General features: G+C 63.8%; 52 protein-coding genes (1 of these 52 running past the window's edge). 31 read left to right on the top strand and 21 right to left on the bottom strand.

What is annotated here, in order from left to right; translation table 11 throughout:
- Both BXE_RS32150 and BXE_RS32145 read left to right on the top strand, forming a co-directional pair.
- Window positions 1-255 carry the end of an enoyl-CoA hydratase/isomerase family protein gene (locus BXE_RS32150; protein WP_011492297.1) on the top strand. The gene continues 531 nt to the left of window position 1, outside the view, so 255 of the gene's 786 nt are visible here — the last part of the coding sequence; its start codon lies beyond the left edge, outside the window; it ends in the stop codon at window positions 253-255.
- Between the two features lie 81 nt (window positions 256-336).
- The gene (locus tag BXE_RS32145; RefSeq protein ID WP_011492296.1) at window positions 337-2,376 is read left to right on the top strand and encodes an acetyl/propionyl/methylcrotonyl-CoA carboxylase subunit alpha; all 2,040 of its coding nucleotides are present in this window, start codon (window positions 337-339) and stop codon (window positions 2,374-2,376) included.
- 15 nt (window positions 2,377-2,391) lie between these two features.
- On the opposite strand, the gene BXE_RS32140 is transcribed toward BXE_RS32145, so the two are convergent.
- From BXE_RS32140 to BXE_RS32125, 4 genes are all read right to left on the bottom strand, one after another.
- A complete protein-coding gene (locus BXE_RS32140) occupies window positions 2,392-3,183 on the bottom strand; it encodes a phosphate/phosphite/phosphonate ABC transporter substrate-binding protein (protein ID WP_011492295.1) in 792 nt (263 codons plus the stop codon).
- Window positions 3,184-3,208: 25 nt separating this feature from the next.
- A complete protein-coding gene (locus BXE_RS32135) occupies window positions 3,209-3,487 on the bottom strand; it encodes a DUF1488 family protein (RefSeq protein ID WP_011492294.1) in 279 nt (92 codons plus the stop codon).
- 210 nt (window positions 3,488-3,697) lie between these two features.
- Window positions 3,698-6,877, bottom strand: a complete 3,180-nt coding sequence (locus tag BXE_RS32130; protein WP_011492293.1) for a bifunctional diguanylate cyclase/phosphodiesterase — start codon at window positions 6,875-6,877, stop codon at window positions 3,698-3,700.
- Between the two features lie 227 nt (window positions 6,878-7,104).
- Window positions 7,105-7,905 (bottom strand): N-acyl homoserine lactonase family protein, encoded by an 801-nt coding sequence (locus tag BXE_RS32125; RefSeq protein WP_011492292.1) that lies wholly within the window; start codon window positions 7,903-7,905, stop codon window positions 7,105-7,107.
- Between the two features lie 183 nt (window positions 7,906-8,088).
- Between BXE_RS32125 and BXE_RS32120 the strand changes: the two genes are divergently transcribed.
- The 16 genes from BXE_RS32120 (at window position 8,089) to BXE_RS32045 (ending at window position 23,194) form a co-directional block, all read left to right on the top strand.
- A complete protein-coding gene (locus BXE_RS32120; protein WP_063719347.1) occupies window positions 8,089-9,228 on the top strand; it encodes a LacI family DNA-binding transcriptional regulator in 1,140 nt (379 codons plus the stop codon).
- A 278-nt stretch (window positions 9,229-9,506) separates the two neighbouring features.
- Window positions 9,507-10,286, top strand: coding sequence for a 3-hydroxybutyrate dehydrogenase (locus BXE_RS32115; RefSeq protein ID WP_011492290.1), 780 nt, complete (start codon window positions 9,507-9,509; stop codon window positions 10,284-10,286).
- A gap of 352 nt (window positions 10,287-10,638) precedes the next feature.
- The gene (locus BXE_RS32110; protein ID WP_011492289.1) at window positions 10,639-12,051 is read left to right on the top strand and encodes an MFS transporter; all 1,413 of its coding nucleotides are present in this window, start codon (window positions 10,639-10,641) and stop codon (window positions 12,049-12,051) included.
- 81 nt (window positions 12,052-12,132) lie between these two features.
- Complete coding sequence (locus tag BXE_RS32105) at window positions 12,133-13,548, top strand: MmgE/PrpD family protein (protein ID WP_011492288.1); 1,416 nt, start codon at window positions 12,133-12,135, stop codon at window positions 13,546-13,548.
- Window positions 13,545-14,501: an NAD(P)-dependent oxidoreductase gene (locus BXE_RS32100; protein WP_272942399.1), complete on the top strand. Its 957-nt coding sequence runs from the start codon at window positions 13,545-13,547 to the stop codon at window positions 14,499-14,501. The genes BXE_RS32105 and BXE_RS32100 overlap by 4 nt, the downstream gene beginning before the upstream one ends.
- 72 nt (window positions 14,502-14,573) lie before the next feature.
- Window positions 14,574-14,900, top strand: coding sequence for an NIPSNAP family protein (locus BXE_RS32095; protein ID WP_007177746.1), 327 nt, complete (start codon window positions 14,574-14,576; stop codon window positions 14,898-14,900).
- Between the two features lie 12 nt (window positions 14,901-14,912).
- Complete coding sequence (locus BXE_RS32090; RefSeq protein ID WP_011492286.1) at window positions 14,913-15,803, top strand: NAD(P)-dependent oxidoreductase; 891 nt, start codon at window positions 14,913-14,915, stop codon at window positions 15,801-15,803.
- A 35-nt stretch (window positions 15,804-15,838) separates the two neighbouring features.
- The gene (locus BXE_RS32085; protein WP_011492285.1) at window positions 15,839-17,269 is read left to right on the top strand and encodes an aldehyde dehydrogenase family protein; all 1,431 of its coding nucleotides are present in this window, start codon (window positions 15,839-15,841) and stop codon (window positions 17,267-17,269) included.
- 119 nt (window positions 17,270-17,388) lie between these two features.
- Window positions 17,389-17,784: a carboxymuconolactone decarboxylase family protein gene (locus tag BXE_RS32080; protein WP_011492284.1), complete on the top strand. Its 396-nt coding sequence runs from the start codon at window positions 17,389-17,391 to the stop codon at window positions 17,782-17,784.
- A 97-nt stretch (window positions 17,785-17,881) separates the two neighbouring features.
- Window positions 17,882-19,231 carry an MFS transporter gene (locus tag BXE_RS32075; RefSeq protein ID WP_011492283.1) on the top strand — a complete coding sequence of 450 codons (1,350 nt, stop codon included), beginning with the start codon at window positions 17,882-17,884 and terminating at the stop codon, window positions 19,229-19,231.
- A 22-nt stretch (window positions 19,232-19,253) separates the two neighbouring features.
- Window positions 19,254-20,168, top strand: coding sequence for an NAD(P)-dependent oxidoreductase (locus BXE_RS32070; RefSeq protein WP_007177741.1), 915 nt, complete (start codon window positions 19,254-19,256; stop codon window positions 20,166-20,168).
- Window positions 20,165-20,563: a cupin domain-containing protein gene (locus BXE_RS32065; RefSeq protein ID WP_011492282.1), complete on the top strand. Its 399-nt coding sequence runs from the start codon at window positions 20,165-20,167 to the stop codon at window positions 20,561-20,563. Before BXE_RS32070 ends, BXE_RS32065 begins: the two co-directional genes overlap by 4 nt.
- A gap of 102 nt (window positions 20,564-20,665) precedes the next feature.
- Complete coding sequence (locus BXE_RS32060) at window positions 20,666-21,454, top strand: carboxymuconolactone decarboxylase family protein (protein WP_011492281.1); 789 nt, start codon at window positions 20,666-20,668, stop codon at window positions 21,452-21,454.
- Complete coding sequence (locus tag BXE_RS32055; RefSeq protein ID WP_040124566.1) at window positions 21,447-21,680, top strand: hypothetical protein; 234 nt, start codon at window positions 21,447-21,449, stop codon at window positions 21,678-21,680. The genes BXE_RS32060 and BXE_RS32055 overlap by 8 nt, the downstream gene beginning before the upstream one ends.
- Before the next feature lie 14 nt (window positions 21,681-21,694).
- On the top strand, window positions 21,695-22,417 hold the full coding sequence (locus BXE_RS32050) for a 2,3-bisphosphoglycerate-dependent phosphoglycerate mutase (RefSeq protein WP_011492280.1): 723 nt from the start codon (window positions 21,695-21,697) through the stop codon (window positions 22,415-22,417).
- Window positions 22,418-22,525: 108 nt separating this feature from the next.
- Window positions 22,526-23,194 (top strand): GntR family transcriptional regulator, encoded by a 669-nt coding sequence (locus BXE_RS32045; RefSeq protein ID WP_011492279.1) that lies wholly within the window; start codon window positions 22,526-22,528, stop codon window positions 23,192-23,194.
- 24 nt (window positions 23,195-23,218) lie between these two features.
- Here the strand turns inward: BXE_RS32045 and BXE_RS32040 are convergent, their stop codons facing one another.
- The 8 genes from BXE_RS32040 to BXE_RS32005 all read right to left on the bottom strand — a co-directional run bounded on the left by BXE_RS32040 (window position 23,219) and on the right by BXE_RS32005 (window position 31,319).
- Window positions 23,219-24,190 carry a D-2-hydroxyacid dehydrogenase gene (locus BXE_RS32040; protein ID WP_011492278.1) on the bottom strand — a complete coding sequence of 324 codons (972 nt, stop codon included), beginning with the start codon at window positions 24,188-24,190 and terminating at the stop codon, window positions 23,219-23,221.
- Window positions 24,191-24,221: 31 nt separating this feature from the next.
- Entirely contained in the window at window positions 24,222-24,584 is a 363-nt protein-coding gene (locus tag BXE_RS32035; protein ID WP_007177734.1) for a DUF4387 domain-containing protein, read from the bottom strand.
- A 4-nt stretch (window positions 24,585-24,588) separates the two neighbouring features.
- Window positions 24,589-25,947 (bottom strand): acyclic terpene utilization AtuA family protein, encoded by a 1,359-nt coding sequence (locus tag BXE_RS32030; RefSeq protein WP_011492277.1) that lies wholly within the window; start codon window positions 25,945-25,947, stop codon window positions 24,589-24,591.
- Window positions 25,948-25,991: 44 nt separating this feature from the next.
- A complete protein-coding gene (locus BXE_RS32025; protein WP_011492276.1) occupies window positions 25,992-26,807 on the bottom strand; it encodes an N-acyl homoserine lactonase family protein in 816 nt (271 codons plus the stop codon).
- Window positions 26,808-28,193, bottom strand: a complete 1,386-nt coding sequence (locus tag BXE_RS32020; protein ID WP_011492275.1) for an MFS transporter — start codon at window positions 28,191-28,193, stop codon at window positions 26,808-26,810. It abuts the gene before it with no gap.
- A gap of 79 nt (window positions 28,194-28,272) precedes the next feature.
- Complete coding sequence (locus BXE_RS32015; RefSeq protein WP_148223031.1) at window positions 28,273-29,274, bottom strand: LysR family transcriptional regulator; 1,002 nt, start codon at window positions 29,272-29,274, stop codon at window positions 28,273-28,275.
- Window positions 29,267-30,091 carry an HpcH/HpaI aldolase/citrate lyase family protein gene (locus BXE_RS32010; protein WP_011492273.1) on the bottom strand — a complete coding sequence of 275 codons (825 nt, stop codon included), beginning with the start codon at window positions 30,089-30,091 and terminating at the stop codon, window positions 29,267-29,269. Before BXE_RS32010 ends, BXE_RS32015 begins: the two co-directional genes overlap by 8 nt.
- A 37-nt stretch (window positions 30,092-30,128) precedes the next feature.
- Window positions 30,129-31,319: a CaiB/BaiF CoA transferase family protein gene (locus BXE_RS32005; RefSeq protein WP_011492272.1), complete on the bottom strand. Its 1,191-nt coding sequence runs from the start codon at window positions 31,317-31,319 to the stop codon at window positions 30,129-30,131.
- Window positions 31,320-31,655: 336 nt separating this feature from the next.
- On the opposite strand from BXE_RS32005, the gene BXE_RS32000 reads away from it, so the two are divergent.
- Both BXE_RS32000 and BXE_RS31995 read left to right on the top strand, forming a co-directional pair.
- A complete protein-coding gene (locus tag BXE_RS32000; RefSeq protein ID WP_040124569.1) occupies window positions 31,656-32,432 on the top strand; it encodes a carboxymuconolactone decarboxylase family protein in 777 nt (258 codons plus the stop codon).
- Window positions 32,433-32,482: 50 nt separating this feature from the next.
- On the top strand, window positions 32,483-33,772 hold the full coding sequence (locus tag BXE_RS31995) for an MFS transporter (RefSeq protein WP_011492270.1): 1,290 nt from the start codon (window positions 32,483-32,485) through the stop codon (window positions 33,770-33,772).
- 80 nt (window positions 33,773-33,852) lie between these two features.
- Here BXE_RS31995 and BXE_RS31990 read toward each other — a convergent pair whose 3' ends face one another.
- The gene (locus BXE_RS31990) at window positions 33,853-35,175 is read right to left on the bottom strand and encodes an MFS transporter (RefSeq protein ID WP_011492269.1); all 1,323 of its coding nucleotides are present in this window, start codon (window positions 35,173-35,175) and stop codon (window positions 33,853-33,855) included.
- A gap of 94 nt (window positions 35,176-35,269) precedes the next feature.
- On the bottom strand, window positions 35,270-36,448 hold the full coding sequence (locus BXE_RS31985) for a mandelate racemase/muconate lactonizing enzyme family protein (protein WP_011492268.1): 1,179 nt from the start codon (window positions 36,446-36,448) through the stop codon (window positions 35,270-35,272).
- A 209-nt stretch (window positions 36,449-36,657) separates the two neighbouring features.
- Here BXE_RS31985 and BXE_RS31980 point away from each other — a divergent pair, with 209 nt between their 5' ends.
- From BXE_RS31980 to BXE_RS31955, 6 genes are all read left to right on the top strand, one after another.
- The gene (locus BXE_RS31980) at window positions 36,658-37,407 is read left to right on the top strand and encodes a GntR family transcriptional regulator (RefSeq protein WP_011492267.1); all 750 of its coding nucleotides are present in this window, start codon (window positions 36,658-36,660) and stop codon (window positions 37,405-37,407) included.
- Between the two features lie 589 nt (window positions 37,408-37,996).
- Window positions 37,997-39,178: an ABC transporter substrate-binding protein gene (locus BXE_RS31975; RefSeq protein WP_081435595.1), complete on the top strand. Its 1,182-nt coding sequence runs from the start codon at window positions 37,997-37,999 to the stop codon at window positions 39,176-39,178.
- A 31-nt stretch (window positions 39,179-39,209) separates the two neighbouring features.
- Window positions 39,210-40,079, top strand: coding sequence for a branched-chain amino acid ABC transporter permease (locus BXE_RS31970; protein WP_011492264.1), 870 nt, complete (start codon window positions 39,210-39,212; stop codon window positions 40,077-40,079).
- A complete protein-coding gene (locus BXE_RS31965; RefSeq protein WP_011492263.1) occupies window positions 40,072-41,058 on the top strand; it encodes a branched-chain amino acid ABC transporter permease in 987 nt (328 codons plus the stop codon). The genes BXE_RS31970 and BXE_RS31965 overlap by 8 nt, the downstream gene beginning before the upstream one ends.
- On the top strand, window positions 41,051-41,803 hold the full coding sequence (locus BXE_RS31960; protein WP_011492262.1) for an ABC transporter ATP-binding protein: 753 nt from the start codon (window positions 41,051-41,053) through the stop codon (window positions 41,801-41,803). Before BXE_RS31965 ends, BXE_RS31960 begins: the two co-directional genes overlap by 8 nt.
- On the top strand, window positions 41,796-42,512 hold the full coding sequence (locus tag BXE_RS31955) for an ABC transporter ATP-binding protein (RefSeq protein ID WP_011492261.1): 717 nt from the start codon (window positions 41,796-41,798) through the stop codon (window positions 42,510-42,512). Before BXE_RS31960 ends, BXE_RS31955 begins: the two co-directional genes overlap by 8 nt.
- Before the next feature lie 69 nt (window positions 42,513-42,581).
- Here the strand turns inward: BXE_RS31955 and BXE_RS31950 are convergent, their stop codons facing one another.
- Complete coding sequence (locus BXE_RS31950) at window positions 42,582-43,925, bottom strand: MmgE/PrpD family protein (RefSeq protein ID WP_011492260.1); 1,344 nt, start codon at window positions 43,923-43,925, stop codon at window positions 42,582-42,584.
- Between the two features lie 270 nt (window positions 43,926-44,195).
- Between BXE_RS31950 and BXE_RS31945 the strand changes: the two genes are divergently transcribed.
- Both BXE_RS31945 and BXE_RS31940 read left to right on the top strand, forming a co-directional pair.
- Window positions 44,196-45,653, top strand: a complete 1,458-nt coding sequence (locus BXE_RS31945) for an FAD-dependent oxidoreductase (protein WP_011492259.1) — start codon at window positions 44,196-44,198, stop codon at window positions 45,651-45,653.
- 68 nt (window positions 45,654-45,721) lie between these two features.
- Window positions 45,722-47,098: an MmgE/PrpD family protein gene (locus tag BXE_RS31940; RefSeq protein ID WP_011492258.1), complete on the top strand. Its 1,377-nt coding sequence runs from the start codon at window positions 45,722-45,724 to the stop codon at window positions 47,096-47,098.
- Between the two features lie 14 nt (window positions 47,099-47,112).
- Here BXE_RS31940 and gcvA read toward each other — a convergent pair whose 3' ends face one another.
- Window positions 47,113-48,036 carry a transcriptional regulator GcvA gene (gcvA, locus tag BXE_RS31935; RefSeq protein ID WP_011492257.1) on the bottom strand — a complete coding sequence of 308 codons (924 nt, stop codon included), beginning with the start codon at window positions 48,034-48,036 and terminating at the stop codon, window positions 47,113-47,115.
- Between the two features lie 216 nt (window positions 48,037-48,252).
- Between gcvA and BXE_RS31930 the strand changes: the two genes are divergently transcribed.
- Genes BXE_RS31930 through BXE_RS31920 form a run of 3 tightly spaced genes read left to right on the top strand, consistent with a single transcriptional unit; the run spans window position 48,253 to window position 52,698 of the window.
- On the top strand, window positions 48,253-49,728 hold the full coding sequence (locus tag BXE_RS31930; protein ID WP_011492256.1) for an aldehyde dehydrogenase: 1,476 nt from the start codon (window positions 48,253-48,255) through the stop codon (window positions 49,726-49,728).
- A gap of 55 nt (window positions 49,729-49,783) precedes the next feature.
- On the top strand, window positions 49,784-50,590 hold the full coding sequence (locus BXE_RS31925; protein WP_011492255.1) for an enoyl-CoA hydratase/isomerase family protein: 807 nt from the start codon (window positions 49,784-49,786) through the stop codon (window positions 50,588-50,590).
- Window positions 50,587-52,698 carry an acetate--CoA ligase family protein gene (locus BXE_RS31920; RefSeq protein ID WP_011492254.1) on the top strand — a complete coding sequence of 704 codons (2,112 nt, stop codon included), beginning with the start codon at window positions 50,587-50,589 and terminating at the stop codon, window positions 52,696-52,698. Before BXE_RS31925 ends, BXE_RS31920 begins: the two co-directional genes overlap by 4 nt.
- Here BXE_RS31920 and BXE_RS31915 read toward each other — a convergent pair.
- The 5 genes from BXE_RS31915 to BXE_RS31895 form a co-directional block, all read right to left on the bottom strand.
- Window positions 52,635-53,738: a fatty acid desaturase gene (locus BXE_RS31915; RefSeq protein ID WP_011492253.1), complete on the bottom strand. Its 1,104-nt coding sequence runs from the start codon at window positions 53,736-53,738 to the stop codon at window positions 52,635-52,637. The two genes, BXE_RS31920 and BXE_RS31915, sit on opposite strands and share 64 nt — an antisense overlap.
- Before the next feature lie 173 nt (window positions 53,739-53,911).
- Window positions 53,912-54,688, bottom strand: coding sequence for a CDP-diacylglycerol diphosphatase (locus BXE_RS31910; protein WP_049782295.1), 777 nt, complete (start codon window positions 54,686-54,688; stop codon window positions 53,912-53,914).
- A gap of 60 nt (window positions 54,689-54,748) precedes the next feature.
- On the bottom strand, window positions 54,749-56,203 hold the full coding sequence (gene iaaH, locus BXE_RS31905) for an indoleacetamide hydrolase (protein WP_011492251.1): 1,455 nt from the start codon (window positions 56,201-56,203) through the stop codon (window positions 54,749-54,751).
- Complete coding sequence (locus tag BXE_RS31900; protein WP_011492250.1) at window positions 56,184-57,137, bottom strand: hypothetical protein; 954 nt, start codon at window positions 57,135-57,137, stop codon at window positions 56,184-56,186. Before BXE_RS31900 ends, iaaH begins: the two co-directional genes overlap by 20 nt.
- Before the next feature lie 160 nt (window positions 57,138-57,297).
- Window positions 57,298-57,513: a hypothetical protein gene (locus BXE_RS31895; RefSeq protein ID WP_011492249.1), complete on the bottom strand. Its 216-nt coding sequence runs from the start codon at window positions 57,511-57,513 to the stop codon at window positions 57,298-57,300.
- Window positions 57,514-57,521 lie beyond the last annotated feature (8 nt).

Below are 57,521 nucleotides of genomic sequence, written 5' to 3'. Positions count from 1 at the left end.
GGGCTCGTCAGCGAAGCGGTAAGCATGGAGCAACTCGACGCCACCGTGCGGCAGATTGCGGAGACGCTCTGCGCAAACGGTCCGCAAGCCGTGCGCGCGTGCAAACAACTCGTGCAGGATATCGCGGGCCACGAGTTGAACGAGGCCCTGATCGCGGACACGGCGGCGCGCATCGCGCGCACGCGTGCCGGCGTGGAAGGCCGCGAAGGCGTCGCGTCGTTCCTCGAAAAACGCGCGCCCGCCTGGCGCGACTGAAGCAACACATTCCGGGGCGCTTGCCGCGTCCTGACCAGAACAACAGCCCCGATAAAACGGCACACTTCATCGAGACACTTCATGTTCAACAAGATCCTGATTGCCAACCGGGGCGAGATTGCGTGCCGCGTCGCCGCGACCTGCAAGCGGCTCGGCATCGCGAGCGTGGCCGTCTATTCCGATGCGGACGCCAACGCGAAACACGTGGCCGCCTGTGACGAGGCGGTGCATATCGGCGGTTCGAGCGCGGCGGAAAGTTATCTGCGCGTCGAGCGCATCATCGAGGCCGCACGCGCCACCGGCGCGCAGGCGGTGCATCCGGGCTATGGCTTTCTGTCGGAGAATGAAGATTTCGCGCAAGCGTGCGAGGCGGCCGGCATCGTCTTTATCGGACCGCCGGTCGAAGCCATTGCCGCAATGGGATCGAAGGCCGCCGCAAAGGCGCTGATGCATGCGGCCGCCGTGCCGCTCGTGCCGGGTTATCACGGCGACGATCAGGACGCGCAACTGCTGCACCGCGAGGCGAATGCGATCGGTTATCCGGTGCTGCTCAAAGCCAGCGCCGGCGGTGGCGGCAAGGGCATGCGGGTGGTGGAGCGCAGTGAGGATTTCGCGGCGGCGCTCGCGTCGTGCAAGCGCGAAGCCGCGAGCAGCTTCGGCAATGATCGCGTGCTGATCGAAAAGTACCTGACGCGGCCGCGTCACGTGGAAGTGCAGGTGTTCGCGGATCGCCACGGCGGCGCGGTCTATCTGTTCGATCGCGATTGTTCGGTGCAGCGGCGTCACCAGAAAGTGCTGGAGGAAGCGCCGGCGCCCGGCTTGTCCGCTGAAATCAAGCGCGAAATGGGCGAGGCCGCGGTGGCCGCCGCGCGCGCGGTGAATTACGTCGGTGCGGGCACGGTCGAGTTCATCATGACCAGCACGGGCGAGTTCTACTTCATGGAAATGAACACGCGCCTGCAGGTCGAGCATCCGGTCACGGAAATGGTGACCGGCCAGGACCTGGTGGAATGGCAACTGCGTGTGGCCGCTGATCAACCGCTGCCGCTCACGCAGGAACAGTTGAAGATCGACGGGCACGCGATCGAAGCGCGTATCTACGCCGAGCATCCGGCGCGCGGCTTTCTGCCGTCGACGGGCACGCTCAAACATCTGCGCATGCCGGAAGGCGTGGAATTCGCAATCGATGCGTCGGGCCTCGGCGAGCCGGGACGCAAGGCGCCGGTGCGTATCGACAGCGGCGTGCGTGAAGGCGACACCATCACGCCGTTTTACGATCCGATGATCGCCAAGCTGATCGTGCACGGCGCCACGCGCGAAGAGGCGCTCGCGCGCCTGAGCCGCGCGCTGCATGCGTGCGAGGTGGTCGGCCCGCATACCAACGTCGAGTTTCTGCAGAGCATTGTTGCGAGCGAGCCGTTTGCAACGGGCGATCTCGACACGGGCCTGATCGAGCGCCATCACGACGCCCTGTTCGCGCCGCGCAAGAAGCCGTACAAGGAAGCGCTGGCGCTCGCCTGCGCGGCGCTGCTCACGCGCGAGGGCGGCACGGCGCACGGCGCGTCGCCGTGGGATGCGTTGTCGCACTGGCGTCTGAATGGCGGCTATACGCAGACGCTCGGCTGGCGCGACATAGACAGCGGCGGCGAGAGCGCGGGCCTGTTCACGGTCACGTTCGCGCGCGACGGCGGCACGCAAACGCTCGAACACGACGGCGTGCGTGAGGACTTCAAATGGTCGGACGGCAGCGGCCCGCATGAATTCCGCGCAACGATCGTCGACGCGCGCGCAACGGGCCGCGTGTTCGTCGACGGCGATACGTTCCATGTGTTCTGCCTCGGCGAAGCGCTGGCGTTCGAATGGCAAAACCTGCTCGCCCACGCCGCGGACGCCGAAGGCGGCGAAGGCCGTTTGACCGCGCCGATGCCGGGCAAGGTGATCGCGGTGCTGGTGGAGCCGGGTACCGTGGTGGAGAAGGGCACGCCGCTCATCGTGATGGAAGCGATGAAGATGGAGCACACCATTGGTGCGCCGGCTGCGGGTACGGTCTCGGAGGTACTGTATGCGGTTGGCGATCAGGTGGCCGATGGCGCGCAGCTTCTGGTGCTGGACGTGCAGTAGCCGCCAGGCCGCAGTTCAGGCGAGGCGCGTATAGCCGACGGCGCGCGCTTCGTTTTCGAGTTGCTCGATGCGTTCGTAGTCCGAGCGCGGCAACACGGAAAACCCCTGCAAACGCAGGCGTTTCGCACGCTCGGGCTGGGCGGCGAGCACTTCGTTCAACGCTTCGCGCAAGGCTTCGACCGTTGCCGTGGGCACCGTGCCGGAGGCGATCAGCGGCAGCCCCGGCGAGGGCGCCGTCGTGCCGATCCGGCGAACCTGACGGGCCAGTTCCGGCATTTCGTCGCACACGAAAGCGAAGGTCACGCAATCGATCGCCGCGATATCCGCGCGATTTTCCGCCACCGCGCGCAAGGAGCCGAGATGCGAGCCGGTTCGCAACGCCGCGCGGAAAAACAGGCCGGCGCGCGCGAGCGGCGCCACGGCGTGGCGAAACACGTTCATGCCGCTATTCGAATCTTCCTGGTTGTAGGCGGCACGTGCGCCGCGGCATGCCGCCAGCGTATCGAACGGTGCATCCGCGCGCGTGACCAGTACGCTCGAATAATGGGCGCCCTCGCAGCCGGGCGCGTCGAAGCGCGGCGTGGCGATCAGTTGCACCTGTTCGTGCAGGCCGTGCATGAACGGGTAGCCGCAGGTCTGCGAGATCAGCAGATTGGGGCGCCGCCAGAAGCCATGCAATTCCTCGTCCGGTTCGACGATGCGGCACGCGGGCTTGACCCGGCGCAGCACGTCGGCGAGCCACTCGCGCCACTCCAGGTCGAGCGCGGGCGTGACGTTATACATGGGCAGGGCGGCGATCCAGGTCATGGCGCTATTCTGGCATGCCCGCCGTCTAATGTCTGACCATTCGGAATTCGTCGAGGCCGAGACGCACCGGCTCCGTCGGTCTGAATGTCCATTTCTGCGCCGCTACCGAGAGGATTTCCAGCTGCGCGTCTTCGAATGCGACGAGCAGGTCCTGCTTTCGCTTGCTCGCCGCACCGCAATACGTCACGAGTGCTTCGGCGCTGACCTCGAAGATCTGCGCCCGATCGTCACAGCACACCCGGAACGCGACCGTCGCGCATTCCGTCACACAGGGCCTGAACCCTTCATCCACATAGACTGACATGGCCATCTCCCGCCGCACGTCCGAGTCATCAGGATGACAAGTCGTAAGCTGGCGGTATGTGGGAAAACCGGCATTGGCAGCGAAATGGGCGAGACTTTATCCGGTCTCGTGAGCGCGAGCGGTTCCCGCCGCCGTCATGCGTCCGCGCCGGCGGGAACCGCGCACGACCGCGCACGACCGTGCACGACCGTGAGAAAGACACCGTGCCGCTCAGGCCACCTTGCGCGCGTTCGTCCACGACCATAAATCGGCCGGCGACAACGCTTTGGAGAACAGAAAGCCCTGCAGTTCGTCGCAACCGATCGTGCGCAGGATGCGCGCCTGATGCTCGCTTTCGACGCCCTCGGCGACCACCCGCAAGCCCAGCTCGTGCCCCAGTTCGATGATCGCGCGGACGATGGCGAGGTCCGCGCGGGCATCGAGCATGTCGAGCACGAACGCCCGATCGATCTTGAGCCGGTCGAGGGGAAAACGGTTCAGATAGCTGAGGCTCGAGTAGCCGATGCCGAAATCGTCGAGCGAGAGCTTGACCCCGAGCGCGCGGATCGCGTTGATCATGGTGAGATAGTTCTCCGCGTTGTCCATCAGCACGGTTTCGGTGATCTCGAGTTCGAGCCGCCACGGCGCGACGCCATGCCGCGCGAGACTGTCCGCGAGCGTGCCGATCAGGTCCGGATCGCGCAACTGGATCGCCGACAGGTTGATCGAAACACGCAGCGGCGTCAGACCTTCGGCGTCCCACGCGGCGATCTGCTGGCAGGCTTCGTTTATCACCCACGCGCCGATCGGAATGATGAGGCGCGTATCTTCCGCGACCGGAATGAACTGCGCGGGCGAGACGATGCCGATCTGCGGGCTGTTCCAGCGCAGCAAACCTTCCACGGCGACCAGTTCACCCGTATGCGCATCGACGCACGGCTGGTATTCGAGCCGGAACTCGTGCATGGCGATCGCGCTGCGCAGGCAGGCTTCGAGCGTCAGCCGGTAGCGGGTGCGCTCGGCGATGTCGGGCGCGAAGAACTTGACGAGGTTGCGCCCGGCGCCCTTCGCCTGGTACATCGCGGCGTCGGCGTTCTGCATCAGCGTCTCGATGTCCTCGCCGTCGTCGGGGAACAGCGCTACGCCCACACTGCACGACACCTGCAGCGTGACGCCGCCGACCTCATGCGGCTGGCGCACGAGCGGCAGCAAACGCTCCTCGATCGTGCGCGTGACGTCCGCCGCGTTGCTGACGCTGTTCAGGATCACCGTGAATTCGTCGCCGCCGAGCCGGCTCACCGTGTCATTGGTGCGCACGGCCTGCAACAGGCGTCGCGAGACCGAGCGCAGAAGGCTGTCGCCGATGTGATGGCCCAGCGAATCGTTGATGTTCTTGAAGCGGTCGAGGTCGATGAACAGCACCGCGACGCGCTGCCCCGTGCGGCGCGCGTTGCCGAGCACGACGCCCAGGCGCTTCACGAACAGCTCGCGGTTCGGCAGCTCCGTCAGCACGTCGTGTTCGGCGAGGAACTGGATGCGCGCCTCGCTCTTCTTGCGGTCCGTGATGTCGATCAGTGTGCAGATGTAGTGTGACAGGTTCGCGCGCCGGTCGCGCACCGCGCTCACCATCAGCCACGCCGGATAGTCGCTGCCCGCGCGCCGCCGTACGTGCGCTTCGCCGTGCCATACGCTCAGGCGGTCGACGGAATCGATCACGGCCGGAAGAATGTCGTCGTGGTCCTGCGTGCCGAACAGGAAAGCGGGTTCCTTGCCCGTCACGTTGTCGGCGCGATAGCCGGTCGCGCGATAGAACGATGCGTTTGCGGTCACGAGCCGCCGTTGCGCGTCGAGAATCAGAATGGCTTCGGATGACGCTTCGAACACCTTGCCCCACAATTCGAGGCGCTGCTCCATCAGCTTGATCTGGTTGATCGGCGTGAAGGCGGTCAGCACGGCGTCGCGCCCCTGGAAGTCGAGACGCCGCGCCGACAGCATTGCCCAGGTGGATTCTTTGGCGGCCTTCCAGTGCACCTCGAATTCGTCGACCGCCTCGCGGTCGGAGAGCTGCTGGAAGAAGCGCGCGCGCACCTCCGAGTCGAGGCCGACGGCCCACGGATCGACCGTGCAGCCATTCAGCCAGTAAAGCGCGGGCTTGTTCGCGTGCAGCACTTCATGCCCCGGGATCGCCGTGACGACCATCGGCACCGGAGTCGCCTCGACCAATGCGTACTGCGCGGCCGAGGCGCGCGCTGTCGCCGCGAGTTCCTTCTGCACGTCGCGCTCGCGATCGAGTTGCGCGAGCATGTCGTTGAAGCCTCGCACGAGCTGGCCGATCTCGTCCTGGCTATGCCATCTGGCGCGCAGCGAATGGTCGCCCGTACGCCGCACCGTGTCCATCACGCGCGCGAGCTGGCGCAGTGGCCGCGAAATCTGCTGCGCGACGAAATACACCATGCTGAGGATCGCGCACAGCAGGAACAACGCGGTGCCGAGGTGCAGCCACATCCGCTCGAAGAGCCCGCGCACGCGTTCATGCAGCAGTCTTTCGAGCTGATTGCCGGTCGCGCTCCACGCGTCGCTCACGCTCATCACCACGCCCTGCTGCGCGGCATCGAGCGCCGTGAGCGTGGCGGCATCCGAGCCGGCATCGACCGCGGCGCCGGCCACGCGGCGATACGCGTCGATCGCGGCGAGCATATGCGTGATCGGTGGACCGATGGTTCTGGTCAGCGTGGCGTTGGTGGCCGCGGCTTCCGCATAGTCGGAGCGCAGCCCCTGCAATACCGCGTCGAGCTGTCCTTCCAGCACGAGGTAGCGGGTCCGCATCTCGTCGTGGCTCATCCGTGCGGTGCGAAGACTCGCGCCGGCATCGTGCAGATGGCGGCCGATCCGGTTGACGTCGCTGAGCAGCTCCGGATAGCGCAGGATCGACAGCGACATCGAGTAGTAGCTGTCGAGGTCCGGGTCCAGAATCAGGTTCGACTGGTTGCCGACCCGCGTCACCAGTTCGCGTGTCGCTTCGAGCCCGCCGTCCACCGTCGCGGCGCTCGCATGCGGCGCCGCGCTGGCCGTGAGGGCCGCCAGCACGCGCGCGTTGATTTCCGCGCTCTGCATGTTTGCGCCATAGCGGCGCTCCGCGTCGGCGAGCCAGCTCGCCGTGCGTTGCAATTGGGCCGGCGTCTGCGGTTTTCCGGCCCCGGCGAGCGCAAAGTCGACGAGCGCGTCGTGCACGGCCGCGACGTAGGCGTTGCCGACCAGCTCCTTGTCGGAGAAGTCGATCGCAATGTATTTCTCGTGGATCAGGATGCCGCTGATATACAGCACCGCGCTCAGGTCGAGCAGATAGATCAGCAGCAGCTTGCGGCCGACGCGCAGGCGCCCGAGAAACCGGAAGAACAGGTTGCGTTTCATGGGCGCCGCTCGAGCGCGGAGGCTTCACCGCGGGCGCCATAAGCCAGACGTTTCACTGCGTTTCTCCATGCGGGGAACGCCGGACCTGGGTCAGGTCCGGAAGCGGGAAAAACCCCTAATCATGGTATCGACCGGTTGGCGAACTTCTTTAGCCTTCGCTTAAAACTCACCAGGACGGTGCGGGAAACGCTGCATGACGGTGCGGATATCGGCCCGGCTGCACCCTCTCAACGCGGCGCCGCGTCGAGCCGCACGATCCAGCCTTCCGTTTCCCTGCTCTCGGCCGGGTAGCGCGTCAGCACGGCCGGGTCATGGCCGGGCACGACGTGTTGCGCGGAGTCCGCCAGTTCGTGCGCGCGACGATAGCCTTCGATCATGTCGCCCACGTTGTACACGGCGGGGAACGGGCGGTTCTGCTCCATGTTCGCGTACAGGTGCGATGCATCGGAAGCGAGCACCACCCAGCCACGCTCAGTATGCACACGCACCACCTGCAGGCCGTCGGTATGGCCGCCGACGCGGTGCACACTCAGTCCCGCGGTGAGGTTCGACGCGCCGTCGTGAAACGCCACCCGGCCGTCGAAAACGCGGCCGACCATGGATTTGACGTCTTCCGGATCGAACGGGTGGTTCAGTGCGCCATGACACATGCAGCGGCCCGTGCAATACGCCATTTCGCGGTCCTGCACGTGGTAGCGCGCCTTCGGGAAGAGCGAACGGTTGCCGGCGTGGTCGTAGTGCATGTGCGTGATGATCACGTCTTCGACCGTGTCGGGGCGAATGCCGATCGCGCCGAGTCCCGCTTCGACGGAGTGCGTGATGGTGCGGCGGCGTTTCGTACCGCCTTCGACGTCGAAACCCGTGTCGACGAGGAAGGTGCGGCTCTCGCCGACCACCGCCCACACGAAATAGTCGAGCGGCATGTTCACATCGTGCGGATCGCCGCCAAGGAAGTTGTCGCGGGCGGGACGGTCGTGATGCGCATACTTGATGGCGTAAATCTTGTAGTTTTCCGGTGCGGCTGTCATGGCAGCTGTCTCCTGTTTCCCATGTATGAGAGCGCTATCATAACAAGCAGCCGGCGGCTTGTGTTGTGTCGTTGCGGGCGCGGTTCGAGCAGTGCCCGGCTTGATCAGTCGCGGCCCGCCCGCGCGGAACGGCGCCTGGCATACGCTACAATCGGCTATCAGATCAAAGAGCCGGATGGGCGAGTGAAAAAGCGTGTGACGGCCGTCGAGGACGGGAAGATCAGGTTGGCAGGCGGGCCGGGCGGGGAAGTGAAAACCGCATCGAAAGCCGCGCGAAAAACGGGCAAAAGCGCGGGCACGACCGCGGCCAGGACACGCCCGGGCGGGCAGGCGGTGCGCATGATCGACGTTGCGAAGGCGGCGAACGTGTCCCTGATGACAGTGTCGCGCGCGCTCAACGAACCTGAACGGCTCTCCAAGGAAACCCGCAAGCTGGTGCTCGATACGGTGCGCCGCATAGGCTATGTTCCGAATCACATCGCCTCGAATCTCGCGTCGGCGCGCTCGAATGTGGTCGGCCAGATTGTCCCGAGCATCCAGAATTCGCTGTACTCGCATAGCATCAAGGGTTGTGCCGACGTGTTGCGCTCCGCCGGCATGCAATTGTTGCTGGCCGACAGCGGCTACTCGCTCGAAGAAGAAGAGGCGCTGATCGACGCGTTCATCGCCCAGCGCGTGTCCGGGCTCGTGCTGCACGACACCGTGCATACGCCGCGCGCCGTCCAGTTGATCCGCGCCGCCGGCATTCCCATTGTCGAAACGGGCGACCTCGCGCGCACGCCGCTCGACATGGCCGTCAGCTACTCGAATTTCAACGCGGCCAAGGAAATGACGCTGTATCTGGCGGGGCGCGGCTACAAGTCGATCGGGTTCGTCTGCCTCACCACGAAGAACAACATGCGCGCCCGCGAGCGTCTGAAGGGCTACTACGCGGCGCTCGAGGCGCTCGGCCGCGAGCGCAACCCCGGGCTCGTGCGCGAAGTGGAGGGCGGCCTGACCTCCGGCGCACATGCGATGGTGGACATGATGCAGCGCGTGCCCGAAGTGGACGCGATCTTCTTCGCCGGCGACGTGCTCGCGGTCGGCGCGCTGTTCGAAGCGCAGCGGCGCAACTGGAAAGTGCCGGAGCGCGTCGCGATTGCCGGTTTCGACGATCTCGACATCTTGCGCCACACGGTGCCGCGCCTGACCTGTCTGAACCTGCCTCGTCTGGAGATCGGCCGGCGCAGCGCCGAAGCGCTGCTGCAAAGAATGCGCAACGAACCGGTCGTGCCGGCCAGGCTCGATCTCGGTTTCGAAATTATCCAGCGCGAAAGCACCTGAAGCGGCGGTTTCATTGCTAGTGAACCTGGGGCGCACAATGCGCCCCTTTTCTTTTTGTGCCGTTCGAAAGGCTTGCTGCGTTGCCTTGTCATGCCCGTCCGCCGCTGCCGCGCCCGGTTCCGTCGTGCTCTCTTTTATCTGCTCCCGGGCAATTCCCCAGGTTGCAGCGCTGCGCCTTTTCGGTTAAGTTAGCGCTATCATTAAGAGATGGCGAACGTTTGTGTTTCGCCTGCGGCCTGGCAACGGCCATGCTTTCGACAGACAGGGAAAATCGCGGAATGAAGGGGAGAACTGCACTCGTAACAGGCTCGTCGCATGGGCTGGGTCTGGCTATGGCCGACGCACTGGCCGGCGCCGGCTGCCGGGTCGTGCTGCACGGCGTGGAAACGCCTGAGCAGGTCGAGCCCGCGCGCGCGGCCTTCGAGCAGAAACACGGTTATCGCGCGGATTATCTGCAGGTGGACCTCGGCGATGCGCGGGCCGTCGAGCGGATGATGTTCGAGACGATCGAGCGCGTCGGCGCGATCGACGTGCTGATCAACAATGCGGTGGTGCGCCATTTCGCGCCGATCGAAGCGTTTCCGGTCGACAAATGGGAGCAGGCGCTCTCCGTGAATCTGAGCGCGGCGTTTCACACCATCCGTCTGGCGCTGCCCGGCATGCGCGAGCGCGGTTGGGGCCGCATCTTCAATATGACCTCGGTGTACGGCATGCGCGGCACGGCCAATCGTGTCGATTACGTGACCACCAAATCCGCGCTGCTCGGTCTGACGCGCGCGGTGGCCGCCGAAACAATGGGGCAGGGCATTACCTGCAACGCGGTCTGTCCGGGCGCCGTGCATACGCCGACCAGCGAGAATCGCATTCAGGCGCTAATGGAAGAAGAGAGGCTCGACCGCGAAACGGCAATCGAGCGCTTTCTGACCGGCAAACAGCCGACCGGCCATTTCGTGCAGGCGTCGCATGTCGCGGATCTGGTGGTGTTCATGTGCAGCGACGCGGCGGCGGAGATGACGGGCGCGATGCTGCCCGTAGATGGCGGCTGGCTGGCGACATAACCTGCCGGTTAATGTGTTAGCGCTATCCGGAGTTGTCCGGTCAGCGAGGATGCGCGAACTGGCCGCGCCGAAGCAAAAATAGCGTTGGCAGCCTGTACGCCGCAGCCAGGCCCGATCAAGGCCAAACCCGGCTTAGCGGTGGGAAGGCACGCCTGATCGTCATGCACTGCAACACAAAAAGAAGCTGCGGAACAGCCAATATCGCCTTGACCGATTGTATGACAGGAATATAATCCATCTTGATGTTACCGCTCACATCCGGCGATGAGAGCTACGACGAAAGCAGCGGCGCAAGGCAGGCGGTGTTGGAAGCTACGGAACCAGAACAAAGACATTCACGGAGACAGCATCCATGCAGAACGAAGCAACGATTGGATACCGGCTGGACAGCCTGCCGCTATCCGGTTATCACTGGCGGTTGCTCGGGCTGATTGCCGCGGGCATGTACTTCGACTCATTCGATATCTATATCGCCGGCACCGTGCTTGCCGCGATGATCCACAGCGGCGAATCCACGCTGAAGCTCAATGCGATGTTCGTGTCGGTCACGTTCGTCGGCATGATGTCGGGCGCCTGGCTTTCGGGCGTGCTCGGCGATCGCTTCGGCCGGCGCTTCTGCTACCAGTTCAACCTCGGCATCTACGGCTTCGCGTCGATCGCCGCGGCGCTCGCGCCTTCCATGTACTGGCTGATCTTCTTCCGCCTCGTGATGGGCATCGGCATGGGCGCGGAAATCGTGGTCGGCTACGGCACGTTGAGCGAGTTCATTCCGGCCGCGTGGCGTGGCCGCTTCGGCACGATCCTCAATCTGATCATCAACACCTCGCTGTTCCTGTCCACCTTCCTCGGCTGGCTGATCGTGCCGCATTACGGCTGGCGCTGGATGTTCGCGATCGCCGGTTGCGGTGCGCTTTTCGTGTGGTTCCTGCGCAAGTCGATGCCGGAGTCGCCGCGCTGGCTGGCTTCGCGCAACCGCACGGATGAAGCGGACCAGGTGGTGTCCACCATCGAAAAAGCCTGCGGCGTCGATTCCGCCACGGCGATCGCGGCGGCCGCCCAGCAGCCGCGTCGCGCGGCGCCGGGTAACGGGCGTCTCGGTGATCTGTTCACGCGCCGTCTGCTGACGCGCACCATTACCGGCATCACCGTGCTGGTCGCGCTCTTTATCGTCAACTACGCGTTCGTCAGCTGGATTCCGACCTTCCTCGTCAAGCAGGGCCACAGCGTGTCGAATTCGCTCGGCCTGACGAGCGTGATGTTCGCGGGCGGCCCGGTCGGCTCCCTGATCGCCTTTGTGCTCGCCGAGCGTGTCGGCCGCAAATGGGGCATCGTATTGTTTTCGCTGATCTGCGCGGCATTCGGCGCGGCCTATCCGTTCGCGCAGTCGGAAGTGATGATTACCGCGCTCGGTTTTGCGATTACCTGCTGTATTTACGTGCTGTCGTCGTTCAGCGTCGCGACCTACGTGCCGGAACTGTTCCCGACCGAACTGCGTCTGCGCGGCTCGGGCGTGTCGAATACCGCCGGGCGCGCGGTCAGCATCGCCGTGCCGTACGTTGTAGCGTGGGCTTTCACGGGCTTCGGCATTGCCGGCGTCCTGACACTGATCGTCGGCACGTTGCTCGTGCAGGCATTGATCGTGGGTGTGCTCGGCACCGAGACCAGGAAGCGTTCGCTCGAGTCGATCGCCGCCGAAGTCAGCGACACGACCGACGCGTCAGGCCAGTCGGTCAACGCCCGCGCGGCGTCGGCCACCGAACCGTAAGCGCGTCCTCGCGTGCGGTGAGTCCGCACGAGGCGTCGCAGTGAATCAAGAGAGACATCCGGTAGAGGACAACCTTTGCACATGGCAGCACAGTCAGACAGCAGTTCAGGCCAGGCCAGCACGAACAGTGACGCCGGTCACGTGACGCAGCGCGTCGCGCAGTGGGTAGCGGACACGACGTGGCATGACGTGCCGGCCGCCGTGCGCCACGAAGCCAGGCGCTCGCTCGTCAACTATCTGGCGGTTGCGCTGGCCGGCTGCTCCGACCCGACGCTCGGCAAAGCCGTGCACACCTATCGGCGCTTTAGCGCGGGCGAAGGTTCGAGTGTGATCGGGCGGCGCGAACGTTTCGACATGCTGAACGCCGCGGCGCTCAACGCCATGAGCGCGAACGTGTTCGACTTCGACGACACGCATATTCCGACCATCATCCATCCGACTGCACCTGTCGCCGCCGCGCTGTTCGCCTTCGCCGAATCGCTTGCGGACTTTGCGCCTGGCGCCCGCCCGCTGACTGGCGAAGCGCTGCTGCTCGCATTCGTCGTCGGCGTGGAAGTGGAATGCCGGATCGGCAATGCGGTTTCGCCCGAGCACTATCGGCGCGGCTGGCATATCACGTCGACTTGCGGCGTGTTCGGCGCGGCTGCGGCGATCGCCAAAGCGCAGGGCCTGAGCGCGCAACAGATCGGGTGGGCACTAGGCAATGCGTCGGCACAGGCCGGCGGCCTGGTGGAGACGCTCGGCACCATGTCGAAGAGCATCAGCGTCGGCAACGCGGCGCGTAACGGCCTGCTATCCGCGCTGCTCGCAGCCGACGATTTCTCCGGCCCCGATGCGCCGCTCGAAGGCACGCGCGGTTTCGTGCGCGTCGCCGCAACGGAGCCGGATGTCGAGGCGTTGACGCGGGAACTCGGCCACGAATGGGCGCTGCTGTCGAACACCTATAAACCGTACCCGTGCGGCGTGGTGCTGAACCCCGTGATCGAAGCGTGTCTCGATCTGCGCCGCGATGCGAGCTGGAGCGTGGACGACGTCGAGCGCGTCGAGCTGACCGGACACCCGTTGTTGCGCGAGCGCACCGATCGGCCGAACGTGCGCACCGGCCGCGAATCGCAGGTTAGCGCGCAACATGCGGTAGCGGTCGCGCTGGCCACGGGCAAAGCGGGCCTCGCCGAGTTCAGCGACAGCGCGGTCGCCAATCCGTCGCTGCGTGCGTTCGGCGCGCGTCTGCGTTTTATCGACGATGCATCGTGGCCGGTGGAGTCCGCCCAGGTGGCCGTCGTGCTGCGCTCGGGCGAAACCGTGTCGCGGCGCATTCATGCGGCGCGCGGCAGTCTCGCGGCGCCGCTCGCCGATGTCGAACTCGCGGCCAAACTGCGCGACCTGGCCGCATACGGCGGCTCGGGCGTAGCGCCGCAACCGCTGATCGATGCGCTGTGGCGTTTCGACAGCGAACCGGATGCCGCGTCGCTCATGCGGCTCGCGCGTGCGGCCTGAGCCGCGCAACGAAAACAGCTTCCCAACAGATGAGGACAGTCATGTCGAGCAGTGATCAAGGCAGCAACACGATCGGTTTTGTCGGAGTAGGCGTGATGGGGCGGCCTATGGCGCGCCGTCTCATCGAGGCGGGCCATACGCTCGTCGTGTTCGATCGCGATGAGCAGGCGGTCGCGGAATTGACGGCGATCGGCGCGCGCGCGGCGAAGTCCGTGAAGGATGTGGCCGACACCGCGCGCATCGTATTCACGAGTCTGCCCACGCCGGCCATCTTCAGGCAGGTCGCGCTCGGCGAAGGCGGACTGATCGACGGCAGCGCGGTGAAGATTCTCGTCGATCTGTCCACGGTCGGATCGCGCATGGAAAAGGAAGTGGCGGACGGCCTGCTCGTGAAGGGCATCGATACCGTCGATGCGCCGGTGAGCGGCGGCGCCGCCGGAGCGAAGAAGGGCACGCTCGCCATCATGCTGGCCGGCAAGCCGGCTGTACTCGACCAGGTGCGCGGGCTTTTCGAAGTGCTCGGCAAGGTGTTCGTGGTCGGCGACCAGCCGGGCCAGGGGCAGTTGCTCAAGCTGCTGAACAACATGCTGTCCTCCACCGCGTTTGCGATCACGTCGGAGGCGTTTGTCGCGGGCGTGCGCGGCGGCCTCGATCCGGAAGTGATGATGTCGGTGATCAATTCGGGCAGCGGCAAGAACGGCGCGACGATGGACAAGTTCCCGAAGCATGTGCTGCCGGGCAGCTTCGATTTCGGCTTTCCGGTCGGCAGTGTGTGCAAGGACATCGGCCTCGCGGTCGACGAATGCCAGGCGCTCGGCGTGCCGATGTGGGTCGGCAGCGTCGCCCGTCAGGTATGGAATTACGCGGCCATGCAGGACGGCTCGAAACGCGACATGACCGAACTGGTCAGGTACGTCGAACGCTGGTCGTCCGGCGAAGGACTGGCGGACTGAATCGGCCGCGAGCAAAACTCATTGGCTTTGGCTTTGGCTTTGGCCATCTGATCATCCTGCAAGGAGAGGTACATGATCGTTGAAATGCGTATCTACCACTGTGCGCCGACGCGCCTGCCGGCGTTGCTCGATCGCTTCACGTCGACCACGCTCGGCTTTTTCGAAAAGTACGGCATCGAACAGATCGGTTTCTGGACCACGCTGATCGGCCCGAGCAATCACGCGCTGACCTATATGCTGAAGTGGGAAAGCCTCGCGGAGCGCGAGCAGAAGTGGAACGCGTTCCAGGCCGATCCCGAGTGGATGGCCAAACGGGCGGCGACGGAAGCCGACAAGCCGATCGTCGAGCGCATCGAGAACCACTTCCTCGCGCCGACCGCGTTCTCGGCGCTGCGCTAGGAGAGCTTTCTCATGACACAAGCCAAACGGGTCGGTTTCATCGGCCTCGGCATGATGGGCGCGCCGATGGTGCAATGCCTTCGCAAGGCCGGCTTCGAACTGTTCATCGACGATGCCGACGCCGCACGCGCCGACACGCTGGCGGAACAGAGCGGCTCGCACCGCCTGAACGCGGACAACGCGGGCTCGCTCGACGCGCTGATCACCATGCTGCCCAACTCGGCGATCGTCGAGGCCGTGGTGCTCGGCGACGGGAACAACACCGGCTGGGCCGCGCGGCTCGCAAAAGGCGCCGTGGTCATCGACATGAGTTCGTCGGAACCGGAGCGTTCGCGCGCACTCGGCAAGACGCTCGAAGCGCAGCGTCTCGCGTATCTGGATGCGCCCGTGTCGGGCGGCGTCAAGCGCGCGAAGGAAGGCACGCTGGCGATTCTGGTGGGCGGCCATGCGGACGTGCTCGCGCGCTGCAAGCCGCTGCTCGACGCGATGGGCACGAACGTGCTGCATATCGGCACGGCGGGCGCCGGGCATGCGGCGAAGGCGCTCAATAACTACGTGTCGGCGGCGAGCGTGGCGGCCACGGTCGAGGCGCTGCAGATTGCAAGCCGTTTTGGTATCGACCCGCAGGTGATGACGGACGTGCTCAATGCGTCGACGGGCCGCAGCAATACGTCGGAAAACAAGGCTAAGCAGTTCATGCTGAGTGGCACATTTGCTTCCGGCTTCGCGCTGCAACTGATGAACAAGGACCTGAAGATCGCCCGCGCGCTCGCCCAGGCGGTGGGTCATCCCATGACGTTCGGCGCCACCTGTGTCGAGGTATGGGACCAGGCGGCGCAGCGTTCCACGCCCGCCACCGATCACACCGAGCTATACCGGCTCCTGCCCGGAGCCGCATCCTGAACCTGCATTCCGATTCATTGATTCCGGAGCCTGTCATGCTGCACGCAGCCCAGTTCTATATCGACGGAGGTTGGGTCGAACCCACGTCACCCGTCTGGTTCGATATCGTCGATCCGTCGACGGAAACACCCTTTGAAAAACTCGCGTTGGGCAACGCACAAGATGTCGATCGCGCCGTCGCCGCCGCACGCCGCGCGTTTGCAAGCTGGTCGGCGACGAGCGTGGCCGACCGCGTCGCATTGCTCAAGCGCATCGTCACTATCTACGAGCGACGCTACGACGAGTTCGCCGAGTTGATGCGCCGCGAAATGGGCGCACCGATCACGTTCGCGCGCAACGGTCAGGCGGCACGCGGCCCCGCGCATCTGAATGCGCTGATCGACGTGCTCGAACGCTTCGAATTCGAGGAACAGCGCGGCAGTACGCGCATCGTGCTGGAACCGATCGGCGTGTGCGGTCTGATCACGCCGTGGAACTGGCCGGTCAACCAGATCGTCGTGAAGATCGCACCGGCACTCGCGGCGGGTTGCACGATGGTGCTCAAGCCGAGCGAGTATTCGCCGCTGAGCGCGCTGCTGTTTGCCGACGTGCTCGACGAAGCCGGCGTGCCGGCGGGCGTGTTCAATCTCGTCAACGGCGACGGGCCGGGTGTCGGTTCGGCTATCGCGAGCCATCCGGATATCGACATGGTGTCGTTCACCGGTTCGACCCGCGCCGGCGTGCTGGTCGCGCAGTCCGCAGCGGAAACGGTCAAACGCGTCGCTCAGGAACTGGGCGGCAAGTCGGCCAACATCCTGCTCGACGACGTCGATCTGGATCAGGCGGTGACGCGTGGCGTGGCCGCCTGCTTCACGAACTCGGGCCAGTCGTGCTCGATTCCGACCCGCATGCTGGTGCCGCGTCATCTGATGAACGATGCCGCGCAGATCGCAAAGCGTGCCGCGCAAGCGTATCGGCTCGGACCGACCGACGACCCGGCCACGCAACTCGGACCGCTCGTCAACGCGAACCAGTTCAAGCGCGTGCAGGCGCTGATCCAGATCGGCATCGACGAAGGCGCGCGTCTGGTCACGGGCGGCACGGGCCGGCCGGACGGTATCGACACGGGCTATTACGCACGCCCGACCGTGTTCGCCGATGTCACGCCGCAAATGACCATCGCCCGCGAAGAAATTTTCGGACCGGTGCTCTCGATGATTCCGTACGACTCGGAAGAGCAGGCGATCGACATTGCCAACGGCACCGACTACGGCCTCGCGGCCTACGTGCAATCCGCGGACCTCGCACGGGCTCGCAAGGTCGGCCGCGCGTTGCGTGCGGGCGGCGTGCATCTGAATTACCCGCCTGCCGATTTCGGCGCGCCGTTCGGCGGCTACAAGCGTTCGGGCAATGGCCGCGAATGGGGCGAAGCAGGCCTGCGCGAGTATCTGGAAACCAAGGCGCTGGCCGGCTACGGCGTGGATTGACGCACGACGTGGCGCACGGCGGTTCGCGTGCTACGTCGAAAAAAATTTGTGCGCCTGACTTGTCGGACAATCATCCGGGCAGGCAATACGAATTCGTTTGAACTACAGAGGAAAACACGATGGATACCAACGACCGCTTCAACAAGGGTTTTGAAAATCGCAAGGAAGTCCTGGGCGCCGCGCACGTCGAAAAATCGTGGGCCAATGCCGACGACTTCAACCGGCCGATGCAGAAGTTCGTCACCGAAAGTTGCTGGGGCGACATCTGGGGCGACCCGACGCTGCCGTTCAAGACGCGCAGCATGCTGAACCTCGGCATGCTCACGGCGATGAGCCAGCACCACGAGTTGTCGGTGCACGTGAAGGGCGCGCTGCGCAACGGCGTGACAAAGGAAGAAATCCGCGCGGTGCTGATGCAGGCCGCCGTGTATTGCGGCGCGCCGCTCGCGCTCGCGGCTTTCCGCGTTGCGAGCGAGGCGATCAAGGCATACGAAGCGGAAACAACATCCGCCTGACGCGGCAAAACACCCGGACAGCCAGCGGCTGACAGCACACGGGGAAGCGCAAGGAGAATCGCACCGCACACGGTGCGAATAACGATTGGAGACAGAGATGAAAGCGTTGACTGGAAATGACGTTGTAATGTCGGAGGGCGAGCAGTCGATCGAAACGAAGAGGCGCAACGCGATCAAGGGCGCGTTCTTCTCCGAGTTCATCGACATGTTCGACATCTATCTGCCGGTGGTGGTGCTCTCGCCGGTACTTGGGTATTTCCAGCCGCCGCATCTGTCTACCGGCATGGAAACGATCCTTGCTTCGCTGGTATTCATCACGACGCTGCTGGGCCGTCCGGTCGGCTCGCTGCTGTTCGGCATGATCGCGGACCGCATTGGCCGGCGCATGGCCTCGATCTGGTCGGTATCGGGCTTCGGCGTGGTGACGCTGCTGATCGCGCTGCTGCCGGGCTATGAAAGCATCGGCATCGTGTCGTACTGGCTGCTGGTGCTGCTGCGTTTCGTCGACGGGATTTTTCTCGGCGGCGGCTACACGGGTGCGATGCCGCTCGCGATCGAGTACTCGAAGAAAGAGCAGCGCGGGTTTGTCGGCGGCTTCATCATTTCCGGCTTTCCGGCCGCATACGTGACGATCAACCTGGTCGCGATGCTGATGTTCGTGCTGTTTCCGCTGAACGGCATGCATTCGCCGTATGCGCAATGGGGCTGGCGCATTCCGTTCGTGCTCGGCGCGGCGCTCGCCGGCCTGCTGACCCTGTACTACGTGCGCAAGGTCGCCGAATCGGAGATCTGGGAGAGCGAAACCGCCGACAAGGCGGCCGTCGCCGAAAAGCTGCCGCTCTCCGACCTGCTGCGCGGCAAGAGCGGGCGCAACCTGCTGCAGGTGCTGGTGATGATGACGGGCTTCTGGCTCACGCAAAACATCATCACGATCTATCTGCCGACCGGCCTGCTGGTGAAGACGCTGCATCTGAGCGGCTTCCAGATGACCGCGACGCTCATGCTCACGTACTTCGTGCTGTTTTTCAGCTACATCGGCTCGGGACTGATCGCGCAGCGCATTGGCCGGCGCCGCTTCTTCGTGATCGTCGGCCCGCTGATCGCCACGGTTGGCGCGGCGCTGCTGTACGTGCTGGCGAACGTCGACGGACTGTCGCTGCCGGCCATCATGGCGCTGGTGTGTGTGCTCGCGGTGCTCGTCACGTCGCCGTGGGGCGTGATCGTGACGTACATCAACGAGCGCTTCGTGACGGATGTGCGCGCAACCGGTTTCGGCGTTGGCTTCAGTCTGTCGGTGATTATCCCTTCGTTTTACGCGTTCTATATGAACTGGCTCGGCGCGTTCATGCCGCTGCGGCTGACCTCGGTCGTGCTGCTGTGCGTGGGCGGCCTGATCGGCATGATCGGCGCGATGATGGGCCCGGAAACGAAGGATGTCGATTTCTGATTTTGAAGGAGGAGTGGAATTCATGAACAAGGAACGGGTCGGCTTTATCGGTCTCGGCAACATGGGCGGGCGCATGACGCGGCGCCTCGTCGACGCGGGCATCGCGGTGCTCGGCTACGACACCGCGCGTGAACGTGTCGATGCGGCGGGCGCGAAGGCGGCGGGCACGGTGGGCGAAGTGCTCGCGTTCGCGGACGTCGTGATGATGTCGCTGCCGGACAGCAAGGTGGTCGAAGCGGTGGTGGAAGGCGAGGACGGCGTGCTCGCGCACTGCCGCGAAGGACAGATCGTGGTCGATCTGAGCACGGCGGCCGCGAGTTCGACGATCCGCCTCGCGAAGCGCTTCGCCGAGCGCGGCGTGCGTTATGTCGATGCGGGTATTTCGGGTGGCGCCGCAGCCGCGGAGAAGGGCTCGCTGACGCTGATGGTGGGCGGCGCCGCCGATGCGGTCGCGGCGCTGCAATGGGCGTTCGCGCCGATCAGCTCGAAAGTCGCATACATGGGGGAGAGCGGCGCCGGCCACACCACCAAGCTGCTCAACAATTTTCTGAACGCCGTGAGCCTTGCCGCCAGTGCCGAAGTGATGGTGGCGGGCAAGAAGGCGGGGCTCGACCTGCATCTGCTGCTCGACGTGCTGAACAGCAGCAGCGGCGTGAACTTCGCCACGCTCAACCGGTTTCCGAAGATCGTCGACGGCGACTATCTGGAAGGCGGCCTGACCGGCAAGCTGATGACGAAGGACGTCGTGCTGTACGTGGACCGTATTCGCGAACTCGGCGTGATCTCGCTGAATTCGGCTGGCCCGCTGGCGAGTTTCGGCCTCGGCACGGCACTGGGTTATGGCGATGTGATCAGCAACCGTGTCGTCGATGCGATCGGCGACGTGTCGGGCGGCGTGCGGCTGTTCGACGGCGCAAACAAGGAGAAAAACGCATGAAGGTCTTTCACGGCAGAGCGGCAGGCGCGGTGTCCGAGCGCCGTAGCGACACGTTTACCGGCACCGTCTGGGCCGATCCGGTAATGCCGGCTACCAACGGCGTCACCATCAACACGGTGTTCTTCGCACCGGGCGGACGCACCTACTGGCACACGCACGAGTATGGCCAGGTCTTGCAGGTTACCGCCGGTCAGGGCTGGATCTGTCTGGACGGCGAAGCGCCGCAGCCGATCCGCCAGGGCGATATCGTATTCATCGGCCCGAACGAGCGGCACTGGCATGGTGCGAGCGAAGGCAGCTACATGGTTCACATTGCGACGTCGATCGGTAAGGGCACGTGGCAGGAAGAGGTTGCGGAGCAGGATTATCCGGCAACCGCGCGCGCGAGCGCCTAGCAGCGACCGCGCGTGCGGGGCGTTCGCAGCAAACGCCCCGCACGCGCCGATGAATCACGCGCTGTATTGCCACGCTGTATTGCCAATGAGGGAATTCAGATCATGACCCAGACCACACCGCAGCCCGATCCGTCCCGTCTGCGTGACGAACTCGTCAGGCTGCACGGCAAGGCAAGTCCGGAGTGGGACAGCCTCGTGCGCCTCGATCCGCGTTTCGTCGACGCATACCTGAAATTCGCGGGCGTGCCGCAGCGCAGGAATCATCTCGACGACAAGACGCGCGCGTTCATCGCGCTCGCCGCGGATGCCTGCGCGACGCAGCTCTATGCGCCGGGTGTTGCGCGTCATATCGAACGCGCGCTGTCTTTCGGCGCGACGCGCGAAGAGCTGATCGAAGTGCTGGAGTTGGTCAGCACGATCGGTATTCACACCAGCAACGTCGGCGTGCCGGTACTGCTCGAAGTGCTGGAGGAAGAGGGCTTGCGCAAGGGCGCGCCGCCGCTCGACGAACGCAGGCAGAAGCTGAAAGCCGAGTTCGAGACGAATCGCGGCTACTGGCATCCCACGTGGGAAGGCTTGCTTGAACTCGATCCGGACCTGTTCGAAGCATATGTCGAGTTTTCGTCGGTGCCGTGGCGCACCGGCGTGCTGAGCCCGAAAATCAAGGAATTCATGTACTGCGCGTTCGACGCCTCGGCCACGCACCTCTACGTGCCGGGCCTCAAGCTGCACATCCGCAACGCGCTGCGCTACGGCGCGACCGCCGAAGAACTGATGGAGTTGCTGGAGATCGTCAGCGTGACGGGGATTCACGGAGCGGAGCTGGGCGCGCCGCTGCTGGAAGCCGCTTTGAAACGCAGCGGCGCTGCAGCGGGAGAGCCGCATGCGTAATCCGGCCATGCGTGACATGCGCGACATGCGCGAGCCCGTTTTTTCCGTCGGGCCGGCGCAGCGCGAGCAGGGCGTGCCGCGTGTGTCGTCTTTGCCGGCCAATGCGAAGTCCAGGCCGGAGTGCTCGGCATGGCGGGCAATGCAGAAGCCGCCGCTTTCGGTGCTCGCGTCGAACAGCAGCGAGCATGCGCACGTGTTGGCCGTCGCGATTCTCGGCTACAACTGAAGCCGGGCATCGAGATGACTCTTCAAACGGGCACGCTGGTCGTGCTGCGTCATGGCCAGTCGATATGGAATCGCGCCAACCGTTTTACCGGCTGGAGCGACGTCGGCCTGTCCGTGCAGGGCGTGGCCGATGCGCAGCGTGTCGGCGAACGGTTGCGCGAGGCGGGCTTTCGCTTCGACCTGGCGGTGACCTCGGCGCTGCTGCGCGCCACCGATACACTCGCGCACGTGCTGCGAACCCTTGAGCAGCCGCCGCCCAGAACCGTGCGCTCGTGGCGGCTGAATGACCGCCACTACGGCATGCTGACCGGCATGGAAAAAGACGAGGCCGCGCTCGCCTATGGCGCGGAGCGGGTGCGGCAATGGCGGCGCGGTTTCGACCTGGCGCCGCCGGCGCTCGATGCAGACCTGCACGCGGCACTCGTGCGTGCATTGCACGACGACGCGATGCCCCACGCCGACGCGCTGCCCCGCACCGAAAGCCTGCGCGACACGTTGCGGCGCGTGCTGCCGCTGTGGGACGAATGCGTGGCACCCGCGCTGACGCGTGGGCAGTCGGTGCTGATGGTGGGGCATGGCAACTCGTTGCGCGCGCTTTTCAAGCAACTCGACAACATCGGCGACGACGCGATCGCTTCGGTCGAGGTCGCGCATGCGGAACCGTTGGTCATGAAGTTCGACGCAACGCTCTCGGTGATTTCGCGCACACCGCTCGCCGCGCTGGCAGCTAGCCGCTGAAACGCACGCCGATTTGCTGTTTTTCTGGCCTTTGCGCATCAAAGGCTGCCGGTGACGAAGCCGCTCACGTATCATGGAGGCTGAATCTTGTCGGACGGAAATACAATAATGTCAACGGACATGGGCTTGGTCAGACCCGAGACGCTGCGGCATCACGTAGAGAACGTGCTGCGCCAGGCAATCGTGAGCGGACGTTTCGCGCCGGGCGCGCGGCTGATTGAACGCGAACTGTGCGAATCGCTAGGCGTGAGCCGCACATCCGTGCGCGAGGCGCTGCGCAGGCTCGAGGCGGAGAAACTGGTGCGCAGCGTGCCGCACAAGGGCCCCATCGTTGCGGTAATGTCGAAAGAGGAGGCCGTCGAGCTATACGCGCTGCGCGGGCTGCTCGAAGGTTTCGCCGCCCACGAATTCGCACGCCTTGCAGACGACTCCGCCATTGCGCGCTTCGGTGAAGTGGCGAAGGAACTGCGTGTCGAAGCCGCTGCGCAAAACCAGGCGGGCGTTCTGCGCGCGAAGACTGCGCTTTACGATCTGCTGCTGGAGAACTGCGGCAATGCGCTGGTGCGGGAAATCCTCAACAGTCTCTATTCGCGCATCAATCTGCTGCGCACCACCTCGCTGATGCATCCGGAGCGGCTGCCGGACAGCCTGCGCGAAATCGACCGGCTATACAAGGCATTGAAGGCACGCGACGGCGAGGCCGCGCAGGAGATCGCGCGGCTGCACGTCGCCAATGCCGAGAAAGCCGCGCTGCGGATGCTGGAGAGCGCGGAATAAAGGCCCGCGCGCTACGCGCTACATTCAGGCGCGGCCTGCTTGCCCCACCACATTGCGCGGCTTGCCCGCGACAAAAGCATCCACGTTATCGAGCAACTGATCGGTGAGTGCCTGGATTGCTTCGTCGCTTGCCCAGGCGACGTGCGGTGTCAGCAGGAAATTGGGCATCCGGATCAGCTTCTGCCACGGATGCGAAGCGGGCATGGGCTCTTCGGTCACCACGTCGAAGCCCGCGCCGGCAATCTGCCCGCTTTGCAATGCGGCGCCCAGCGCGCTCTCGCTGACGAGACCGCCGCGCGCGGTGTTGATCAGAAGCGGGCGCTTCGCCATCTTCGCGAACTCGGGCGTATCGATCATATTGCGCGTGGCCGGCGTCAACGGGCAGTGCAGCGTGATGACATCGCTTTCGGCGAGCATTGTGTCGAACGGCGTGTAGAGCGGTCCCATGCCGTCGACACCCTTGTAGGCCGACATCAGCACGCGCATGCCGAGCGCGGTGCCGATGCGTGCCACTTCGCGGCCGAGCACGCCGTCGCCGATCACGCCCAGTGTCGAGCCCGACAGATCGCGGATCGGATGATCGAAGAAGCAGAACTGTCCCGCTTCCTCCCAGCGTCCCGCCAGCACCGAGTCACGATACGCAACCAGCGAGCGCCGCAACGCGAAAATCAGCGCGAAGGTATGCTCGGGCACCGTATGCAGCGCGTAATGGCGGATATTCGACACGACGATGCCGCGCGCGTCGCAGGTCGCGATATCGATAACGTCGGTGCCGGTCGCGGCGACCGCGATCAGCTTCACGCGCGGCGCGCCGGCGAGTGCGGCTGCGTCGATCTTCACCTTGTTGGTGATGACGATGTCCGCGTCGGCAATGCGCGCGGCGACCTCGGCGGGCGAGGTCGAATCGAAGGTGACCAGCTCATGTTCGAACGCGAGCGAACGGAGCCGCGTGCGCGGCGAGATCGTGCCGCGGTCGAGAAAGACGATACGCTTCATGTCGTAACGGGCCCGCAAAAGGTGATGGACATCAGCGCGAACTCGCAGCCGGCGGAATGCGGATGCCGATCAGCGGTTCGTGCTGCTGCGCGCCATACACGTCGCGGTCGCCGGGTGCGCCGGACGTGGGCCCGGTGCGCGGAATCGTGATCTTGATCGCGTTGGCCGCGTCGAACGCAACGATGCTGACATCGCTCTGCTCGACATGGTACAGCGCGCTCACCAGTTCCGGGGTCAGCACGCGGCTGTCGAGTACCCGGCGGTACGCGGCGGCGTCCGGAAAGATCATGTCGAATGTCAGGTACAGCGGGCCCGCGTTCTTGCTGCGCATCACTTCGGCGAGGTCGTAGAGGGTGTCGCCGCGGGAAGGGTCGAATACGTCTGACAGGTTCATTGCATCACCCGATCTGGGTCGTGGTTACGGGAAAGAGCGCGGCTGCGTCGGGAACCTGCATCACGTGATAGATCGTGAATTCGTACACCGGCCCGCCAACCAGGTCCGACGGCGAGAACGGAAACGCCAGATTGCCGGCGGTCGCCTTGCGGCCCTTGAAATAGCCATGCAGGAACGAACTGCGCGCGAGCGAGAGCGCCATGTTCGCCAACTCCTGGGTCGGCGCGATCGCCTCGATCACCATGCCGATCTCGTGCGCGAGATGCGGCACCCGCTGATCGACGCGTACGCCGTTGCGGCCGTAGTAGATGAAATTGAGCTCGTACTCGCCGGGCTTCATGTCGTGCGCGGTCAGGCGTGCCACGTCGTCGCGCACGCGTGCTTCGACCTGATCGACCGCTGCGAGCAGACGCGGATCGGTCATGCCGGCTATCGTGATGGTCCGGTAGCCGCGCAGCTTCACGCCTTCGAGCTTGATGCTCGGCGGCATCTCCACGAGCTTGCTGCCGCTCACGCGCACGCGCCGGTCGTCGAGTTTTTCTATGTGCGTGTGTTCGAGGTCTACGAGCCCTTCGGGTTCGTAGAAGTGATGCGGATCGGGCTGCTCGTACATCATATGCGCGGCCACTGAAACCGGCGTCACGCCGCGCTCGGGGTTCATCGGCTCCAGTTCGAAATGATCGCGCCTGAGCGTGCCGAGCAGGCAGTCGTTCGCGGCGAGCGGCACCGCGCATTGCGCCCCGCATTCGAGGAGCTTCGCCATGTGGAACGCGAGTCCCATATCGAAGCCGCGCCATGCAGCGAGGCTCGCATAGATCGCGGTATCGCACGCGCGGCCCGCGATGATCACATCCGCGCCCGCTTCGAGCGCATTGACGAACGGATCGGTGCCCATCTGCGCGACGATGCGCGTTGCGTCGTCGACGTCCTGTTCGGTGAGCTCGGGCAGCACGCCCATCGACTTCACGCGGCCTTCGCGTATGGCCTGCTTGATCACGTTCCTGTCGATGTCGGCGGGGATCGTCGCGAGCTTGTAGCGCAGGCCGTCGCGGCGCGTGACTTCGTCGAGCACGTCGAGGAATTCTTCCAGATGCGGCTGGGCGCCGGCGGTGCCCGCCGTGCCGATCACGTAGGGCACGCCCGCATCGCGCGCGGCCTTCAGCGAGAGTCCCAGGTCGCGGCGCAACTGCTCGCGCTTGATCAGCGACTTGCCGCTGCCGAGGTAATACGGTCCCGGATCGGACGAGCCGTTGTCCGCGCCCACCAGATGCGGTTTGCGCGCGATGCCGTTACGCAGCGATGCTTCGGGAAAGCCGTAACCGAGATTGCCGGCCACGGCCATGATGCGCAATTCGTCTTCCATAGCGAGTTATCTTCCTGGTCTAATGATGGTTCTTCAGGCGCGGTTCATTCGGCGTGGCTGATTGGCGCCACGTCGAGCCGCGCGACGATCCCTTCGAGTTCGCGGGTCGGCGCCGGATAACGTTCCAGCACTTGCGGATCGTGCCCGGGAATCACGTGCTGCTTCGAATCGGCGAGCAGGTAGACGGTGTCGAACGCGTCGAGCATCTTGCACACGTCGCAGGCGTTCGAAAACGGCCGGCGTTTCTCGATGTTGTCGTAGAAGTGCGACGCATCCGATGCGACCACGACCCAGCCGCGCGCCGTTTTCACGCGCACGATCTGCAAACCGGGCGTGTGTCCGCCGACCGGCTGCAACTGGATGCCAGGCGCCAGTTCGGCGGGGCCGTCGTGCATCACCACGCGTTGCGCAAAGTTCATCTTCACCATCGCGGCAACATCGTCGGGCTCATAGTGGTGTGCGAAATGCGCGTTCTTCATATGGCGCCCGGTTGCGAAATGCATCTCCGGTTCCTGCAGATGAAAGCGCGCCGAAGGCAACAGCGTGAAGTTGCCGACGTGGTCGTAATGCAGATGCGTGATCACGGCGTCGCTGACAGAATCGGGATCGATACCGACGAGCCTTAGCGAATCGATCGGACAGCGCAGCACGCCGCGCCCGCGCTTTGCCGCGACCTCGGCGTTGAAACCCGTGTCGATCAGCACTGCGCGTTCGCTGTTGCGCGCGACCCACACGTAGTAGTCGAGCGGCATCGCGCTGCTGTGATCGTCGTCGCCGCCGATGAAGTTGTCGCTGCGCCAGCCGTCGCGGCGCGCGTACTTGATCGCGAATAGTTCATAGGTATCCGAAGCGCCTGTCATTTACATGCCTCCAATATTGAGGGGTTTCTTTACGTCGATGCCCGAGTCGCCGCCCGCCTGCGCCTGTACTTCCTCGAGCGTGCGCTGTCTGGTTTCGACGCCGAGCGTGATGAGAATCACGACGAGCAAGGCGAACAGCGCGGCGATGAACGAGACCACGCCGAGCAGTCCCGCGAGTGCATACATGGCCGCTACCACGTAGGGCACGCCGACGTTGACCGCGCGTCCCGCCGCGTTCGCGAGTCCGACACCGCGCAGCCGCAGCCGCGTTGGGAACAGCTCGGTCACGTAACACGCCACGCCGAGCGCGGAGGTAACGTAGATGCACGTCGTCACGCCGAAGCCGACCAGCGCGATCGTCACCGCATGCGTGACGTACGGATACGCCATGCCGATCATCGCTCCGAGCGCGGAGAAGATCACGAGCCCCCATTTGCGGCCGATCCTGTCGGCGATCGCCATGCTGATCAGCGACCCGGCCGGCCCGCCCGCGAACATGGCCGACGTGATCAGCAGGGAATGGGTAATGTCGAAGCCCTGCTTGACGAGAAAGGTCGGCACCCAGGCGACGAACGCATACATCGCCGTAAAGGAAATACAGATCACCGAGATGCCGACCAGCGTGCGCGATAGCTGCCGCGCGGCGAACAGATCGCGCAGACGGCCGGGCTCTTCTTCCTGCGGCGCGACCGGCAACGGCGCGTCGCGGCGCAGGCTTTGCGCTTCGATCTTCTCGACCACTTCGCGTGCTTCCTGATGGCGTCCTACCGCCGCAAGCCAGCGTGGCGACTCCGGCATTTTCTTGCGCAGATACCAGATCACGAGCGCGCCGATGCCGGGAATCGCGAACATCCAGCGCCACCCGAAATGCGGAATGATCAGGAAGCCGCACGCCGCCGAGACCAGTACCGACGAGTTGGTGATCAGGTTCAGCAGTGAAGCGAAGCGACCGCGCGCATGCGCGGGCATGAACTCGTTGAGCGTGCTATAGCCGACCACGATCTCCGCGCCGAGGCCGATGCCCATGATGAAGCGCAGCACGATCAGCCACGTCATGGATGGCGCGAACGCGGCCGCGATCGAGGTGAGGCCAAAGATCAGCAGATTGAACTGATACGAAAAACGCCGCCCGAAGCGATCGCCGATCACGCCCGCGCCCCACGCGCCGAGCGTGAGGCCGGCAAAGCTCATCGAAATGAATAGCGCGTTCATGTGCATGTCCGACAGACCCTGCTGCACGAGCGCGCCGAGCACGCTGCCGGCAAGGAAATTGTCGAATGCGTCGAAGAACATGCCGCCGCCTATCAGGCCGAGCAGCCGCCAGTGAAACGGTCCGGTCTCGAGCGCATCGAGCCGCTGTGCCACGTTTGCTCCATAAGCCGACATCGTCTGTCTCCCATGTTGTTGTCATCGCAAGCACCTTTGGCTTCAAAGGCGCGCAACCGTGCATGCCGCGGAATGGCGCTCAGGAAAACGCCATTTGCGCGGCAAAGAACATTGCTTCGATCAACGGCTCTTCGCGGCGGCGCGCAAGGCTGATGAACGACAGCGGAATTTCGATCGGCACTTCGCGCGAGATCGCGGCGCCGTATTTCTGCGCTTCGTCGATCGCCACGGTTTCGCGCGCGAGCGACAAGCCCACACCCGCACGCACCAGTTCGATCATCGAGGCTTCCAGATCGACCTCGGCCGCGACTCGCGGCTTCGCGCCGACCGATTCGAATGCGTGCGTCAGCAGCCGGTGATGCATCGACGTGGGCGGCGTCCAGATCCACGGCAACTCGGCCAGTTCCGCCCAGCCGCGTCCGTTGATACGTTCCTGCCAGCCTTTGGGTGCGATCACGTAATAGGTGATCGGCATCAAGGCAATGGCATGCAATTCGATGCCGTCGCTTTCCGCTGGCGTGCCGAGAAAGAAGCCAACGTCGAGCGCACCGCTCGCAAGCTGTTCGAGTATCTGCCCCGTCATTGAGTGACGCAGGCGCGTTCGCACTTCCGGATAGTGGTTCGCCATGTATTGCAGCACTGCGCCCAGCCGAATCGTCTGCGGATTGAGGATCGTGCCGATCGAGACGGTGCCCGACAGAATGCTGACGAGGTTGTCGGCGGCGACGTCGAAATTGCCGATTGCATCGAGAATCTGTTCGGCGTAGGGCAATAGCTTGAGACCGTCGGCGGTCAGCGTGAGACCGCGTGGCGAGCGCGTCAGCAAACGCAGCTTCAGTTGATCCTGCAGATTCTTCAGTTGCACGCTGACGGCGGGCTGCGTGAGATTGAGCAACCTGGCCGCCTTGGTCAGACTGCCCTCGCGCGCGACCGCGACGAATGCGCGAATGTGCTGCAGATCGTTGATGCTCCGGCTTGACGGTTTGCCGGAAAAGAGCTTCGAGAGAGTCATTGGCAGGGACGCGAATGGCCGCAAACGCGGCACGGTCAACGCGCCAGGACCTGTCAGCAGCTCACGCATGGCCGGCCGCCGCGAGAATGCGGCGCGCCTGCGCGAGCACCGGCGCATCGACGAGCTTGCCGTCCACAGCAACCGCGGCACCGCTCCCCGCGACTTCGCATACGCGCGTCGCCCACTGCAGTTCGCGCGGCGTTGGGCCGAGCCCTGCCGTAACCGGCGCGATCTGCTTCGGATGCACGCACAGCTTGGCGCCGAAACCGAAGGCTCGCGCGCGCCGCACTTCGTCGTCGAGCGCCGCGGGGTCGTCGAGGGTCGTGCAGACGCCGTCGACGGCCGGCAGCAATCCCGCCAGGCGCGTAAACAGCAGGATCTGCGAGCGATAGTAATGCAATGGCTCGCCGATTTCATTCGCGCCGATGTCGAGCGCGAGATCGACCGTGCCTAACATCAGACGTTCGACGTGCGGCGCGCGCGCGAGCGCCGCCAGATTCGCGAAGCCCGCTGCGGTTTCCATCAGCAGATGCAGCGCCCAGGCCGGTTTCAGGCACGCGATGCGCACGATTTCATCCACATGCTCGGCTTTGGGAATCACGATGCCGTCAATGTCGAGCGCGGCGCAGGCGTCGAGATCCGCGTCGTACCACGGCGAGCCGTGGCTGTTGATGCGCACCAGCAGTTGCACGCTCAATGCGCGCGCGGTGCGGGCGAGGGCGGGCAGCGTGGCCGACAGCGAAGCGCGTGCGTGGTCCTTGCGCGCGTGCTCGACCGCGTCTTCGAGATCGACGATCACCGCGCCGGCACCGGCGCGCGCGGCCTTCTCGAAGCGCTCGGGGCGCGTGGCGGGGGCGAACAGATACGTGCGTGGTGAAGGTGACATGGACGATTGGTTAGAAATGAATAGTGATGTCGGTGGCTCAGATCACGCCTGCCGCGCGCAGCGCGGCGAGGTCCGAACTGCTGCAGCCGAGCAGGTCGCCGAACACCTCGTCGTTGTGGCTGCCGAGCGTCGGTCCGAGCCATTCGATCGCGCCGGGCGTTTCCGACAGACGCGGAATTACGTTCGGCACCGCGACGTCGCCGGCACGTGAAGGCATGGTGCGGATATTGCCGCGCGCCTCATATTGCGGATCGTCGAAGATGTCGGCGACGCTGTACAGCAGGCTGGCGGGGACCGAGCCTTCGTCGCACAGGCGCAGCACTTCGTCGTGGTCGCGCGCACCGATCCAGTCCTGCACCAAAGCGTTGACCGCGTCGATTGCAGCGATCCGCACGGATGCGCGTCCCCACTGATCGTCGTCTGCCAGCTCGGGGCGTTGCATGACGTGCGCGAAGCGGCGGAATATCTTGTCGTTGGTGCAGGCGATCGCGATCCAGCGCTCGTCGCGGGTGCGGTAGTGCGCATGCGGCGCGACGTTCACCGCGTTCGCGCCCATCCGTTCGCGCACCTTGCCGAACATGTGATAAGCCGGAACCATCTCGTCGAGCACGCGGAACATGGGTTCATAAAGCGCGAGATCGACGCATTGGCCGTGGCCGGTACGCTCGCGGGCTTGCAACGCGATCAGCGCGCCGATCGTCGCGTACATGCCCGAACCATAATCGGCAAGCGAGGTGGAGCCCGGCGTGACGGGCACGCGGCCAGGTTCGCCCGCAAGATAGGCGAGCCCCGAAAACGCGTGCGCCACGCGCGCAAAGCCTGGTTTGCCGCGATTCGGGCCATCCTGCCCATACGCGGAAATGCGCACGAGGATCGTGCGCGGATTGAGCTTGTGCAACGACTCGAAGTCGAGGCCCCATTTTTCGATCACGCCCGGCCGGAAATTCTCGACCACGATGTCGCAGCTAGCCGCGAGATCGCGCAGCATCTGGCGGCCGCGTTCGTCGGCGAGATTGAGCGTCACGCATTTCTTGTTGCGGCTTTCCGTGAGCCACATCAGCGTGTCGCCGCATTCGGTCTCGGTGCCGAAGCGGCGCAGCGAATCTCCCGTTTGCGGCGGCTCCACCTTGATGACTTCCGCGCCGAACTCGGCGAAGATCGTCGTGCAGAACGGACCGGCCACGAAGGTTCCCAGGTCGAGCACTCGCAAGCCTTCCAGCGCTTTCATGCGGATTCCTGTTGCAGTTGTCATGATGGAGATGCTCGGCGCGACGAGCGCGAGCGTCCATTGAAATGTGCGAAAGGTCGATATAAGCAACGCTAAATAATGCGCTGCGTCACGCACACAGCCAGCCTGCTGAAGCCTTTATGGGTAGGGCCTCGGCGCGTTTCTCCGGGCACGCGGCTGCTGCGGAGCAACAACGCGCCTCGCTGGGCATATCGGTTTGCGGTTTCGTAAGGTCGCTCATAAGATAAGTGTCACTCCCTTCGCGCAGTTCGCCCGTCGTTGGTTTGCATGCGAGGCGGCGCGCTTTCACTCCTGACTTGTCACTTTGGATGCCTAATGACTTCACCTACGCTCAAGGGCCGGATTACGTCGTTCGTTGCCGCTGGCGGTTCGTGGCCCGCGTCGCTCGATCCGCTGATCGCGATCAGCCCGGAATTCGTCGAGGCTTACCTCGCATTCGCCGGATGCGCGTATCGCAACGGTCCACTCGAACCGAAGGTGAAGGCACTCGTGAGCTTCGCGCTCGAAGCGTCGGTCACACATCTGAACGCGGTTGCCGTGCGCCGCCATTGCCGCGAAGCGCTGCGCCTGGGCGCCACGCGCGACGAGCTGCTCGAGACGCTCGAACTGATCAGCGTGATCGGCGTGCATGCGTGTGTGATCGGCATGCCGGTGCTCGAAGAGAAGGTTGCGAACGACCCGCGCAACGCAATCGACACGAGCCACGCCGACGCGCGCCGTCAGGCGATCAAGCGCGAATTTACGGAAAAGCGCGGCTACTGGAGTGCGATCTGGGACGGCACGCTCGCGCTCGATCCGGACTTTTTCGAGGCGTTCACCACGTTCTCATCGGTGCCGTGGGTGCACGGCAAGCTGCCGCCGAAAGTGAAGGAGTTCATGTACATCGCCGTGGATGTATCGGTCACGCACCAGTACGTGCCCGGTACGCACGTGCATATCGAGAACGCGCTGAAGTACGGCGCGACGCCGGCGGAGATTCTCGAAGTCATGCAACTGGCGAGCACGATGGGAATAGCCAGCTTCGAGCTGGCGCTGCCTATCGTGCTCGACGAGATCGCCGCGCGCGAAGCGCAAGCGGCGCTCACTCCGTAATCTGCGCGAGGCGAGCGCCCATAACATCGAAAAGGAAGAGGAGACACGCAATGGACACCGCATACGACACGCAACGGATCGGCAAATCACGCTGGCTGCGGGTAGGTCTGATCGTTTTTGTCAGCTACCTGGTCGCGTTCGCCGATCGCACCAACATCGGCGTTGCGGCGCCGCAGATGGCGCACGATCTGCAACTCGGCACGACGATCACCGGCGCGCTGCTGGGCGCATTCTTCTGGGGCTATCTGGTCACGCAGATTCCCGGCGGCTGGATCTCGACGCGCATCGGTCCGCGCCGCGTGATCGCCGTCTCGATGTTCATCACCGGCTTGATGGCATGCCTGACCGGCATGGTGCACACGCTGCCCGCGCTGATCGCGGTGCGTGTGGTGATGGGACTCGCCGAAGGCGTGATCTGGCCGTCTTTTTCGGTGATCTTCGTGCGCTGGTTTCCGGCACGCGAACGGGCGCGCGGCATTGCGTTCGCGCAATATGCGCTGCCGTTGTCGTCGGTGCTGATGGCGCCGCTCGCGGGCTGGATGATCGACGTATTCCACTGGAAGACGATGTTCGTACTGCAAGGCCTGCCAGCGATCTTCATGGCCGTGCTCGTGTGGATGTTCGTTTCCGACGATCCGGCCACCGACCGCTGGCTGTCCAGCGCGGAGCGCGACTTCATCACGCAGCAGCGTCTCGCGGGAACCGGTGCGGACGGCAGTTTCGGCAGCGTGCTGAAGCGCTCGACGGTATGGCTTCTCGCGGTCGTTGCGCTGTCGTGGATCATGGTGATTTTCAGCTTCGGGCTGTGGATGCCGAGCCTCATCAAGCAGTATTTCCCGCACGGCTTCGCGGCGGTGGGCTGGTTGACGGCGCTGCCTTCACTGTTTGGCGCGTTGTCGATGTTCGTGAACTCGTGGCTGTCGGACAAGCCGTCCAGCATCTCGCGCGGCTGGTTCGTCGCTGTGCCGCTGGTGGTGGGCGGCGCGGCGCTGCTCGCGCAGCACTATCTCGAAGGCGGCGTGGTGTTCACGATGGTGATGTTCTGTATCGCCGGTGCGGGGCTGTTTTCGCCGGCCGGCACGTGGTGGGCGTGGGTGATCAGCAAGGTGCCGCGCAATCAGGCCGCGCCGTCGGTCGCGATGATCAACATGTTTGCGAGCTTCGGCGGCGTGGTCGGGCCGCTGATCGTCGGCTTCTATGCGCGCGGTGGCAATCTGTCGAACAGCTTCTACATTCTCGGCTATTTCCTGTTCGGCGCGGCCGCCGTGATCGCGCTGCTGATCCATCGCACGCAGCAGCGGGATGTCGAGGCGCCTACGGTACCGCTTGCGCTGCATTGAGTTTTCTTAGTGCAGGTTTCACCCGCGATGTCCGCAGGCCGGGGCCGGGGGGCGTGGGCGCCCCCCGGCGCGACATAGTGCTACTTCATCACCTCGGCGTTACCCACCGCGTTGCGAGCCGTTCCGGACCGTTCAGCGGCCGACTTCGACATGGCGATCGCCACGCCGCCCAGCAGCGCGGACGCGCCCAGTGCGATCAGCGAGAGTTTGTAGTCGGACGAGGCCGCGCGTACATAGCCCACCATCAGCGGCCCCAGGAACTGTCCGATCAGATTGCCGACACCGCTCACGAACGCCACGGCCGGCATGGCCTTTCTCATCGGCAGGATCTCGGTGAGCCGTGCGAAGACCAGCGGCATCAACATCTTCAGCGTGAAGCCGAGCGCAATGAACAGCGCAATCTGCAGATAGAACAGCGGGGCAGGAACGAACGCGGCCAGCACCATCAGCGCGCCGGTGAGCATGGTCGGGATCGCCGCATGCCAACGGCGCTCCTGGCCATGCCGGTCGGAGCGGCGGCTGATGTAGTAGATGCCGAACATCGACATCACGAATGGCGCGCCGGACAGAAAGCCGATCGTCGTTTCGCTCAGCTGTCCGTAGGATTTCATCACCGATGGCAGCCACAGCGTCGTGCCGTACAGCAGGATCGTATTGAGCCCGAAGCCGATCGTCAGCAGCCAGACGGCGGGTTCGTTGAAGATCGTCCACCACGGGTCGTGCTCGGGCTTCGTATAGCCCGCCTGTTCCGTGGCGAGATCGCGGCGCAGCACGTCGCGGTCAGCGGCTGAGAGCCAGCCTGCCAGGTCGAGGCTCTGCGGGATCGCCTTGAACCACACAAGGCAGAAGATCCATGCGGGCAGCCCCTCGGCGATCAGCATCACGCGCCAGTCGAAATGGGCGATCAGCGCGCCGGAAATCGGGCCGGCAAGGAAGCCGCCGAGCGGCGCGCCCAGATTCCAGATGCCGAACGCGCGCCCGCGTTCGGGCCTCGTGAACCATTGCGCAAGAAGCATCGAGGTCGCCGCGTAGATCGGACCTTCGGCGCAGCCGAGCAGAATGCGCACCGCGACGATCTGCCAGAAAGTCGTTGCCACGCCGGTCAGCATCGCCGCGCCGCCGAACAGCAGCAGACAGATCGCCACGAGCCGGCGCGGCCCGAACTTCAGCGACATATAACCGCCGAGCAGTTGCGTGAAAGCATAGCCCCACGCGAACGCGCCGCCGATCCAGCCTCCCTGCACGGACGTGAGGCCCAGTGCCTTCGTCATGTGCGGCAATGCCATCGCGATGTTCACGCGATCGAAATACGACAGCATGTAGACCGCGAAGACGATCGGTAACACGATCGTCCATCGGCCGCGGCCGATGCCTTTGAAGTTGTCCGGATCGGATGGGGTCACGGTAGTCTCCTTGTATGTTGTTCTGGCGATGCGATGCACGAAGCGTGTTTGCGTTCATCGGGACGCTTCGCGTTGCCGCGTCCCGATGCCTGTTTCATTGATCGAGCGGCGCGCCGTCGATGGTGCTGCGCATCGAGACCGGCCGGTGCAACGGCGCCCGGCGATGCTCCACGTCGTCCACCAGTTCGACGCCGATACCCGGCGCGTCCGGCACCGTGATGAAGCCTTCCTTCGGCACCGGATGATTCTTGACGAGATCGGAGCCGAGCAGATTCTGCCCGGACTTGAGCACGAGGTTCTCGAAGCCGGTCGGGTATTCCTGGATCGCAAAGTTCGGCACTGAAGCGGCCACCTGCATGCACGCCGCGAGGCTGATCGGCGACAGGGGGTTATGCGGTGCGATGTCGACGTTCTGCGCTTCAGCGAGTGCGGCGATCTTCTTCGCGCCGGTGATCCCGCCGCATACGCAGACCGACGTGCGCGCATAGCGCACCCCACCGCCCGCCAGTTGCAGATGGAATTCGGCCGGCGTGCTGAAGCGTTCGCCGGTCGCGACGGGCACGCGGATCGCGTGACCGACGGTCGTCATCTGCGTGTAGAACTCGGGGCGCAGCGGGTCTTCGAGCCACATCGGCGTGAGCGGCTCCAGCACCTGGCCGATCGCGATCGCTTCGGCGGGATTCAGACGCCGGTGCATTTCGATCAGCAGATCGACGTCCGGTCCCACTGCCTCGCGAAAGGCCATTACCCGCTCCTTCGCGTCGCGCACCTTGCCGGCAAAGGAGCGGAAGTAGACATCGCCTTCCGGCTCGTCGAGGAATGGGTTGATATGGCCTATGGCGGTGAAACCTTCGGCGCGCAGGCGCCGGCAGTCCGCGAGCACTTCGTCGAGCGTTTCTGCGTACACATGGCCGTATACGCGCAACTTGTCACGGTATGCGCCGCCGAGCAGTTGCCACACGGGAACCTGCAGCCGCTTGCCGAGCAGGTCCCAGAGTGCGATGTCGATCGCCGACACGGCCGCGTTGACCGCGGTGCCACGAAAATGCGAGAAGCGCTGCATCACGTTCCAGTGCCGCTCGATCTGGTTGGCGTCCTTGCCGACCAGATATTCGCCGAACTTTTCGAGGGCGGCTTTCGCAGCCTCGATGTGTCCCCACGAGCCGGCCTCGCCGAAACCGGTCAGCCCGGCTTCCGTGCGGATCCGGGCGTAGAGGAACTGGCCGACGTGCAGTGCTTCGACAGAGGTGATGCGGTGAGTACTCGATTTCATGGGTGGATCCAGCCAGCGGCCTTGATGAGGTGATGGAAGTGGTTGTGCATGCACCGATATCCACGCCGGTCAATCGGCGCATGTGGACGTAGTGCCGGGTCGCAGCCCGTTGGCGGCGACACTCGTCAAGGCTCAACTCTAGGTAGCCGCCGATGCATTGGGAATCAAATTCTGTAGTGTTGTTTCTATATTCTATATAGAATTAAACGATGACCCAACTTGATCTGAGTCCCGCTTTCGTCCGGCTTGCGCGCCACATGCGCGAACGGATAGTCGGCGGCGAATGGATGCCGGGGCAGTTGCTGCCTGGCGAAGAAGCGCTCGCCAAAGAGTTGAAGGTGAGCGTCGGCACAGTGCGCAAAGCGTTCGACGTGTTGAGCGGCCAGGGCCTCGTCGTCCGTCAGCGAGGGCGGGGTACGTTTGTCGCCAGAGCCACCAATGAGCGCGCGTTCACGAGCTTCTACCGTCTGGTCGACCGGCGTGACGACATGCGCCGCCTGCCGGTCGATACGATTCTGCTGCGCGAGCGGGCCGCCGCCCGTGAGGACGAGCGTGCCGCGCTGCATCTCGAAGCGGGGGACCTCGTTTATCGGCTGCGCAGGCTCCGTTCGCTCGGCGAAACGCCGCTGGTACTGGAGTCGATCGCGTTCCCGTATGCACGGGTGGGCGGCAAGGAGTGGGGAAGCGACGATGCACCCGCTCACCTCGTGTATTCGTTTCTCGAGCAGCAGTGCGGCGTGTCGGTGAGCCGGGTCGAAGATCGCCTGCAGGCCTGTGCGCTTCCCGAAGATGTCGCCGTAGACTTCGGTCTTCCCAGCGGGCAGCCGGTGCTGCTGAGCATTCGCGTGGCGTTCGACCTGCAAGGCGCGCCGGTCGAGTTCCGGCGTTCATGGGCGTCGACCCAGACTCATGACTATCTGAGTGAGTTGCGTTGGATCGGTGCTAATGAGGATGCCTGAGGTTTATGGCGGACCGCGCTCGATCCAGGGTACGGAACAATGCAACGCAATGCAACGCAATACAACGCGAAGTGCGTAGTCGTGCGCCCAGTTACAGAACGACGGATCGCGCCGGCCGGTTCTCCGTATGCGGCGCTCGGGCACGGCGGTGATCAGCCGCGTGGCGAGCCATGCTGATGTCGTGTCGCCGCGGCGCGGCATGCTTCGCGGGTAGCCAGGATAGACCCGAATAAATCGCGTCCCATTTAAACTGGTCATGCGAACGCCACCTCGCCGCGTCCATGACAGGAAGCCTCCAATCCCTTCTCTGGCAGTTCTATCGCGGTTCCGGACGGCGCGCGGTCCGTCTATGGCCGCGCGCCTTGCATTATTTGCAGTCATGGGTCGTTGATTATTTGTCGCTTTACGCGACCGATACACGTCGCAGACAATTTTCATAAGCCCGGTGACTCCGTTTGTGTCGTACGCGGTGCACACGCAGGTGTATTGATGCAGTGCAAACCATTCCAATGACCGGTGTAGGGCTCGCCGGCAGTTGGCATATAAAAGAACTCGCTGACCGGCCTCGCACCGGCGCGTGCAAGGAGACATGATGAAACGCTCGAAGGTAGGGGCCGCGCTGGCGCTGGTCGCATCCGTGCTCTGTTGGAGCAACGCGTCGCAAGCGGAGGTGGGCGTCACGCCGACATCGATCCGCATTGGCATGGTTGCGCCGCTCACCAGTTCGTTCGCCTTTGGATCGCTGGCGCTGCTCGGCGCCGAGGCAGTCTATAAAGACGTGAACGACTCCGGTGGTGTCAACGGCCGCAAGATCGAGCTGTCCGTCGTCGATGACGCGTGCGATCCGAATCAGGCAATCGCCGATACCAAGCGGCTCATCTCCCAGGACCAGGTGTTCATGATCCACGGCGGCTGGTGCAGCGGCAACGTCATGGCCATGAAACCGGAACTGGCCGCCAATCCCACGCTGCCGTTCATGGACCTCGGCGCTGCGAGCGCGTCGATCTCCACGCCGACCCAGCCCAATATCTTCCAGCCCGTCGCGACCACAATGACGGTATCACAAGCTATGGTCGATTTCGCGCTGTCGAAGACCGGCGCGAAGCGTGTGGCGATCATCAGTACGTCAGACGATTGGGGGCGCTCGCATCTGAATCCGATTCTCGCGGACCTGAAAGCCAAAGGCCTGACCCCGGTCGAGAACGTCACGATGGACCGCGGCGACACCGATGCCACCTCGCAGGTGCTGCGCATCAAGGCCGCCAAACCCGATTTCGTGCTGGCGGTGCTGTACGCGCCGGAGCTGACCATCTATGTGCGCTCCGGCTTCCGCTACGGGTTGAATGCCCCGATCGTCACGACAGAAGGCGTGTCGATTGAAGATATGGTCAAGCGTGTCGGCAACCCGGCGGCGACGAAGCAACTGTTCGTTTTCTACCCGCTTTCACAGCCGCTCAATGCGCCCGGCTTCAGGAAGTGGGTGGACATGTATCGCAAGTACAACCCGGGCCAACCCGTCGAGACCATCAGCTTCATGGGTATGACCGGTGCGCTTGCGATCGTGGAGGCGTTGAAGCATGCAGGCCCCGATCTGACGCGAGAAAAGTTCATCGCCCAGCTGAATAACCTGAAAGGCTTCGATCCGGGCGTGCAATCCGGCCCGCTGACGTTCTCTGCGACGCAGCATGCCGGCATTAACAGCGGCAAGATGATCTACTGGGCGAACGGCGATCCGAAGATCGTCGCCAGCTATCCGGGCCAGTCGCAATAAGGTCGCCGCGGCACTACAGCATGGAGCATCGATGCTTTCTCAACTGATTGTTAGCGGGGTCGTTGCCGGCAGCCTGTATGCGCTGATCGCGCTCGGCATGACGATCCTCTATCGCGCGACGACGGTCGTCAACTTCTGCCACGGCGAGTTCTTCATGCTGGGGGCGTTTGCGGCGATGGTCGCGCAGCGCAGCTTCGGCTTCTCGTATGCGGGCTCGGTCGTGTTCTCGTGCGTGCTGCTGTTCGCCATCGGCCTCGCGGTGGAGCGCGCGCTGATGCGGCCGTTGCAGCGCGCACCGCATATCAGCCTTGCCATGATGACCGTCGCGCTTTCATATCTGATGAAAGGCGTGGTGCGCTTCTTCTACGGCCGGGAAGTGGATCCGCTGCCGCCGATGATCGGAGGCGATCAGATCAGCTTCGGCAGCATCAGCGTGATGCCGGACGATCTGTTGACGATGGGCTTCACGCTCGTGGTCGTCGCGGGCTTCTTTGTGTTCTTCAAGGCGACGCAGGCCGGGAAGGTGATTCAGGCCGCGTCGCAGACTCCGCGCGGCGCGTCGCTGGTCGGCATCAACGTGCCGATGCTGCGCAATCTGATGTGGGGGACGGGCGCACTGCTGGGTGCTGCGGCCGGCATCCTGATTGCGCCCACCACGCTCGTCTATCCCGACATGGGCGCAACCATGCTGATGCACGCGTTCGCCGCGATGACGTTGGGCGGATTCGGTTCGCTGCCCGGCGCGGTGCTCGGCTCGATCGTGCTGGGTGTCGTCGAGAACGTGATGGGCGGCTTCGTGTCCAGTTCGCTGATCGACGTGACGGATTATCTGGTGATCATTGCGGTTTTGATCGTACGCCCGCAGGGGCTGCTTGGAGAATCGAGGATAAGCCGTGGTTGATAATGTCCTTCGCCGCGCGAGCGGTTCGAACCCGGCATGGCTGGGCAAGCCGTTGCTGCTGGTTCCGCTGTGCCTCGTCCCGCTGTTCGTCAACGACTACGTGCAGTTCATTGTCAATACGATCGTCGTGTACTGCATTGTCGCGGTCGCGTTGAATATCGTGCTCGGCTATCTTGGCCAACTGGCATTCGCGAATGCCGCGTTTTTCGGCATCGGTGCGTATACCGCGGGGTTGTCGATGGTACATCTGGGCTTGCCGTTCGTCGTGGCGGTTCCGCTCGCCGGCATCGCGGGCGGCCTTGCCGGCTTACTCGTCGGCCTGCCCGCGCTGCGCGTGCGCGGCTACTATCTGGCGATCGTGACGCTGGCGTTCGTCGAGTTGATGAGGTGGGTCTGGATTCACGCCGAGAAGGTCACTTTTGGTTCAGGCGGCTTTGACGTGCCGCCGATTTCCCTGTTCGGCATGACGTTGGGCGGCCGTGGCAAATACTATGTATTCCTGTTCGTCACGGTCGCCGTATTGTGGACGACGTCTTTGCTGTTGCGCTCGCGTTACGGCCGCGCATTCGTCGCGGTGCGCGACAACGAGGCGGCGGCCGCATCGCTCGGTATCGAGGTGAATCGCACGAAAATTATCGCGTTCGCGTGGAGCGGGCTGGTCGCGGGTCTCGCCGGCGCGCTTTTCGCCGAACTGAACGGCCGCTTGTCGCCCGACTCGTTCGACATTTCGCAGATGCTGATGGAGTTCACGATCGTGATGATCGGCGGCCCGGGAAGCCTGGCCGGCTCGGTGATCGGCGCGATCATTATCACGGCGTTGCCGAATGTGCTCAGCAATTTGCCCGGCTTGAACGAAGTGGCTTTCAGCGTGCTGCTGATCGCGGTGCTTTTCCTCATCCCCAAAGGCATTGGAGGCTTTCTCGGCACGCATGTGCCGATGCTGCGCGAACGACTTTACAGGGACGACAAAGATGCTTGACGTACAGGATCTCTGCGTCCAGTTCGCGGGCCTGAAAGCCGTGCAGGATCTCTCCTTCAGCGTGAAGCCGGGACAGATCATCACGCTGATGGGACCGAACGGCGCCGGCAAATCGACGGCGTTCAATGCGATCGGCGGAATGATCCGGCCGACTTCGGGAAAGGTTCACTTCGACGGGCGCGACATTACCGGCGAGCGGCCCGCAAAGGTGGCCGCGTTAGGCATCCGTCGTACGTTTCAGAACAATGGCATTCTGCGCGAGATGACGGTGATCGAGAATGTGCTGACGGGTCTCGAACTGTCGACGCAGAGCACGTTCTGGGGCGCCGTGACCGGCATGCCCGGGTCCTCGCGCGCGGAGCGCGACGCGGTTCGCCGGGCGCGCAGTGCGCTCGAACAGATGGGCGTGCCCGAGATCGCCGAACGCATTGCCGGCGACCTGTCGTTCGGGCAGCAGCGGCTCGTCGAAATCGCTCGCGCGACAGTGGCGCGGGCACGCATGATCATGCTCGATGAACCGGCCGTCGGCCTGTCTCCCGGCGAGCGCGTGCACCTTGGCAGCGTGCTCCGCGAACTCGCCGCGAATGGCATGGCCGTACTGATGGTCGAGCATGTGCAGGATCTGGTGATGGCCGTATCGGACGAAATCCTGGTGCTGAACTACGGCAAGAAAATCGCGCATTGCGCGCCTTCTGAGATCCGCCACAACCGCGATGTGCTGGAGGTCTATCTTGGCCGTGCATGACACCGTTCTGAAGATATCGGACCTCGACGTGCGCTACGGCGCGATACCGGCGCTGCACGCCGTGGATATGACGTTGCGCGAAGGCGAGGCGGTGGGTTTGCTGGGCGCGAACGGCGCGGGCAAGACGACGCTGCTCAATACGCTGTCCGGCTTCCTGCGGCCGAGCGCCGGGCGCATCGAACTATTCGGCAAAGACATTGGCCGCGCGGCACCGCACACGATCGTGCGGCGAGGACTGCTGCATCTGTCGCAGGAAAGGGATCTGTTCGGTGAACTGACGGTGATCGACAACCTGCGTATCGGCTCGATCTCGCGCGCGCCGAAAACGGCAAGCCGGAATCTGGAGCGGGTGTTCCATTACTTTCCGCGGCTCAGGGAGCGCGTGTCCCAGGCCGCCGCGACGCTGTCCGGCGGTGAGCAGCAGATGCTGGCAATCGGCCGTGCGTTGATGGCGGAGCCCACGATCATGCTGTTCGACGAGCCTTCGGCAGGCTTGTCGCCGCTTTTTGTGCATGAAATCGGCGCGATGATGTGCGCATTGCGCAAGGACGAGGGGATGTCGATCGTACTGGTCGAGCAGAACATGAAGCTCGCCGCGCAGGTGGTCGACCGTTTTCACATTTTACGTGCCGGCCATGTGGTCGCCGAGGGACCGGTCAGCGAACTCGAGAAGGATCACGAGGAACTGGCGCGCGAATATTATCTTTGAGCGCGCTGCGACGTGAGTTGCGGTTTTGCCGCTTGCCGCGCGAGCCTTGCTTTGCGAGGCACGCACCTTTCAGGTCGTCGGTGGAGCGCCGCCGATCCGGGCCATGCTGCCGGATGTCCGCCTTATTTTGTCGACGTAGTGGAAGCCTTGCAGGTAAGCGCCGCCATAGAGCGCGAGCAAACCGTAACCGTGGATATCGTCTGCGCCCATCAGCTTCTGTGCGTGCTCGACTCCCCACCCGTGGATATCGCGCATTGCGCCTTCGGATTCGAGTACCAGCGTCTGCCCTTTCCATGCGCGAACCCCCACCCGTGCATTCTGCAAACCGGTCGGCGCGTCCTTGTCCATCTTCAGATGCACGTTCGGTAGCAGGCGAGCTACCGCAGCGGTTGGCCGCCAGGGGCCCGGAGGGCCGGAAAACGCCGAGTAGGAGAGATCCGAAGCAGCCGCGATCGCGGCGACAGCCTGGGCGCTATTGCGAGCCTCACGCAAGTCACGCGGATTTGCGCAATCGAGGTGAGGCACCCAGGGAAGTGTCACATCGATACGATCGGCGCCGCCATCCTTCGCGCCTTCGAGCATCGTTGCGACGAGGTTCAGGTAGATGTTGCAAGGGTAGCGCTTGAAGACCAGCGTCTCCGCGGCTTTGGAGCCGGATATGGATAGCTTCTGCGCATCGGCGCGCCCTTCGCCGAACAGCGTGGTGAGCGCGCGTTGAAAGTCGCGCGAGGCGCTCCAGCCCTGCGACGCCAGTAATGCGGCTTCCAGACCGTGAAAAGCGCCCCAGCCGAAATGGGTCATCCCGATCATCGACGCCGCACTGTTGATTCCGAGGCCCGACGCGCGCGTCAGCGCAATCGCCAGCGCATTCACGCATTGGTCGGGCGTGAGGCCGAGCATGCGGGCGCCGCTGCCCGCCGCCGCTAGTGCGCCGAACACGCCGGGGCTGTGAAATCCTACGCCTGGCCGCGTGCCCGTCAGCGCGCTCCTGAAGCGCCATGCGATTTCGATACCGGCCAGCACGGCGGAAGCGACCGCGCGATCGCTTCCTGCGGTGGATGTATCGGGATCCGCCTGCAACCCATGTGTAATGCACGCTGCGAGCGTAGCCGGCAGGACTGTGTGCGAAGGGCCGGGGTCCATCGGGTCGAGGTCCGATGCGCCCGCGAGGGTGCCGAGATAACCGATTCCGCCGAGCGGTTCGAACAGGCCCGCTAGCATCCGCGACGCCGGCTGGTCCCGTTGGACCGATGCGGAAAAAGGCCAGACCCATGATTCGCGTTCGACGCCAAAGAGCACGCATAGCAGCGATGCGCGAATCGCCTGGTCGAGCGTCTCTCTGGCTCGCGGCGACCCGGCGTTTATATCCGCGCTCGCGATCATAGATCCGAGTTCGATAAATCCATCAGACATCCTGATCTCCCCGCTTGTCCCGAGAAAACGGTGCTTCAGTATAAGCAGCGTGGGCGACGTTGCCTGCACGATATTCGCGCGCGGCTTGGATGAGCGAGGGTCATGGATTCCGACAGAAATATCGATTGAGCGTGCGGGTGAATTCTTCAACAATCGCTTATGACCTGACGTGAGGCAGGAGTGCGGACACGCATGCCGGAGATCGGCGGCCCCGCTGACATGGCCGCGGCGAGTCCGCGAACGGATACTCGGAAAAAGAAGGATATTGCTATGGTGTCGGGAGACGATCTGAATTTCGATGTGGTGGTCGTCGGCTGCGGCGTGGCCGGTCTGAGCGCCGCGGTAGCCGCCGCGGACGCGGGAGCGAAGGTGGCGGTACTGGAGCGGGCGACGTACGACGAGCGCGGCGGCAACACCCGCTACACGGAAGCGTATCTGCGGATGAAAAGCGAAACGGAACTCTCGCACGACTTCGAATCGCTTCTGATGAACAACAGCGGCTATTACACCCAGCCCGATTTCGTCGAGTCGACGATCCAGGACTACGACAACTGGTCGCCGATCGTGCGTGCGTTGCCATTTACGGATCCCGAACTGATCTCGTTCTTCATCGATTCCGTTCCCGATGCGGTTGCATGGCTCAAGCAGCATGGAATCACATTCGGAGAAGCCGGCTTTTACGGGTTGACGCCGCGCCCGTCGCCGCGGATCGCGGTCAATGGCGGTGGCTGGCAACTGGTCGAAACAATGACCGCATATGCGGAAAAAGCAGGGGTGCGATTCTTCTATGAGACGACGGCCGGCGATCTGATCCAGACCGCGGCAGGCAAGGTGTGCGGAGTCACGGCGACCGATCCGAAGAACGCGCCGCTGCGGTTCTATGGAAAATCCGTGATTCTCGCGAGCGGGGGCTTCCAGGGCAACCCCGAGATGGTGGTTCGATATATCGGCCCGAAAGGGCGCTATCTGCGTCCTGTTGCGCGGGGCGGGTACTACAACAAGGGTGAAGGTATCAGCATGGCGCTGCGACTCGGTGCGGCGCCTTCGGGTGACTATGCGGAATACCACGGGCAGCCCGTGGACCCGCGTTCGAGCGTCACGGAAGCGCTCGTGATGATCTATCCCTATGGCATTCTGATCAATCGCGACGGCAAGCGTTTCATCGACGAGGCGCCCGGAACTATCGATGCGCACTACGAGGAGACCATCCGCCTGATCGCGGAGCAGAAAAAAGGCATAGCGTACTGCATTCTCGACGACAAGATCAATCGCATCAAGAACTGGAAGCGTTGTGTGCGCTCGGATATGCCGCCCGAGACCGCGCCGGACATCCAGACGCTCGCCGCGAAACTCGGGTTCGACGCCGAGACTGCGCAACAGACGATCGACGAATACAATCGGGCATGCACAAGCGGCGCGTTCAATCCGGAAGCGCTGGACGGACTGGCGACAAAAGGCTTGTCACCGCGCAAGTCGAATTGGGCAATGCCGCTCGACACGCCACCGTTCCATATCTACCCGATCATTTCTGCAAACACGTTCACGCTAGGCGGTCTGAAAGTAAACGTGAATGGGCAGGTGATCAAGAACGAAGGGTGCATACTGCCGGGGCTGTATGCGGCGGGTGAGACCATTGGACTGTATTACGGACGCTATGCGGGTGCCACGTCCGTGCTCCGGGGCGCCGTGTTCGGACGGCGGGCCGGCGAGCATGCGGCATCGCAGTGAACGCCTTCGGCGTCGACGCAGATGGACCTATGAGCCGGCAGCGTCCTGGTGAATGAGAAGGAGACAGCATGTCGCAAAACGATCCTGACCTCTCGCGTGCGTCGCCCCCCGGACTGACACACGTGCTCGTCGAGCGCGCGCTTGGCGTCAGCTTCGATGCGTTGCCTGAAGACGTGCGGCGCATCGGGCGCGACTGTCTGGTTGACTGGCTCGCATGCTCGTTCGCCGCGATCGACGAGCCGGCGAGCCGGATCGCCGCGGAGATCGCGAGAGAGGAGGGCGGCCATCCGCACGCCACGGTGCTCGGGCACACGTGGCGGACCAGCATGATTCAGGCTGCGCTAGTCAACGGCACCACGTCGCATGCGCTGGATTATGACGACGTGAATCTCACGGTGCCGGGACACATGTCGGCAGCGATCATTCCCGCGCTATTCGCGCTTGCGGAGCATCGTCAGGCGAGCGCGGCCGGCTTCATTGCCGCGCTCGTGGCGGGTCATGAATTCGCGTGCAGCGTGGGCAAGCTCGTCGAGCCGGCTCATTATGCGAATGGATTTCATGCGACCGCAACGATCGGCGCCCTTGGCGCTTCCGTTGCGTGCGCGCATCTGCTCGGCCTGTCTCAGGTTCAGGCTTGTCATGCGCTGGGCGTTGCCGCCACCCAGGCGGCGGGACTCAAGGTGATGTTCGGCAGCATGGCCAAGCCCCTGCATGCCGGGCTCGCGGCGCAAGCAGGTTTGCGCGCCGCGTTGCTCGCGCAGAAGGGCTTCATCAGCCGCACGGACGTGCTCGAATGCGAGCAGGGCTTTGCCAGTGTGCATGGCAGCGACTTTCATCAGCGCGAGGCCTTATCCACGCCGGCGAACGGTTTCCATATCCGCAATCTGCTGTTCAAATTCCACGCGGCCTGCTACAGCACGCACTCGACCATCGAGGCCGTGGCCGCTTTACGGCAGCAGCACGCCATCGACGTTGATGCCGTGAAGCAGATCGATGTCGTCGCGGGCGAAGGCTGCTCGATATGCAATATTCAGTCGCCAAAAACGGGCCTGGAGGCCAAATTCAGTTTGCGCGCGTGTGCCGCTTTTGCGCTTCTTGGAATCGACACGAGTGATCTGGAGGCATGGAACAGGGTGACCGAGGCGGCCGTGAGCGCGGTGCTGGATCGCGTCAAGGTCGAACTGGTGCCGGGCATGACCTTGAGTGATTCCGTCGTGACCATCAGGTCGAAGGACGGTGATGAATGGACACTTGCCTACGATTGCGGTATGCCGATCGCCGACAAGGCCGCACAATCGGCTCGCCTCTTCGCCAAGTTTCGCGCGCTCGCAACGCCTGCGTTAGGTGCGCAGCGCACCGCTCAACTGCTTGCCGTACTCGACGGATTCCTGCCTGACGGCCGCGTTGCGCAACTGGCAGAGCATTGCCGGATCCGATGCGATTGAGACCGGCGTGCGGCTCACGCTTCGATATGATTGGTTCTGGCTGTGAGCGGATCGCTGGCCAGTTCGTCGAGCAGCCATTTGCGAAACAGTTCGAGTGCGACATCGCCGACATGCCGTGGCGAGCTCAGCAAATAGTAAGTGCGCTCCGACGGCACTTCATAGGGAAAGACTTTCGTCAGAAAGCCTTTTTGCAATTCTTCCTGAATCAGAAAGCTCTGCGCAATGGCAATGCCAAGGCCCTGCTGCGCCGCGAGATAGACCATAGCCGATGATTCGAAGCGCAGCCCCCGTTCGAGGGGCACGTCATTCGCGCCGACTGCGTTCAGCCAGACGCCCCAATCTTCGGGTCGTGCCATTGAATGCAACAGCATGGCGGACTTCAGATCGCCGGGTTCGCGCAGAGGCGGTTGAGATGAAAGTGCGGCCGGCGCGCCAACTGCAATCAGGCGATAGTCGAACAGTTTATCGCCGCGCAAGTCGTCTTCCAGCGGACCATTGACCGTGCGTATCGACGCATGGATATCCGTGTGATCGAAATCGAGCGGCGCTGTCGATGCGGTCAGCCGCACGTCGATTTCAGGGTTGATCTGCTGGAATTTGCCGAGTCGGGGAATCAGCCAATACATGGCGAATGTCGAGTAAGCCTGAAGATTCAGGATGTTCTGACGTCCCGACACCTTCAGCCGGCGCGTGGCCAGATCGATGCGCGAAAATGCTTCGACGACTTCGTACATATACGCTTCGCCTTCGGGCGTCAGCGTGACGGCGCGATGGTCGCGATAGAAGAGGGGAATGCCGAACAGCTGTTCGAGATGTCGAACGTGGCGGCTGATTGCCGATTGCGTGACGAACAACTCTTGCGCGGCTTTGGTAAAGCTCCGATGACGCGCTGCGGACTCGAATGCCTTTAGCGCGGCGAGCGGTGGAAGTTGCGACATGAAGCGAGCCTTCCATAATTTTGACTCATGGATGCTAGCACAACAAATCGATTGAGGGACCTCGGGTTCGCGAGCAGAATCGTTGCCGACCCGCATCCATTGCCTGTCAGAACATTTGGACTTCGTATCACGTCCGTTCGTCTGTACGACGGACGATGACGCGCCAGCCGGCGCACTGTCCTGACGAACGCGCGGCTTTTTTTTCAAGGGCGCCACATGAAACGCTATCAGTTGTTCATCGACAACGAATGGGTGGATCCGCATTCGGGCGCCTGGTTCGAAACCGACGATCCGTTCACGGGAGAGCCGTGGGCGGAGATTCCGCGGGCCGACCCGACGGACGCGGATCGCGCGGTTCGCGCGGCCGAAAAAGCGCTGGAGGGACCGTGGTCGACACTCTCGGCGAGTGAACGCGGGATGCTGATGTACAAGCTCGGCGCGCTGATCGAGCGTGATGCGGAACATCTCGCGACGATCGAAAGCCGCGATAACGGCAAGCTCTTTCGCGATGTACTCGGCCAGATGAAGTACATGGCAAAGTACTACTACTATTTCGGCGGTCTTGCCGACAAGATTCAAGGCGCGGTCGTGCCGATCGACAAGCCGGGGATTTTCAACTTCATTCGCTATGAACCGATGGGTGTCGTACTGAGCATCACGCCCTGGAACTCATCGTTGCCCTTGACCACGTGGAAGATGGCGCCGGCTTTATGTGCCGGCAATACGATAGTGTGCAAGCCATCCGAATTCACGTCGGCGTCGCTATTCGAACTTGCGAAACTGTTCGTGGAGGCCGGATTTCCACGAGGCGTATTCAATGTCGTGACGGGCTTCGGGCCGGAGATCGGAGCGTCGCTCGTCAGTCATCCGGGTGTCGCGCGGATTGCGTTCACCGGTGGCGATGAAGCGGGGCGCAAGATTTACGCGGCGGCGGCACAGCACCTGAAGCGCGTCTCTCTCGAACTGGGCGGCAAGTCGCCGAATATCGTGTTCGACGATGCGGACCTCGACCAGGCGGTCAACGGTGTGATCTCCGGCATTTTTTCGGCGACCGGCCAGACCTGCGTCGCGGGTTCCCGTGTGCTTTTGCAGGAATCGATACACGACGCGTTCGTCGAACGGGTTGCAAAGCTGACCAGGGCGGCGAAGGTCGGCAATCCGCTGGATCCGGCGAGCGAGATCGGACCGATCACCACCAAGCCGCAGTTCGAGAAGATTCTCGGCTACATAGACATCGCGACCAGGGAAGGCGCGCGCTGCGTGGCCGGCGGCCGCGCGCTTTCCGGTCCCGGGTATGGCGCGGGCCGATTCGTCGAGCCGACCGTTTTCGTCGATGTGACGAACGACATGCGCATCGCCCAGGAGGAAGTGTTCGGACCGGTGCTGTCGATCATCAGATTCAAGGACGAAGAAGACGCGATCCGGATCGGTAACGACATCAAATTCGGACTCGCAGCCGGGGTGTGGACGAACAGCCTGCATCGCGCAATGTTGATGTCGCAACGCCTGAAGGCGGGCACGGTATGGATCAATAACTACCGCTCCAGCAGTTTCACCACGCCTTTTGGCGGCTTCAAGCAAAGCGGCATTGGCCGCGAAGGCGGTATCGAATCCGTCAAGGAATTCATGGAGGCCAAGAGCGTCTGGATGTCGAGCGATCTGAAGATGCCAGCGCTGTTCGCCGGCAAATGATGATCGACGCACGCGACAGACCAATCCGACACCAACGGGAGCAGCGGAAAACGACATGGCAAACGACACGGCAAACGACCTTGTGGAACTGGAAGTCGCCGACGGCATAGCGACGCTCTGGCTGAATCGCCCGGACAAGCGCAATGCAATGAGCGACGACATGCGTACTGCTTTTGTCGAAGCGCTCGAACATGTGGCGCGCGAAAAGACGATCCGTGCGATGGTTCTGACGGGACGAGGCAAAGGATTCTGCGCGGGGGGCGACGTGGCCGGCATGGAAAGACGGATCCAGGCACCGCCCGGCGAGATCGCTTTCAACGGCTGGACGCGTCAGCAGGGTGTTCATCACGCGCAGTCCCTGCTGCATACCATGCCCAAGCCGACGATAGCCGCGGTGAACGGCGCGGCGGCAGGACTCGGAGCGGATATCGCGCTCGCGTGCGATTTCATCGCCGGTTCGGAAGCGGCCAGCTTTTCGTGGGCGTACATTCACCGCGGCATCGTTCCTGACGGCGGCGGCATGTATTTTCTGCCGCGCAGGGTGGGCTTGCCCAAAGCGAAGGAACTGATTTTCACCGGCCGCAAGGTCGAGGCCGGCGAAGCGCTTGCGCTCGGCATCGTCGACCGGACATTCGACGCGGATGCGCTCGTTGCGGGTGCCCGGGAATGGGCCGTCGAGCTGAGCAAAGGCTCTCGCACTGCGCTCGCTTTAGGCAAGACGATTCTCAACCAGAGTTTCGAGCTATCCGCCCAGCAGGTTTTCGCGCAAGGCAGCCAGGCGCAAGGCATCTGCTACACCAGCGCCGAGCATCGCGAGTCGGTCCTGGCATTTCTGGCCCGACGTGAGGCGGCCAGATCATGAGCGAAACCAGCGCTGTCGCACGCCTGCTGAAACCACGTAGCGTCGCGATCATCGGCGCGTCGTCGGATGCGGGCAAAACCGCTGGCCGGCCGGTTGTCTATTTGCTCAAGCATGGATTTTCGGGCGACATCTATCCGGTCAATTCACGCGCCAGCAGTGTCAGCGGTTTGCGCTGCTATCCGGATGTCGCGTCGTTGCCGGGTGTGCCGGACGTCGCGATCGTGCTGCTGGGCGCGGAACGCGCGCATATCGCCGTACGGGAGTTGGCGGAGCGCGGGACGGCGGCCGCGATCGTGCTCGCGAGCGGCTACGCGGAAACGGGCGACGAAGGTGCAGAGCGGCAGCGTCAACTGATCGAGGCCGCCGGCAGCATGCGGATCCTCGGGCCGAACACAATCGGGCTGGTGAATCTTACCGACAGCATCTGCCTGTCGGCGAGCGGCGCACTCGCGATGGACCGGTTTACCCGCGGCTCCATCGGCGTTGTATCGCAGAGCGGCGGCATTCTGGGTGCGTTGCTGTCGCGCGCGGCGGCACGCGGCATTGGCCTGTCGAAGCTGATTTCGACGAGCAACGAAGCGGATCTCGATACGGCGGACTTTATCGACTATCTGGCCGAGGATCCGGCGACGAAGGTCATTGCGCTCTATCTCGAGGAAATCCGGCATCCTGAGAAATTCCGTCGGGCCGCGCTAGCTGCCGCGCAGCGCGGCAAGCCGATCGTCGCGTTCAAGATTGGCCGCTCGGAAGGCGGCTCGCGTGCCGCGGCTTCCCATACGGGTGCGCTGGCCGGCACCGACCGCATGTATGACGCGTTCTTCACGGAGGTCGGGATCATTCGCGCCAATACCTTTGGCGATCTGCTCGACATTCCCGTCGCGCTCGATACGGGCCGCGTGCTGCGCGGCAACCGGGTTGCGATTCTCACGTCCACCGGGGGCGCCGGCACGTTGCTGTCCGACAGCCTCGGTGTATGCGGCTTCGAGACGCCGGCGCCCGACAGCGACACCGCAGCCGCACTGCGCTCGCTGCAAGCCGGAATACACGCGAACTTCGATCGGAATCCTATCGACGTGACGCTGGCCGGTCTACAGCCCGATCTGCTGCGCGGTGCGATCAGGATTCTGATGCAGAGCCCGACTTACGATGCGTTGACGATCGTCGTCGGTGCGTCGGGCGTCGGGTCGCCGGAACTCATGGCGAGTGCGATCCGTGACTGTCTGCCGCTGTCGGAAAAACCGGTAGTGGCCTTCACGAGTCCGCATGCGCCGGAGGCAGCGGCGATTCTCACGCAATACGGCGTTCCCGCATACTCGATCGTGGAAAGCTGCGGCGCGGCGCTCGACGGCTTGCGGCGCCACTATCGATGGAAGGCGCCCGCCGATCCGGGAGCGGGCCACGTCGTGTCCGTAGCGGATCTGCCGTCAGGCTCGCTCGATGAACACCAGGCCAAGCAACTCTTCAGCCGGTTCGGCATTGCGCCGGTGGAGGAGAAGGTCGTGACGACAGCCGTTCAAGCGGAAGCCGCGGCGAACACACTCGGCGGTGCGGTCGTGCTGAAGATACTTTCGGGCGAGATCACTCACAAAACCGATGTCGGCGGCGTGGCGGTCAACCTGACCGCGGATCAGGTGTCGTCCCGTTTGCAGGCGATGACCGTCGAGGTCGAGCAGAAAACCGGCGTCGCGCCGACGCGCTTTCTCGTGCAGCAAATGCTGTCCGGCGGCACGGAAATGATTGTCGGCATGCATCGTGACGCGCTCGGCACGGCGATTCTACTAGGCATGGGTGGCATCACTGCCGAACTGTTCGACGACACGTCGATGCGGTTGCTTTCGGGTCGCGGCGGTCTCTCGCGCGAACAGGTGATGGAGATGCTCGCCGAACTTAAGACCCTGCGTGTGCTGCAAGGCTTCCGCGGTCGGCCCAAGGCCGACATCGAAGCGCTCGTCACAGCGGTCGTCGCGTTCTCCACGATGGTGAGCCAGTTGGGCGACCGCCTCATGGCAGCCGAGATCAATCCGCTCTTCGTCTTGCCGGAGACTCAGGGGGTGAGGGCGGCGGACGGTGTGGCCGTGCTGGCTTCTGACGGGCCGCCCGAGCGCTGATTGTGGCGGGAAGTGCCCGTCTGCGGCGATGACATCCATTGGCGAGTGGTGTGCTCGGCAAAACGCTCGCGAGCGGACGGATTATGTTGAATCAACCCCGACGCATCCTCATAAACCGGATGAGCGACGGCGGCGAGTGCATAAAGCCGCAGCCATTCGCTATAACCCCGCACGAGAAAACCTCCCGAGCGCGCCACGTATTGCTCACGAGACGCCTCATAAACCCTCCGTAGTGCGAACCAGGGGACATGAGGCAAGTCGTGATGAACGAGATGATAGTTGTTGTTCAGAAACAGCAGGCGCCAGAACCACGCCGCTTCATTGATGACGGTGCGATGCTCGTGCGCCTGCGCCGCGCGGTGTTCCTGAAACGACCTGACCGAACCCACCGACAGCGAACCATAACCCGCGCCGACAATAAAAACCCACGCCGGGATCGCGCAAACATGTTGCAGCCAGGCGGTAAGCGCGGCGAGTGCGGCAAAGTGCGCAAGCCACACCGGGACATCGCGCCAATCACCGCCTTTGATTCGACGCAGCGCCGCCACGCCGGTCGCGGCAATCGCGAACGCAGGCCCAACCAGCAGGCGGCCTACAAACGTATTGCGGAAGGTCAGCAGCGCGCGAATCGCCCAGCCCGCGCGTTGCCACGCGAACCTGCCGACAAAGTAACTCTCCGGGTCGCGCTCGGGATGCGTGAGATGCGGATCGTCGTGATGCTGAAGATGGGAATCGCGATAGATGCCGTACGGAAAGCACACGGCGAGCGGCGCGAAACCGAGCAGCGCATTGACGAGCGGCGATCGCGTAGGATGACCGTGCAGCAGTTCATGTTGCAGCGACATGTACCACGTGCCGAGCAAAGCCAGCAGAAGCGTAGTGACGGGTAAACCCAGGTCGCGCGCATGTGTCGCCACGCTGAACCATCCGCCGTAGATCGCCGCGATCAGCGCCCACGTCGGCCATTGCGTGCGCCATGTCCAGCTTGCCGCGAGGCGCGAGAGCATGTTGCGTTGCGTGTCGTCGAGGTAAATCGCCATGAACAGGATCGGTCGGAATGCAGGTTCAGACCGATACTACGGACCCACGCGTCTTGCCAGAACCAATTTGTTCAGTAATGCATCTGCCAAAACGTGCATAGCTGGGCCAGCTTGCGCCGCGGCGGCCGGCCCCGGCGGTCAGGCGCTCATTGTGCTCAATGTGCTCGATGTGCTCATTGTCTATCCGCCACGCGGCAGGCGTGATCGAGCAGGCCTTCAGCCGAGCCGCTGCCGTTGTCCACGTCGATCCCGCTGTTCACGACCAGCCAGCCGTCCTGTTCCGCCGACGGCCCCGCGCCGGTGACAAGAATAGTTTGCGTGGCCATTGTCCCTTCGCCCTGATTGTCCTGCGCGACGATGCGAAACGGATTGTCCGTCTGGGTGAGCGCGGTTACGCGCATGATGCGGTAACGCTTGCCGTCGAGCGTATCCCAACGCCATTTGCCGGGCGTGTCTTTCGCGTGTTGCGCGAGCGCTTCGCTGATATCGCCGCGCATGCAATCGATATGGATATGCAACTGGTTTTGCGAGCGGCGGTATTGCGAGTTGATCTCCAGGCCGAGTTGATTGTCAGGCAGCGTACGCTTGACCGATTTCTCGACGTAGGTCCGCGCGTTCCAGGCGTCGACCCAGTAATCCTGCGCATGCGGTGCGAGCACGAGCGGGCTTTCGATTCCGGTGATGCGATCGGTCGGGATCAATAGATGCTGCGACCGTCCGACGATATCCTTCAGGATAGCGTAGCGTTTGTCGAGGTCGACGCTCGTGCATTGGCCCGGCGTGCCGGTGGCCTGTTGCGACGGCACACAGCGCAGGTCGACGATTTTCCACAGCGCATTCGAGTCGACCGTGGCGAGGCGCGCGCACCCGCCGGCGGCCAACGCGATAGCTAACGTCACCGCGATTCGCGCGCCGTGGCGCAGGAGGGCCCGTGGCGGGTGGACGGGCATCGGTGTTTTCATCGGCGGCGGGGTTGGGTTTTTCAAGGGAGTTATGAAGGCTGGCCGATATCAGATCGAGGGTGCGGGCAGCGGGCCGAGGAGCTGCTCGAAGGCAACGCCGATTGCAAGCAGGCGCCGGTCTTCGCCGAGCGGGCCGTCCAGTTCCAGTCCGACCGGCAGCCCGCTTGCCGTCATGCCCGCCGGCAGCGAGAGGCCCGGAATGCCCGAGGTGCTGGCCGGATCGGTGTTACGCAGGAACGCGTCCATCGTGTCGATCGGCTCCGAACCGTCGATGGAGACCGTCGACGAGCCGTTCACGTCGTCGATCGGCACGGCGGCGAGGCGCGTGGTCGGAAACAGCAGCGCGTCGAGGCGCTCGTCGGCGAACGTGGCGGCCATGTACCGCTGCAAGCGCGGCCGCCAATAATTTAGCGCGGCGTCGTAACGCTCGCCGAAGATATCGTCGAGTACGTCGTCGTAGATTGCGCGCACGTCCGGGCTGGCGATGCGGGCCGCCATTTCGACGACGGTTCTGACCGGCGCGTCGTTGGCGACGAGCCAGGCGAGCACGTCGTCGCGTGCCTCGTGGACCGCAATCGGGCCGCCCACCATGCCGTTCAGCGTGTCCAGTTCGCTCATCGCCACCGGTACGAACACGACGCCCGCCGCTTCGAGCTTCTTCAAGGCGGCCTGCGTTACGTCCGCTACCTGCCGCTCGATTCCTTCCCACAGCGGCGCGGGCAAGCCGATGCGCAAACCACCCAACGCGACGGCGGGCAACGCGCCGGCGCCGGTAATCACGCCGTCGAGCAGCGCGATATCGGCGACGGTGCGTGCCATCGGCCCGACCGTGTCGCGCGTATGGCTGATCGGCACCACGGCATCCGGATCGTGATAGCGCCGTTCGGCGCCGCCATTGCCGACCGACGGACGAAACCCCACGGTGCCCGTCAATGCGGCGGGAATGCGGGTCGAGCCGCCGGTGTCGGTGCCCAGACCCGCCGGCGCGATGCGCGCGGCAATTGCCGCTGCCGTGCCGCCCGACGAGCCGCCCGGAATCAGCGTGGGATCGTACGGATTGCGTACCGGCCCGGCGTGCGTGGCGAAGTTCGTGCTCGTAATGCCGAATGCCAGTTCGTGCATATTGGCTTTGCCGAGCACGATCGCGCCGGCGTCGATGAGCCGCTGCACCGAGGGCGCATTGGTCTTCGGCACGAAGCCTTCGAGCGCGGGTGTGCCCGCCGATGTCTGCAAGCCGGCCGTGTTGATGTTGTCCTTCACGACCACGGCAAGGCCGGCGAGCGGCAGGCGCGCCTTCCCGGCAGCGGGCAAGGCGTCGATGCGCCGCGCGGCGGCGAGCGCGCCGTCGAGGTCGAGCGTGGTGAGCGCGTTGAGGCTCGCGAGTGCCGCCGCGCGCGCGAGCAGCGTGGCCACATAGTCGGCGGCGCTCAGGTGGCCGGACTGGATCGCGGCGACGGCTTGTGTGGCCGTCAGCGCGAGCTGTTCATCGACGGTCCATGTCATGGCCGGCGTCTCCTTTTGCTGGTGCTGGTTTCCGGCGCGAAGGTTTCATGAAGCGCAGTGCGAAACGCGCCAGCGTGGGCACCAGCCTGGGACGCAACAGTCTTGCATCGTAGCCGCTCATACGCCGCTCGTTTTCCGCGAGGCACAGTGCGAACAGGTCGCGCGTATTCATGGCTTCACTGATTACACCACTGCTCGCGGGCAAAAAGTTCGAATCGTGCGCAACGCCTTGAGCATCGATTCCTTTCGCGATCGCGAGGCGCTGCCAGACCAGCACCACCCAGATCGCGGCGACGCGCAGCGCATGCCACGGCCTGCGCCAGATCGGCATGGTGCGGCGATACCACGCGACCCAGTTGATGAAAAACAGAATGTGGCGCGCTTCTTCCTGAATCACCGGCTCGAAAGTTTCGACCAGCGCCTCGGGGAAAAAACCCGACTGCTGCGCCGAGCGGAATAGGCCGAACGCAAAGAAACTGTCGATGCACTCGCTATAGCCCGTGCGCATCCATTCCCATTCGGCGTCGCGCGGCGCGGGATAGGGCGGCTCGGGCGCGATATCGATACCGTACGCGGCGATCAGCTTGGAGAGCACGTGCTTGTGACGCGCTTCTTCGTCGCCGTCCATCGTGATGGCTTCGCGCAGCAGCGGGTCGCTCAATTGCGCGGCATAGGTATGCACGGCGATCGACGCGCGGCCTTCGGTCTGCACGGCAATATCCCAGATGGGCAGCGAACACAGCCGTTCGAGTGCATCCGGCGGCAACTCCGGCCATTCGATCACGGCCGGTTTGTAGGGGTTGTGGGTTTCAAGCAGCATGCGGCAAAACATCTGCTTGTGCGCTTCGGAACCGATCTTCACGCGGGCGGGGCCGCGGAATGTCCAGTGGCGCAAGGTGCGGTCTTCGGCAACATCTGTCAGTGTGTCGGACATGGCAGGCGTACAGAGGGCGAACTCGATGTGTCGCCTATTCTGGCACAACCGTTCAAATTCCGATGCCGGACTGCACAAGTCCGGCGGCGCTGCGCGCCGACGCGAATCGCGCGATCAGGCGTATGACGCTTACTGCCGGTGACCGGTGATTACTGGGTAGTCATTGGTGGTTATCGATCCACATGCGTCCCCAGCGAAATGCATAAGCCAGCGCGTGCTCTTCGTCGAAGAAGTAATCGAGCGCGTCGAATGAATAAGCCTGGCCGTGGTTCGCGGAAGTTTTCTCGATGGTCAGGTTGGCGGCGAACAGGCCATTGGGCAACTGTTGTGCGGCCGGTGCAACTTCGTAACCCTTGTAGCGAATATGTGAGTTCATGATTTTTG

It is taken from the genome of Paraburkholderia xenovorans LB400 (assembly GCF_000013645.1).
In the GTDB taxonomy this organism is placed as follows: Bacteria; Pseudomonadota; Gammaproteobacteria; order Burkholderiales; family Burkholderiaceae; genus Paraburkholderia; species Paraburkholderia xenovorans.
Note: the sequence above shows the minus strand (reverse complement) of the source record. Positions and strands in the feature narration are given on the sequence as shown.

Coding starts and splice junctions, on each gene's coding strand:
- BXE_RS32145 (WP_011492296.1), top strand. CDS start 337: ATGTTCAACAAGATCCTGATTGCCAACCGGGGCGAGATTGCGTGCCGC.
- BXE_RS32140 (WP_011492295.1), bottom strand. CDS start 3,183: ATGACCTGGATCGCCGCCCTGCCCATGTATAACGTCACGCCCGCGCTC.
- BXE_RS32135 (WP_011492294.1), bottom strand. CDS start 3,487: ATGTCAGTCTATGTGGATGAAGGGTTCAGGCCCTGTGTGACGGAATGC.
- BXE_RS32130 (WP_011492293.1), bottom strand. CDS start 6,877: ATGAAACGCAACCTGTTCTTCCGGTTTCTCGGGCGCCTGCGCGTCGGC.
- BXE_RS32125 (WP_011492292.1), bottom strand. CDS start 7,905: ATGACAGCCGCACCGGAAAACTACAAGATTTACGCCATCAAGTATGCG.
- BXE_RS32115 (WP_011492290.1), top strand. CDS start 9,507: ATGAAGGGGAGAACTGCACTCGTAACAGGCTCGTCGCATGGGCTGGGT.
- BXE_RS32110 (WP_011492289.1), top strand. CDS start 10,639: ATGCAGAACGAAGCAACGATTGGATACCGGCTGGACAGCCTGCCGCTA.
- BXE_RS32105 (WP_011492288.1), top strand. CDS start 12,133: ATGGCAGCACAGTCAGACAGCAGTTCAGGCCAGGCCAGCACGAACAGT.
- BXE_RS32095 (WP_007177746.1), top strand. CDS start 14,574: ATGATCGTTGAAATGCGTATCTACCACTGTGCGCCGACGCGCCTGCCG.
- BXE_RS32090 (WP_011492286.1), top strand. CDS start 14,913: ATGACACAAGCCAAACGGGTCGGTTTCATCGGCCTCGGCATGATGGGC.
- BXE_RS32085 (WP_011492285.1), top strand. CDS start 15,839: ATGCTGCACGCAGCCCAGTTCTATATCGACGGAGGTTGGGTCGAACCC.
- BXE_RS32080 (WP_011492284.1), top strand. CDS start 17,389: ATGGATACCAACGACCGCTTCAACAAGGGTTTTGAAAATCGCAAGGAA.
- BXE_RS32075 (WP_011492283.1), top strand. CDS start 17,882: ATGAAAGCGTTGACTGGAAATGACGTTGTAATGTCGGAGGGCGAGCAG.
- BXE_RS32070 (WP_007177741.1), top strand. CDS start 19,254: ATGAACAAGGAACGGGTCGGCTTTATCGGTCTCGGCAACATGGGCGGG.
- BXE_RS32065 (WP_011492282.1), top strand. CDS start 20,165: ATGAAGGTCTTTCACGGCAGAGCGGCAGGCGCGGTGTCCGAGCGCCGT.
- BXE_RS32060 (WP_011492281.1), top strand. CDS start 20,666: ATGACCCAGACCACACCGCAGCCCGATCCGTCCCGTCTGCGTGACGAA.
- BXE_RS32055 (WP_040124566.1), top strand. CDS start 21,447: ATGCGTAATCCGGCCATGCGTGACATGCGCGACATGCGCGAGCCCGTT.
- BXE_RS32050 (WP_011492280.1), top strand. CDS start 21,695: ATGACTCTTCAAACGGGCACGCTGGTCGTGCTGCGTCATGGCCAGTCG.
- BXE_RS32045 (WP_011492279.1), top strand. CDS start 22,526: ATGTCAACGGACATGGGCTTGGTCAGACCCGAGACGCTGCGGCATCAC.
- BXE_RS32040 (WP_011492278.1), bottom strand. CDS start 24,190: ATGAAGCGTATCGTCTTTCTCGACCGCGGCACGATCTCGCCGCGCACG.
- BXE_RS32035 (WP_007177734.1), bottom strand. CDS start 24,584: ATGAACCTGTCAGACGTATTCGACCCTTCCCGCGGCGACACCCTCTAC.
- BXE_RS32030 (WP_011492277.1), bottom strand. CDS start 25,947: ATGGAAGACGAATTGCGCATCATGGCCGTGGCCGGCAATCTCGGTTAC.
- BXE_RS32025 (WP_011492276.1), bottom strand. CDS start 26,807: ATGACAGGCGCTTCGGATACCTATGAACTATTCGCGATCAAGTACGCG.
- BXE_RS32020 (WP_011492275.1), bottom strand. CDS start 28,193: ATGTCGGCTTATGGAGCAAACGTGGCACAGCGGCTCGATGCGCTCGAG.
- BXE_RS32015 (WP_148223031.1), bottom strand. CDS start 29,274: ATGCGTGAGCTGCTGACAGGTCCTGGCGCGTTGACCGTGCCGCGTTTG.
- BXE_RS32010 (WP_011492273.1), bottom strand. CDS start 30,091: ATGTCACCTTCACCACGCACGTATCTGTTCGCCCCCGCCACGCGCCCC.
- BXE_RS32005 (WP_011492272.1), bottom strand. CDS start 31,319: ATGAAAGCGCTGGAAGGCTTGCGAGTGCTCGACCTGGGAACCTTCGTG.
- BXE_RS32000 (WP_040124569.1), top strand. CDS start 31,656: ATGACTTCACCTACGCTCAAGGGCCGGATTACGTCGTTCGTTGCCGCT.
- BXE_RS31995 (WP_011492270.1), top strand. CDS start 32,483: ATGGACACCGCATACGACACGCAACGGATCGGCAAATCACGCTGGCTG.
- BXE_RS31985 (WP_011492268.1), bottom strand. CDS start 36,448: ATGAAATCGAGTACTCACCGCATCACCTCTGTCGAAGCACTGCACGTC.
- BXE_RS31980 (WP_011492267.1), top strand. CDS start 36,658: ATGACCCAACTTGATCTGAGTCCCGCTTTCGTCCGGCTTGCGCGCCAC.
- BXE_RS31975 (WP_081435595.1), top strand. CDS start 37,997: ATGATGAAACGCTCGAAGGTAGGGGCCGCGCTGGCGCTGGTCGCATCC.
- BXE_RS31970 (WP_011492264.1), top strand. CDS start 39,210: ATGCTTTCTCAACTGATTGTTAGCGGGGTCGTTGCCGGCAGCCTGTAT.
- BXE_RS31960 (WP_011492262.1), top strand. CDS start 41,051: ATGCTTGACGTACAGGATCTCTGCGTCCAGTTCGCGGGCCTGAAAGCC.
- BXE_RS31950 (WP_011492260.1), bottom strand. CDS start 43,925: ATGTCTGATGGATTTATCGAACTCGGATCTATGATCGCGAGCGCGGAT.
- BXE_RS31945 (WP_011492259.1), top strand. CDS start 44,196: ATGGTGTCGGGAGACGATCTGAATTTCGATGTGGTGGTCGTCGGCTGC.
- BXE_RS31940 (WP_011492258.1), top strand. CDS start 45,722: ATGTCGCAAAACGATCCTGACCTCTCGCGTGCGTCGCCCCCCGGACTG.
- gcvA (WP_011492257.1), bottom strand. CDS start 48,036: ATGTCGCAACTTCCACCGCTCGCCGCGCTAAAGGCATTCGAGTCCGCA.
- BXE_RS31930 (WP_011492256.1), top strand. CDS start 48,253: ATGAAACGCTATCAGTTGTTCATCGACAACGAATGGGTGGATCCGCAT.
- BXE_RS31925 (WP_011492255.1), top strand. CDS start 49,784: ATGGCAAACGACACGGCAAACGACCTTGTGGAACTGGAAGTCGCCGAC.
- BXE_RS31920 (WP_011492254.1), top strand. CDS start 50,587: ATGAGCGAAACCAGCGCTGTCGCACGCCTGCTGAAACCACGTAGCGTC.
- BXE_RS31915 (WP_011492253.1), bottom strand. CDS start 53,738: ATGGCGATTTACCTCGACGACACGCAACGCAACATGCTCTCGCGCCTC.
- BXE_RS31910 (WP_049782295.1), bottom strand. CDS start 54,688: ATGCCCGTCCACCCGCCACGGGCCCTCCTGCGCCACGGCGCGCGAATC.
- iaaH (WP_011492251.1), bottom strand. CDS start 56,203: ATGACATGGACCGTCGATGAACAGCTCGCGCTGACGGCCACACAAGCC.
- BXE_RS31900 (WP_011492250.1), bottom strand. CDS start 57,137: ATGTCCGACACACTGACAGATGTTGCCGAAGACCGCACCTTGCGCCAC.
- BXE_RS31895 (WP_011492249.1), bottom strand. CDS start 57,513: ATGAACTCACATATTCGCTACAAGGGTTACGAAGTTGCACCGGCCGCA.